This is a genomic window from Streptomyces sp. CC0208, assembly GCF_003443735.1.
Taxonomy (GTDB): Bacteria; Actinomycetota; Actinomycetes; order Streptomycetales; family Streptomycetaceae; genus Streptomyces; species Streptomyces sviceus.
Window position 1 is genome coordinate 740,249 of sequence record NZ_CP031969.1, and the last position, 57,671, is coordinate 797,919.

Sequence of the window (57,671 nt, forward strand, 5' to 3'; positions counted from 1 at the left end):
TGCCGATGGTGTACGTGGTGCCGCCGGCCTTGAAGGTCTCGCCCTCCTTACCGGTGATCTGACCGGAGACCAGCGCGACGGCGGTCTGGGCGGCCAGCGCGCCGAGCTTCGCCGGGTCCCACAGCTCGAAGCCCTCGACGGTGCCGTTCTTGACGTACTTGCGCATGTCGTTGGGGGTGCCGAGGCCGGTCAGCTTGACCTTGCCCTTGTACTTGGAGCCGGAGAGGTACTGGGCGGCGGCCTTGATGCCGACGGTGGTCGGGGAGATGATCCCCTTCAGGTTCGGGTACTGCTGGAGCAGGCCCTGGGTCTGCTGGAAGGACTGCTGGGCGTCGTCGTTGCCGTACGCGATCTTGACGAGCTTGATGTTCTTGTACTTGTCCTGCTTCAGCTCGTCCTTCATGAAGTCGATCCAGGTGTTCTGGTTCGTCGCCGTCTGGGCGGCGGACAGGATCGCGATCTCGCCCTTGTAGCCGATCTGCTCGGCGAGCAGCTGCACCTCGGTGCGGCCGAGGTCCTCGGCGGAGGCCTGCGAGACGAAGGCGTTGCGGCAGTCGGCCTTGGTGTCGGAGTCGTAGGTGACGACCTTGATGTCGTTCTTCATGGCCTGCTTCAGCGCGGTGCACAGGGCGCCCGGGTCCTGCGCGGACACGGCCATCGCGTTCACCTGCTGCTGGGTGAGCGTGTTGACGTAGGAGACCTGGCCCGCGGTGTCGGTGGCGCTGGAGGGACCGACCTCCTTGTACTTGCTGCCCAGTTCCGTCAGCGCCTTCTCGCCGCCCTTGTCGGCGGAGGTGAAGTACGGGTTGTTGACCTGCTTGGGCAGGAACCCGACGGTCAGGCCCTTCTTGGTGGCCGCGTTCGGGTCGGCCTTGGCCGTGGAGGCCGCCGAGGCGCCCTCGTCCTGCACGTCCTTCTTGGTGGTGCCGCCGCACGCGGTGAGGGCGAGGGCGAGCGAGGTGCCGGCGGCGAGGGCCGCGCAGGAACGGCGGAGGGATGACTTGCGCATGACGGATCTTCCTTACGAGGGTGAGCGGATACGAGGTTTCCTTGGACGCCCGGACCTATGCGGTCGGGGTGGGCGCCTTGGACGCCGGTGTCGAGGCGGCCCGGCGGCCGGCCCTCGCAACCGAGATCTGCCGTGCGACCCGGGGGCCGAGCACGGAGAGGACGAGCAGAACGCCGGTGACGACGATCTGGGACTGGGCGGAGACGTCCTGGAGGCTCATCACGTTCTGCAGCGCGCCGAGGAGGAAGACTCCCGCGATCGCGCCGCCGAGCGTGCCCTTGCCGCCGTCGAAGTCGATGCCGCCCAGCAACACGGCTGCCACGACGGAGAGTTCGAGCCCGGTGGCGTTGTCGTAGCGGGCGCTTGCGTAGTGCAGGGCCCAGAAGATCCCGGTGAGGGAGGCCATCAGGCCCGTCACCGTGAACAGGATCAGCTTCTGGCGCTTGACGCGGATCCCGGCGAACCGCGCGGCCTCCTCGCTCGCGCCGGTCGCGAACACCGACCGCCCGAACGGCGTGGCGTGCAGGACGACCACGGCGATCGCGAGCAGGACGAGGAAGGGCAGGAAGGCCTGCGGGATGAACGTGTCCCCGATCCGGCCCGCCGCGAAGTCCAGGTACTGCGTGGGGAAGTCGGTCACCGCGTCGGAGCCGAGCACGATCTGTGCGATGCCCCGGTAGGCGGCGAGGGTGCCGATGGTGACGGCGAGCGAGGGCAGACCGAGCCGGGTCACGAGCAGACCGTTGACGAGTCCGCACACCACGCCGAGCACCAGGCAGATCGGGATGATCACCTCGATCGTCAGGCCCTGGTTCCACAGGGCGCCCATCACCGCGCCGGACAGGCCGGCGGTGGAGGCGACCGAGAGGTCGATCTCGCCGGAGACCACGAGCAGGGTCATCGGCAGGGCGATCAGCGCGATCGGCAGGGTGTTGCCGATCAGGAACGACAGGTTCAGCGCGTTGCCGAAGCCGTCGACCGTACCGAAGGACAGCAGGAGCACGACGATGAGCAGCGCGCCGACGACCGTGTCCCAGCGGATCGCGCGGCTGAGGGACTCAGGCATGGCGGGCGTTCCTCTTCTTCAGGGCCAAGGCCACACGCAGCGCGACGATCCGGTCGACCGCGATGGCGAGGATGAGCAGGATGCCGTTGATGGCGAGCACCCAGACCGAGCTGACGCCCAGGGCGGGCAGCACACTGTTGATGGAGGTCAGCAGCAGGGCGCCGAGCGCCGCGCCGTAGACGCTGCCGGAGCCGCCGGTGAAGACGACACCGCCGACCACGACCGCGCTGACGACGGTCAGTTCGTAGCCGGTTCCGGTCCCGGAGTCGACGTTGCCGAACCGGGCCAGGTACATCGCGCCGGCGAGGCCTGCGAGGCCCCCGCAGAACGTGTACGCGGCCAGGATCCGCTTGCGCACCGGGATGCCGGCGAGCCGTGCGGCCTCGGGGTTGGAGCCGAGCGCGTACAGCTCGCGTCCGCTGCCGAAGTGCTTGAGGTAGTAGGCGGTGGCGATGAGCACCGCCAGCGCGATCAGGGCCAGCCACGGCACCGCGGAGATGCCGCCGGAGCCGAAGTTCACGAAGCTGTCCGGGAGGTCCGCCGCCGTGATCTGGCGGGAGCCGACCCAGATGGAGTCGATGCCCCGGATGATGTAGAGCGTGCCCAGGGTGACCACGAGCGCGGGCACCTGGCCGAGGCTGACGAGCAGGCCGTTGAGCAGGCCGAAGCCGATGCCGAGCAGGACCGCGAGCACGATCGCCACGACGGGGTTGCCGCCGCCGTGCAGATAGGTGCCTGCGGCGAAGGCGCTGATGCCGAGGATGGAGCCGACCGAGAGGTCGACGTTCCTCGTGATGACGACCAGCGACTGGCCGGTGGCGACCAGCACCAGGATCGTGGCGTTCAGCAGCAGGTCCTTGATGCCCTGCTCGGTGAGGAAGTCGCTGTTCCCGATCTGGGTGACGACGATCATCACCAGGAAGACGACCAGGATGGCGAGCTCGCGCATCTTGAAGACGCGGTCGACCAGGCGGGTTCCGCTGGACTTGGGTACGTCGGTCACGGGGGCCTCGTTGGGAGTCGTCACCGTCATGCGGCGGCCCTCCCGGTGGCTGCGGCCATCACGGTTTCCTCGGTGGCGTCGGAGCGCGGGATCTCGGCGGTGAGGCGGCCCTCGTGCATCACGAGCACGCGGTCGGCCATACCGAGGATCTCGGGCAGGTCGGAGGAGATCATCAGGATGGCCACCCCGTCGGCGGCCAGCTCGCTCAGCAGCCGGTGCACCTCGGCCTTGGTGCCGACGTCGATACCGCGGGTCGGCTCGTCGACGATGAGCACCTTGGGGCCGGTGGCCAGCCACTTGGCGAGGACGACCTTCTGCTGGTTGCCGCCCGACAGGGTGTTGACGGTGTCGGCGATCCGGGCGTACTTCACCTGGAGCTTGACGGCCCAGTCGAGGGAGCGGCTGCGTTCGGCACCGCGGTCCATCAGGCCCGCCTTGACGGTCGTACGGAGTCCGGTGAGGCCGATGTTGCGCTCGATGGACATGTCCATCACGAGGCCCTGGGCGCGCCGGTCCTCGGGGACGAGGGCGAGTCCGGCGGCCATCGCGGTGGACGGGGCGCCGTTGACCAGCGCCCTGCCGTCCACGGAGACCTCGCCGGCGTCCCAGCGGTCGATGCCGAACACGGCTCGGGCGACTTCGGTACGGCCCGCTCCGACGAGTCCCGCGAGACCGACGATCTCGCCTCGCCTGACCTCGAACGAGACGTCGGTGAAGACTCCCTCCCGGGTCAGCCGGCGCACCGTGAGCGCGACCTCGCCGGGGCGTACGTCCTGCTTGGGGTAGAGCTCGTCGAGGTCGCGGCCGACCATACGGCGGACCAGGTCGTCCTCGGTCATGCCCTCGATGGGCTCGCTGGCGATCAGGGCGCCGTCGCGCAGGGTGGTGACCGTCTGGCAGATCTGGAAGATCTCCTCCAGGCGGTGCGAGATGAACAGCACCGCGGCACCCTGCTCACGGAGCGCCTTGACGACGCCGAAGAGGCGGGCCACCTCGCTGCCGGTCAGGGCCGCGGTGGGCTCGTCCATGATCAGGACACGGGCCTCGAAGGACAGTGCCTTGGCGATCTCGACGATCTGCTGGTCGGCGATGGACAGACCGCGCGCCGGGCGGTCGGGGTCGAGCTCGACCCCGAGGCGCTGCATCAGGGCCAGGGTCGCGGCATGGGTGGCCTTGTGGTCGATCCGGCCGAGGGCGCGCCGGGGCTGGCGGCCCATGAAGATGTTCTCGGCGATCGACAGGTCGGGGAAGAGCGTGGGCTCCTGGTAGATCACGGCGATACCGGCGTCGCGGGCGTCGCCGGGGCCGTGGAAGACGACCGGCTCACCGTCGAGCAGTACCTGGCCGGTGTCCGGTCGGTGCACTCCGGCGAGGGTCTTGATGAGGGTCGACTTGCCCGCGCCGTTCTCGCCGGCGAGGGCATGTACCTCCCCGGGAAACAGCTCCAGGGAGACGTCCCGCAGGGCGCGAACCGCGCCGAAGGACTTCGAAATGTCCCTGAGCGCGAGAACCGGGGCCGGACCCGTGGTGGACGGGTGGGTCATTGGGGGCTCCTCGACGACGCCGGCGGGACGGCCCTCACGGCGTCGTGAAAGGTTTCAACTTGGTTGCCGGGACGTTAGGCATGGAGCGCATGTCACGTCAATGGGTTCGTGTCGAAAAACTTTCGATGAACTCAGTAACAGGGGGGTCACGAGCAACAGCCTTGGTCGCAGGGGTTGACACCCTCGCGAGGTCCCCATACTTTCCCGTCTTGAATCGTTTCATAGGGAAGCAGTTCGGAAGCCCTCAAGACCCGACGTCACAGGAGCCCTCAAGTGACCGAGCTCGCCGCGGTGAAGGCCGCTCTCAAGACCCAGGCCGTCGAGACGCCGTCGTGGGCGTACGGGAACTCGGGAACCCGCTTCAAGGTGTTCGCCCAGCAGGGTGTGCCGCGTACTCCGCAGGAGAAGCTGGAGGACGCGGCGCAGGTGCACGCGTTCACCGGGGTGGCCCCGACCGTCGCCCTGCACATCCCGTGGGACAAGGTCGAGGACTACGCCGCGCTGGCGAAGTTCGCCGAGGAGCGGGGCGTGAAGCTGGGCGCCATCAACTCCAACACCTTCCAGGACGACGACTACAAGCTGGGCAGCATCTGCCATCCGGACGCCTCGGTGCGCCGGAAGGCGCTGGATCACCTGCTGGAGTGCGTCGACATCATGGACGCCACGGGGTCCACTGACCTGAAGCTCTGGTTCGCCGACGGCACGAACTACCCGGGTCAGGACGACCTGCGGGCCCGGCAGGACCGGCTGGCCGAAGGTCTCTCCGAGGTGTACGACCGTCTGGGTGACGGACAGCGAATGCTCCTTGAGTACAAGTTCTTCGAGCCGGCGTTCTACTCGACGGACGTGCCGGACTGGGGGACGGCGTACGCCCACTGCCTGAAGCTCGGGGAGAAGGCGCAGGTCGTCGTCGACACCGGGCACCACGCTCCCGGGACCAACATCGAGTTCATCGTCACCACGCTGCTGCGGGAGGGGAAGCTCGGCGGGTTCGACTTCAACTCGCGGTTCTACGCCGACGACGACCTCATGGTGGGCGCGGCCGACCCGTTCCAGCTGTTCCGGATCATGTACGAGGTGGTGCGTGGGGGCGGGTTCTCGTCCGAGGTGGCGTTCATGCTCGACCAGTGCCACAACATCGAGGCGAAGATTCCGGCGATCATCCGGTCGGTGATGAACGTGCAGGAAGCGACGGCGAAGGCGCTGCTGGTCGACCGGGATGCCCTTGCGGTGGCTCAGCGCGAGGGGGATGTGCTGGAGGCGAATGCGGTGCTGATGGACGCGTACAACACGGATGTGCGGCCGTTGCTCGCGGAGGTCCGCGAGGAGATGGGGCTCGATGCGAACCCCATCGCTGCGTACAAGCGGTCCGGGTGGGCCGAGAAGATCGTGGCCTCGCGGGTTGGTGGGGAGCAGGCCGGTTGGGGGGCGTGAGCGTCTGCCGAGTTCCGTCGTATGCGGGGTGCGGGTCCGTTGTGGCTGGTCGCGCCCGCGCGGCGGTAGCCGCAAATTCAACACAGCCCCGCGCCCCTAAATAGGAAAACTTCCCCTCTCTCCATAAGGAACCGAAAGTCATGGCAACCCATCCCGAAGCCGCCGCCCTTCTCGCCCGTTCACGTCGGCTCGGCTCCGACCCCCGGAACACCAATTACGCCGGTGGCAACGCGTCCGCCAAGGGCACCGACACCGATCCCGTCACCGGGGGTGAGGTCGAGCTGATGTGGGTCAAGGGGTCCGGGGGTGACCTCGGGACACTGACCGAGGCCGGGCTCGCTGTACTGCGGCTGGACCGGATGCGGGCGCTTGTCGACGTGTATCCAGGCGTGGAGCGCGAGGACGAGATGGTCGCCGCGTTCGACTACTGCCTGCACGGCAAGGGGGGCGCCGCTCCCTCCATCGACACCGCGATGCACGGGCTCGTCGAGGCCGCGCACGTCGATCACCTGCACCCGGACTCCGGGATCGCGCTGGCCTGCGCCGCCGACGGGGAGAAGCTGACCGCCGAGTGCTTCGGCGACACCGTCGCGTGGGTGCCGTGGCGGCGGCCCGGGTTCCAGCTGGGGCTGGACATCGCCGCCATCAAGAACGCCAACCCGCAGGCGATCGGGGTCGTCCTCGGTGGGCACGGGATCACCGCCTGGGGTGACACGGCCGAGGAGTGCGAGAAGAACTCGCTGCACATCATCCGCACGGCGGAGGCGTTTCTCGCCGAGCGGGCCAAGCCGGAGCCGTTCGGTCCGGTGATCGACGGCTACACGGCCCTGGATCCCTCGGAGCGGCGCACACGGGCCGCCGCCCTCGCGCCGTACGTCCGCGCGATCGCCTCCCAGGACAAGCCGCAGGTCGGGCACTTCAACGACTCCGAGGCCGTCCTGGAGTTCCTGGCCCGCGCCGAGCACCCCCGGCTGGCCGCGCTCGGGACCTCCTGCCCCGACCACTTCCTGCGGACCAAGGTGCGGCCCCTCGTCCTGGACCTGCCGCCGACCGCTCCTCTGGAGGAGGCCGTCGCGCGGCTCGACGAACTGCACGCCGAGTACCGCGAGGAGTACGCCGCCTACTACCGGCGGCACGCCCTGCCCGACTCCCCCGCCATGCGCGGCGCCGACCCGGCGATCGTGCTGATCCCGGGTGTCGGCATGTTCTCGTTCGGCAAGGACAAGCAGACCGCCCGGGTCGCGGGCGAGTTCTACGTCAACGCGATCAACGTGATGCGGGGCGCCGAGGCGGTCTCGTCGTACGCGCCGATCGAGGAGTCCGAGAAGTTCCGCATCGAGTACTGGGCCCTTGAGGAGGCCAAGCTCCAGCGGATGCCGAAGCCCAAGCCGCTCGCGACGCGCGTGGCCCTGGTGACCGGCGCCGGCAGCGGGATCGGGAAGGCCATCGCACAGCGCCTGGTCGCCGAGGGTGCGTGTGTCGTCGTCGCCGACCTCAACGCCGAGAACGCCGCCGCGGTCGCCGAGGAGCTCGGCGGGCCCGACAAGGCCGTCGCCGTGACCGTCGACGTCACGTCCGAGGAGCAGATCGCCGAGTCGTTCCGCGCCGCGGTGCTGGCCTTCGGCGGGGTGGACCTCGTCGTCAACAACGCCGGCATCTCGATCTCCAAGCCGCTCCTGGAGACCTCCGCCAAGGACTGGGACCTCCAGCACGACATCATGGCGCGCGGTTCCTTCCTGGTGTCGCGGGAGGCGGCCCGGGTGATGATCGCGCAGAAGCTGGGTGGCGACGTCGTCTACATCGCCTCCAAGAACGCCGTCTTCGCCGGGCCCAACAACATCGCCTACTCCGCCACCAAGGCCGACCAGGCCCACCAGGTGCGGCTGCTGGCCGCCGAGCTGGGCGAGCACGGCATCCGCGTCAACGGCGTCAACCCGGACGGCGTGGTGCGCGGGTCCGGGATCTTCGCCGGGGGCTGGGGTGCCAAGCGCGCGGCCGTGTACGGCGTGGAGGAGGAGAAGCTGGGCGAGTTCTACGCGCAGCGGACCATCCTCAAGCGCGAGGTGCTCCCCGAGCACGTGGCCAACGCCGTGTTCGCGCTGACCGGCGGGGAGCTCACGCACACCACCGGGCTGCACGTCCCGGTCGACGCCGGCGTCGCGGCCGCCTTCCTGCGATGAGCGCGTCCGTGAAGTCGTACGCCGCGGTCGACCTCGGCGCGTCCAGCGGACGTGTCATGGTCGGCCGCGTCGGCCCGGACAGCCTGGAGCTGAGCGAGGCACACCGGTTCGTGAACCGTCCGGTCCGGGTCCCCGAGGGCCTGCGCTGGGACATCCTCTCGCTGTACGGCGGTGTCCTGGACGGGCTCCGGGCCGCCGGGCAGGTCGACTCCGTCGGCATCGACAGCTGGGCCGTGGACTACGGGCTGCTGGACGCCGACGGGGCGCTGCTCGGCAACCCGGTGCACTACCGGGACCCCCGTACCGAGGGGGTCGCGCAGAAGGTGTGGGCGACCGTGCCCGCCCCCGAGCTCTATGCGGCGACCGGACTCCAGTACGCGCCCTTTAACACGCTGTACCAGCTCGTCGCCGACCGACTCACCGGCGCGCAAAGGCTGTTGCTCATCCCGGACCTGCTCACCTACTGGCTGACCGGTGAGCAGGGTACCGAGCTGACCAACGCCTCGACCACCCAGCTGATCGATCCCCGGACGCGCGGATGGTCGTACGACATCGCCTCGCGCCTCGGCATCGACCTGGGCCTGTTCGCGCCGCTGCGGCAGCCCGGTGACCCGGCCGGTCTGCTGCGGCCCGAGGTGCTGGAGGAGACCGGTCTCACGGGGCCCGTGCCCGTGACGGCCGTCGGGTCCCACGACACGGCCTCCGCGGTGGCCGCCGTGCCCGCCTCCGGTGAGCGGTTCGCCTACATCTGCACCGGCACCTGGTCCCTGGCGGGGCTCGAACTGGACGCGCCGGTGCTGACGGAGGAGAGCCGGGCCGCCAACTTCACCAATGAGCTGGGGCTTGACGGCACGGTCCGGTATCTGCGGAACATCATGGGGCTGTGGCTGCTCCAGGAGTGCGTACGGGCCTGGGGCGACCCGGATCTGGGCGAGCTGCTGCCGGAGGCGGCCAAGGTGCCGGCGCTGCGGTCGGTGGTGGACGCCTCCGATCCGGTCTTTCTCCCGCCGGGCCGGATGCCGGAGCGGATCGCCGAGGCCTGCCGTGCCTCGGGGCAGCCGGTGCCGGTCTCCCCCGCCGAGGTCACGCGCTGCATCCTCGACTCGCTGGCCCTGGCCCACCGCAAGGCGGTGGAGGAGGCGCAGCGGCTGGCCGACCACCCCGTGGACGTGGTGCACGTCGTCGGGGGCGGGACGCGCAACGCCCTGCTGTGCCAACTGACCGCCGACGCCTGCGGGCTGCCCGTGGTGGCAGGGCCGACCGAGGCGGCCGCGCTCGGCAACGTCCTGGTCCAGGCGCGGGCCCACGGGCTCGTGGGCGACCTCCCGGGCGGCCGCGAGCTGCTCACCCGTACGCAGCCGCTCGCGCGGTACGAGCCGCAGGGCGACACCGCGCGCTGGCGCGAGGCACAGTCCCGGCTCGCTGGGGTCTGACACCAGGGGCTCCCCCGGGCCTCGCCGCCGGGCTACGCTTCACTCATCCGATGATCGACCACAAGGAGCCGCGATGCGTGTCGCCCTGTTCCTGACCTGTGTCAACGACACGCTTTATCCGGACACCGGGCGCGCTGTGGTGAAACTGCTGACCAGGCTGGGCGTAGACGTCGACTTCCCGATGTCGCAGACCTGCTGCGGGCAGGCGCACTACAACACCGGCTACCGGCATGAGGCGGAACCACTGGCCCGGCATTTCTCCGATGTCTTCCAAGACTACGAGGCGATCGTGACCCCGTCCGGATCGTGCGGGGCGATGGTGCGGGAGCTGTATCCGCGGATGGGTGAGCGAGCCCGGGCCGAGGGGCGCGGGGAAAGCCTCGCGACCGCGCTGGCGCCCGTGGTGCCCAAGACGTACGAGCTCACGGAGTTCCTGGTGGACGTACTGGGAGTGACGGACGTCGGGGCGTACTACCCGCACACGGTGACCTACCACCCGACCTGTCACGGACTGCGCGGCCTGGGGCTCGGTGACCGGCCCCGGCTGCTGCTCCAGGCGGTCAAGGGCCTTGAGCTGAAGGAGCTTCCGGGCGCCGACGAGTGCTGCGGCTTCGGTGGCACCTTCGCGCTGAAGAACGCCGATGTCTCGGCGGCGATGGGCGCGGACAAGGTGCGCAACGCCGAGTCGACGGGCGCGGAGGTGCTGTGCGCGGCCGACAACTCGTGCCTCATGCACATCGGCGGCACGATGGGCCGGCTGGAGTCGGACATGCGGCCGGTGCACATCGCGGAGATCCTGGCGAGCACGGAAGAGGAGCCGGTCGTATGAGCGGGACGTTCGTAGGGATGCCGGCCTTCCCCGAGGCCGCGCACGAGGCCGTGGGCAACAAGACGCTGCGCGGCAATCTGCGCCACGCCACGCACACCATCCGCGCCAAGCGGGCGAAGGCCGTCGCGGAGGTCTCCGACTGGGCGGAGCTGCGCGAGGCCGGCAAGCGGATCAAGGACCACACGCTGCGCCATCTCGACCGGTATCTCGTGCAGTTGGAGGAGTCGGTCGTCGCGTCGGGCGGTACCGTCCACTGGGCCGCCGACGCCGACGAGGCCAACGCGATCGTGACGCACCTCGTCAAGATGACCGGCGAGTCGGAGGTCGTCAAGGTCAAGTCGATGGCCACGCAGGAGATCGGGCTCAACGAGGCGCTGGAGGCCGAGGGCATCCGGGCCTACGAGACCGATCTCGCCGAGCTGATCGTGCAGTTGGGCAAGGACCGTCCCTCGCACATCCTCGTGCCGGCCATCCACCGCAACCGGGGCGAGATCCGGGACATCTTCGAGCGGGAGATGAGCGAGTGGGGCCGCCCGGCCCCCGAGGGCCTCACCGACACGCCCGCCGAACTGGCGGAGGCGGCACGGCTGCACCTGCGGGAGAAGTTCCTGCGCGCCAAGGTCGGCATCTCCGGCGCCAACTTCATGGTCGCCGACACCGGCACCCTGGTGGTCGTGGAGTCCGAGGGCAACGGACGGATGTGTCTGACCCTGCCCGAGACGCTGATCTCGGTCGTCGGCATCGAGAAGATCGTGCCGAGCTGGCAGGACCTGGAGGTCTTCCTCCAGACGCTGCCCCGCTCCTCGACCGCCGAGCGCATGAACCCGTACACGTCCACGTGGACCGGCACCACCGACGAGGACGGCCCCCAGAACTTCCATCTGGTGCTGCTCGACAACGGCCGCTCCGACACCCTCGCCGACGAGGTCGGCCGCCAGGCCCTGCGCTGCATCCGCTGCTCGGCCTGCCTGAACGTCTGCCCGGTGTACGAGCGGGCCGGCGGCCATGCCTACGGCTCGGTCTATCCGGGCCCGATCGGCGCCATCCTCAGCCCCCAACTGCGGGGCACGGCAAGCGAGATCGACGCCTCACTGCCGTACGCCTCCTCGCTGTGCGGAGCCTGCTACGAGGTCTGCCCGGTCGCCATCGACATCCCCGAGGTCCTGGTGCATCTGCGGGAGCGGATCGTGGAAGGCGGGCCGGTCGTCCGCGAGGGCAACAGGGTGGTCCTCAAGCCCGCCAAGGGGCACGCGGCCGAGCGGGCGGCGATGCGGGCGGCCCGCTGGGCGTTCACCCATCCCGGCGTCCTGCGCACCGGCCAGCGGGCGGCGTCGCGGACCCGCCGCATCCATCCGCGCGCCTTGCCGGGCCCCGGCAAGGCGTGGAGCGGCACCCGGGACCTGCCTGCCGTTCCCGCGGAACCGTTCCGCGACTGGTGGCAGCGCACAGGCGGCGGCAAGGAGGGCACCAAGTGAGCAGCAGGGAGCGGATCCTGGGCCGGGTGCGGCGCGCGCTGGCCGACACCCAGGGCGAGGACACCCCGATCGAGCGCACGTATCTGCGCGAGCACGGCGACCGGAGCGTCGAGGAGACGGTGGAACTGCTGGCCGAGAACCTCGCCGACTACCGGGCGATCGTGCACCGCTGCGCCTCGGCCGACCTGGCGGCGACACTCGCCGGAATGCTGGCGGCCCGGGGTGCGAAGACCGTCCTCGTGCCCCCGGGTCTTGAGCCGGCGTGGCTCGCGGACGCCGACACCGAACAGATCCCGGACCGGGCCGAGAGCACCCCGCACGAACTGGACCGGATCGACAGCGTGGTCACGGCGTGCGCCGTGGCCGTCGCCGAGACCGGCACCATCGTGCTGGACGGCGGCCCGGACCAGGGCCGCCGCCGCATCACCCTGGTCCCGGACCACCACATCTGTGTCGTACGCGTCCCGGACCAGGTCGTCTCCTCCGTGCCGCAGGCCCTCGAGCGCCTCGACCCGGTACGCCCGTTGACGTGGATTTCCGGCCCTTCGGCGACCAGTGACATCGAGCTGGACCGGGTCGAGGGGGTGCACGGACCGCGCACCCTGGAGGTGGTGCTGGTGGACTCTCAGGCGAGTGAGGACGTCAACTCGTAGCGACCGGAAGGCAGTTCGTAAGAGGCGACGCCGTCCTCGAAGCTCAGGTACGTCACCTGCGGCACGCGTGACAGGGGTGTGCCGCCCTCGCGCACGGAGTCGGGGTCGGCCGTGGGGATGCGCAGGGTCGCGGTGCTGTTGGCGGGCACAGCGACCCGCTGCGTGAACTCGCTCTCCCGCACCGTCCACGCGCTGACGATCTCGCCGTACGGCGACCGGTGCGAGCCGGTGACCCGGGTGATCCTGCCGGTCGGGTCGAGGTGGGGCCGCAGGAAGAAGTGCCGGAAGCCGGGGTGGGCCGGGTCCTTGGCGATGCCGGCCATGCTCTCGTACATCCACTCCATGATCGCGCCGTAGGCGTAGTGGTTGAAGGAGTTCATCTCGACCGGCCCGAAGCCGTCCTCCTTCGAGTACGAGTTCCAGCGCTCCCAGATCGTGGTCGCGCCGTTCCTCACCGAGTACAGCCAGGACGGCATCGCGTCCTGGTGCAGCACCTTGTAGGCCAGCTCCACCTGGCCTTCCTCGGTGAGGACGGGTGCCAGGACGTTCACTCCGAGGAAGCCGACGGAGAGGGTGTTCTCGGCGTAGCCGACACGGGTGCTGTCGGGGTGGGCGGCCTTGTACTCGGCGGAGTTGCCGATGTTCTGGACGAGGAGGTCGACGATCGCGCGCCGCTGGGCCTCGGTGTCGTACAGGCCGAGTTTGAGGACCCACAGCAGGGCGGTCTGGCTGTCGTCCTCGGTCCGGGTGGGACTGCCTCCCGGGGTCCAGGGCGGCGGGGAGCCGAGGCTGGAACGCACGGTGAGCCGGCCGTTCTCGGTGCTCAGGTACTTGGTGACGAACGCCCGCTTGATGTGGGCGAACAGCTCCTCGTAGGCGTGCGCCTCGGCGGTGCGGGCGGTGGCGCGGGCCATGTCCGCCATGAGCCGGGCGCTGTAGGCGTAGTAGGCGTCACTGACGAGCTGGGTGCTGGTGACCTGGAAGGCCAGCCAGTCGCCGAAGATCGCGCCCTGTCCGGCGTAGGTGTCGCCGGTGCGTGCGCGGATCCATTCCATGTAGGTGGTCATCGCGTCCCAGCTGCGGTCGACGACGGTGGTGTCCCCGCTCATCTGCCACACCGTCCACGGCACGACGACCCCGCAGTCCGCCCAACCGCTCGCCGGATCCGGCTCGTTGTAGCGGGCGCCGGGCGCGATCCAGGTGAACTGGGCGCCATCGGCGCCGTAGGTGCGCTGGGAGTCGATCAGGATGTCCTGGAAGTGGCTCAGGAAGGCGACCGCGTCGGTGTTGTAGAGGCCGGTCTGGGAGAAGAGCTGGGTGTCGCCGGTCCAGCCGCAGCGTTCGTCGCGTTGCGGGCAGTCGGTGGGCACCCAGAGGTAGTTGCCGCGCTGGCCCCAACGGACGTTGCTGATCAGCTGGTTGACGTCGGCGTCGTCCGTTTCGACGGTGCCGATGTCGTGGAGGGCGGAGGTGGCGACCCTGCCGGTCAGTTCGCTGAGGGTGACGGTGGCGGTCGTGGTGACGCGGACGTGGCGGAAGCCGTAGAAGGTCAGGGAGTCCTGGTGGGTCTCGCCCTTCGGATCGCCCTTGAGGATGTACGTGCTGGCCGCCCCGGCGGTGCGGAGGTTGGCGCGGTAGACGGAACCCTCCGGGCCGTCCGCGCCCGCGCTGGTGTCGTTGAGCATCTCCCCCGGCTGGAGGACGACTTCGGCTCCGGCGGGACCGCGGAGGGTGTAGCGGGGGACGCCGACGAGGTTCTGGCCGAGGTCGATCACGGCGGTGTCGCCGGGATGCAGGGTGAGGGGGGCGGTGGCGGCCTCGATGGGATCGGTGACCGTGCGGGCGGGGTCGGGAACGAAATCGCCGCCGCCGGTGTAGACGGTGATCGACCGCGGCCTGCGGTCCCAGGCAGGCATCAGCCGGGCCGACTCGCCCGGGTAGGCGACGAGTCGGGCGTCGGGGAACCGGGTGGTGAAGTCGTGTTCCTCCACCCCGGACCAGGCGGAGGCGTCGAAGCCGTTCGCGGTCCAGCCGGGCAGTTCCCGGCGGGCGTCGTAGGTCTGGCCGTCGTAGATGTCGTCGGCGCGGTAGGGGCCGGTGTCCGTGGCCCGCCAGTCGTCGCCGGGCGTGGTCACGACGGTCTGGGCCGAGCCGTCCTCGTAGCGGATCAGGAGCTTGGCCTTGAGGGCGAGGCGGTTGCCGGACTCCGCGTAGTAGACGCTGTTCTCGGAGACGCGGCCGTTGTACCAGCCGTTGCCCAGCACGGCTGCGAGGGTCACCTGTTGCTGGTCCGCCAGCAGGCCCGTCACGTCGTAGGTGAAATAGCTGACGGTGGTGTCGTAGTTGGTCCAGCCCGGGGTGAGCAGTTCGTACGTGGTGCCGCCGTCCTGGGGCACGCCGACCCGTTGGCCGTTGACGTAGGCGTCGTAAACGCCGAGCGCGGAGACGTAGAGCCGGGCGTCGCGCACGCGGCCGGTCTTCAGCGCCGTCTGCCTTCTCAGGAGCGGCGAGCCCGGGCTGTTCGGCCCTTTGCCCGCCATGCTGATCCACTGGGCGCCGTCCCAGCCGCGCACGCCGTCGGTGCTGAGCAGGCCCGTCTCGAAACGGGCCGCCGGGGCGTCGGGGAGCCTGCTGCCGTTCTCGTCCCAGACCTGGACCGTCCAGTGATAGCAGGTCGAGGGGTGCAGTTCGGGGCCCGCGTAGCGCACGGCCACCGAGTCCGCCGAGTCGGTCCGGCCGCTGTCCCAGACGTCCGCGCGGCCCTCTGCCAGACGGGCGGGGCTGGACGCGACCAGGATGCGGTACGCCGTCTGCCGCCTGCCGCGGACCCGGGACGCGGTGCGCCAGCCGAATCGAGGACGGGCGGCGTCCACGCCGAGCGGATCGCTGCGGTGCTCGACCGTGAGGCCCTCGACGGCGGTGCGGTGGACTCCATCGGGCATGCCGTGGTCCCTTCGGCTGTGCGGCTGTTCGGTGTTGTATCGATTCAGCTGGGTCGGCGCTTGAAGCTAGTGGCAGATGCGAGGGGTGTCCACCGTCCGCGCCGCGAGGTGAAACCGTTCAGGACCGGCGGTCCCACCTCACCGTCGCGTCAGCTGTAGACGATCGGGCAGCCGCGCCGCAGGGAGTGCTGGGCGGCACGCAGGTACAGCGCCACGTAGAACGCGGCGTCCAGGTCCTCGGCCCAGGGCCCGGGTCGTGCGGCGGCGACCCGCTGTGCCTCGCCGTCCAGGAACCACATGGTGAGGTCGAGGTTGTCGCAGGCCTCGGGTATCTCGTCCACCGGCAGGCCGAGGGCCCTCGCGAGCCGTTCCGCGAGGGCGAGCACCCGCGGGGCACCGGCGACCATCGTCGTGTCGTCGTAGGAGTTCTCGACCGGCAGCCAGATCTCGTCGTCGAGTGCGAACGGCACCAGCAAGGACCAGCCGCAGAGCACCGCGTACTCCTCCTGCGACAACTGCACCCGGCACAGCGCCTCGAACCCGTCCATGGGAGGCACAAGCTTCTCCTCGAACGCGAGCCCCGCCCCGCGCACCACACGCTCCGGTGCCTCCGGCACGGTGTCGTACGGCGGCAGCCCCCGCCTGCTCAGCTCATCGCCGAGCGCCGCGGCGAGGGCGCCCCTGCCGCCCTCGTCCTCATCCGTGTCGAACCACTCCTGGGCGCCCACGCTCACCAGATAGATCCCCATGCGCCGAAAAGTACAGCGCCCCACTGACAACAGCCCCGCGTCCCTTCAGCGGTCGCTGCTGTCAGGGGCCGGTCAGCAGGAGCGTGGGCAGGGTGTCCTCCAGGATCCGCTCGCGGGGCAGGGTGAGGCCGAAGTGCCGCTGGAGCACCTCCAGACAGGCCCGGTGCACGGCACGGTCGTCCAGGTCGTCGTCGGGCAGTCCGGCGGCCGTGAGCCGCTGCTGGACGGCGGCGACCACCTCGGGGTCGCCCTCGGGACTGCCGTACCCCCAGCTGCCGTCCAGGTGCAGGTTGAACGCGCACATCAGGTTCTCGTCGTGGCGGTAGGCGAAGTTCGGGGGGACCGGCTTGCCGTTCTCCTCCTCGTACTCCAGGTGGTAGACGTGCAGGCCGCCGTGGTCGACCGGCCGGGTGCCGGTGCCGAACTCGCCCTGCCAGCCGCCGTACTTGATGACGTAGGACCACTCGTCGAGCTCGCCGTGACGCAGCGCGATGCCGTCCAGGACCTCGCCGTACAGGCCTTGCAGCAGGTCCTGGACCTGGCGGCCGGTGAGTTCTCCGATGGCGCGGGGCCGGTTGGGCCGGTGAGCGGTCTCGGCGATCCGTCGCGCCAGGGATTCCGATTCGAGGTCGGGGGCGATCACCACGCTGTAGCCGCCCCAGGCGATGGACTGCGGTTCGGCGAGCCAGGCTATTCCGTCGGTCATGGCGGTCAACCCTGCCGTATTCGCCGGATGGTGTCACTGAGTACACCCCGCAAGACGGGTTCTACGCCCAATGTCCTTTGACCTGCGTCTCCGTAGCTTCTTGAGGGAGGCACACGGCGTGCAGGACGAAGGACGAAGGGGGACGACGATGTTTCGCACCGGTTCAGGACGTACGCACGACACGGGACCCGCCGCGGAGGCGCTGCGGCTGGTGAAGGTCAGCAGGACGTACGGCACGGACGACAGTGCGGTGACCGCTCTGGACGGGGTCACGCTGAGTCTGGCCCGGGGCACCTTCACCGCGGTGATGGGACCGTCGGGCTCGGGCAAGTCCACGCTGTTGCAGTGCGCCGCCGGTCTCGACCGGCCGGACAGCGGGATCGTGCGGGTCGACGGCACCGAGCTGACGGGCGGTGGCGAGGCGGAGCTGACGCGGTTCCGGCGCGGGCGGGTGGGGTTCGTGTTCCAGCAGTACAACCTGCTGGAGACGCTGACGGTCGCCCAGAACACCGTCCTGCCGCTGAAGCTCGCCGGCCGGAAGGTCGACCGGCGGCGGGTCAGGGAGGTCCTGACGGCTGTCGGTCTCGGTGACCGCCTCGGGCACCGGCCCGACCAGCTCTCCGGCGGCCAGCGGCAGCGGGTGGCGATCGCCCGCGCGCTCGTCGCGGACCCCCGGGTGATCTTCGCGGACGAGCCGACGGGCGCCCTGGACACCCGGAGCGCGCGGGACGTGCTGCGGCTGCTCCAGGAGGCGGTGCGGGTGCACGGCAGGACCGTGGTGATGGTGACCCACGACCCGGTCGCCGCCTCCTACGCCGACTCCGTGCTGTTCCTCGCGGACGGCCGGCTCGCGGGCCGGATGGACGCGCCGACGCCGGACGCGGTGGCCGAGCGCCTCGCGCACCTGGGCGACGACGTGACGGCGGGGGTGTGAGCGATGTTCATGCTGGCGATGCGGTCGATACGGCAACGGCCCGGACGGTTTCTCGCGACCCTGCTGGCCGCCTTCCTGGGCGCGGGGATCATCATGACGTTCAACTCGCTGTACGACACGGCGGGTCGGCCGGGTGTCGACCCGGTGAGCTCGGAGACCCTGACCACCTCCGCGAGTGTCGTCGGCGGCTACGGCACCCTCCTGGTGTTCTTCGCCGTGGCGTCGACCTTGACGGTCAACATCCGTCAGCGGGCGGGTGAGTTGGAGCTGCTGCGCTGTTCGGGGGCGACACCGGGGCAGATCAGGCGGATGGTCGTGGGCGAATCCGTGGCGGTCGCCCTGATCGGTGCCGTGCTGGCCATCGGTCCGGCGATGCTCGGTGGGAGGGCGCTTCTGGACGTCTTCCAGGACAGCGGGCAGGTCGCGGAGAGCGTCGAGCCCTCCTTCGGTCTCGTGGCGCTGATGTCCGGCGTCGACATCACGCTGGTCGCGGCGGCGGGCGCCGCCTTCCTCGCCGTACGACGGGCCACCCGCGCGCGTCCGCGACGGGGCCGGGCGCGCACGCTCCTCGCCTACGTGGCACTCGGCACCGGGGTCGTCGCGGTGACCTCCACCTTCGCCTTCTCGGCGACGGACGAGGCGCTCATGGCGACGCCGGCGTACGGGGCGATCCTGCTGTCCGTGGGGTGTGCGCTGCTCGCGCCGCGGCTGCTGAGGGGTGTCCTGGACCGGCTGCCGCTGACCCGGGCGAGCGGCTGGCTGGCCGTGCGCAACCTGCGCCGGCGGGCGGACCACCTCTCCGGGATCCTGATGTCGCTGATCCTGTTCACGGCGGTGTCCGTCGCCACGCTGTACATGCAGGGTGTGGAGAGCGACGCCATGAAGGCCTCGGGCGCGGTCAAGACGGTCGACGCGAAGAACCTTCAGACGCTGAACCTCACGGTCGTCGGCATCATCGTGGTCTTCGTGTGCGTGATGCTGGTCAACTCGCTTTATGCGGCGACGACTTACCGCAGCCGGGAGTTCGGCCGGCAGCGGCTGGCCGGGGCGAGCCCGGGGCAGGTGCTGGGCACGGTGGGCGTGGAGGGGCTGATCCTCACGGCGGTCGGGCTGTTCTTCGGCACGGTGGCGGCGCTGGCCGGGATCATCCCGTTCACGCTCGTCCGCACCGACTCGGTGCTGCCCCACCAGGGCCTCGGCATCTGGCTGGCGGTGGTGGCGATCGCGGCGGCCGCGACGATCGGGACGAGTCTGGCCACGGCCCACCGGGTGCTGCGTACTCCGGCGGTGGAGGCGGTGGGACTGGCGGCGTGAGGGGCCTCGGCGAGCGACGGGCGTCACTTCGGTGACGCCCGTCGCCGTGCCGTCCGCCACCACGTGCACCACGTGACAGAACCGGTGAACAAGCGCTTAGATAGTTGACGGAACGAGTTCGCGCCGCCCTGGAGGCCCCGTTGCTGTTCACATCCGTCGACGACGTCTCCGCACGCCTCGCCGAGACCGGCTATCTCGCCTCCCCCGCGGTCGCCACGACCGTCTTCCTCGCCGACCGGCTCGGCAAGCCGCTCCTGGTCGAGGGCCCCGCCGGGGTCGGCAAGACGGAGCTCGCCAAGGCGGTCGCCGAGGTCGCCGGGGCGCGGCTGGTCCGGCTCCAGTGCTACGAGGGCGTGGACGAGTCCCGGGCCCTGTACGAGTGGAACCACGCCAAGCAGCTGCTGCGGATCAGCGCAGGCCGGGACGAGACGTGGGACGAGGCACGCACCGACATCTTCAGCGAGGAGTTCCTGCTCTCCCGGCCCCTGCTGACGGCGATCCGCGGCGACGAGCCCAAGGTGCTCCTGATCGACGAGACCGACAAGGCGGACGTCGAGGTCGAGGGACTGCTGCTCGAGGTGCTCAGCGACTTCCAGGTCACGGTCCCCGAGCTGGGCACGATCACCGCGTCCCGCCGCCCCTTCGTCGTCCTCACCTCCAACGCCAGCCGCGAGCTGTCGGAGGCGCTGCGCCGTCGCTGCCTGTTCCTGCACATCGGGTTCCCCGAGGAGGAGCTGGAGCGGCGGATCGTACAGCTGAAGGTGCCGGGTCTCGACGAGACGCTGGCGAAGTCCGTGGTCCGGGTCGTCGGAGCGCTGCGGGCGATGGACCTGCGCAAGGTGCCCTCGGTCGCGGAGACCATCGACTGGGCGCGCACACTGCTCGCGCTCGGCGCGGACCACCTCGACGAGACGGTTGTACGGGACAGTCTGGGCGTGCTGCTCAAGCACCAGGACGACATCCTCAAGGCGGGGGCCAAGCTCGACCTGGACGCGGTGTGAGCACCGCGGAGCGGCTCACCTCCCTGGTCGGCGCCCTGCGCACGCACGGTGTGAGCATCGGGACCGGTGAGACGGTGGACGCGGCGCAGGCGGTCGAGGCGCTCGGGTTCGCCGACCGCGAGCGGCTGCGGGAGGGCCTGGCGGCGACCCTGTTGCACAGCCCGGCCCAACGGCCGGTTTTCGACCCGGTGTTCGACCTGTACTTCCCGCGGGGCGTCGGCGCGCCCGACACCGGCCCCGCGGACCGGGAGGAGCTGCGCGAGCGACTCGCCAGGGCTCTGGCCGCCAACGACGAGACCCTGATGGCCCGGCTCGCGGCGGAGGCCGTCGACGGGTTCGGCGGATACGGCAACTCCCCCTCCTCGGACGGCTGGTCGTCGTACCAGACGCTCGACCGGTTGCGCCCGCAGACCCTGCTCGCGCGCGTCCGGGACGACGTGCGGGGGCAGCAGGGCATGTCCGGGTTCACAGACCGGCTCCTTGAGGACGAGATCCGGCGGCGCATCGAGGCGTTCCGCGCGCTGGTGGCGGCGGAGGCCCGGCGACGGGTGGCCGAGCGGCGGGACCGGGACGAGATCGCGAGGCGGGCAGTGGCGCCGACGACCGACCGGGTCGACTTCCTGTTCGCGGGGAAGGACCGGCTGGCCGAACTGCGGCGGACGGTCCAGCCGTTGGCCCGCAAGCTCGCCACCCGGCTCGCGGCCCGCCGCCGGCGTGCCGCGCGGGGCAGTATCGATCTGCGGCGGACGCTGCGCGGTTCGCTGTCGACGGGTGGGGTGCCGATGAAGCCGGTGCTGCGCAGGCGTCGGCCGGCCCGGCCCGAACTGGTGCTGCTGTGCGATGTGTCGGGCTCGGTTTCGGGGTTCTCGGACTTCACGATGCTGCTGGTGCAGGCGCTGCACGACCAGTTCAGCAAGGTGCGGGTGTTCGCCTTCGTCAACCGTCTCGACGAGGTCACCCGGCTCCTCGAACACGGGGCGGCCGACGCGGAGGGGCTGGGTGCGCGTATCCGCGCCGAGGCCACGCTCACGGGGTGGCACGGCAGCAGCGACTACGGCGTGGCGCTGGGCGAGTTCGCGTCTCTGTACGGGGACGCGCTGAGCCCGCGCACGACGGTGTTCGTCCTCGGTGACGCCCGCACCAACATGAGCGACCCGAACCTGCCCGCCGTCCGGGAGATCGCCGAACGGGCCCGCCGCGTCTACTGGTTGAACCCGGAGGCGGGTGCGCAGTGGGGCACAGGCGACTCGGCGGCGTACGAGTACGCCGAGTTGGTGGAGATGCACGAGTGCCGCAATGTCCGCCAGCTCAGCGCCCTGGTGGGGCGGTTGCTGCCGATCTGACCGGGGCCACGGAAATCCCTTTGTCAGGCCGGGGGACGCGGTTCGACACTGAGGTCATGCTCGGATTCGTCAGGACCGACAACGAAGCCCTCGTCTCCTGCCTGGGCGACCCTCAGCGTGCCGTCGCCGCCTACCACGAACTGCTCCGGCGCGGCTCGGCCGCCCTGGACGCCGTCCGGGCAGGTCTGCGCGACGAGAATCCGGCCGTCCGCGAGGGCTGCTGCCGTCTGCTCGACCATCTGGTCGACACCGAGTCCATGGACGCGCTCACCGCCATGGCCGACGACCCCGACGCCCGGGTCAGGATCGCCGCGTTCCACGCGCTGGCCTGCGACCGGTGCAAGGACGACGCGTGTGCGCCGGGCGCCGAACAGGTCCTGGAACCCGCGCTGCGGCACCTGGCCGACGATCCCGACCCACAGGTGCGCATGCGGGCCGCCGAGCTCGTCGGCAAGTTCGCCCACACCGACGAGCGAGCCGTCATGGCCCTGGAGGCCAGCCGCGCCGGCGATCCGAGCCCGGCCGTCCGGAAGAAGGCGGCCTGGTACGCACCCGGCGGAACCATCCACCGGCGAACCGCTCCGCGCGCGTACCGCTGACTCAGGCCGCCAGCTGCGGATACAGGGCCGAGAGGTCCGCGGCGAGGCCGGCCTTCACCTGTCGGGTCAGGTCGTCGGCGAGTACCTCGAAGGCGCCGGACTCGATGCCGTCGAGGGCCTGCGCGGCCACGCTCTCGGGCGTGACCTTCGGGGCATCGATCTTCGCGGTCATGTCCGTGTCGACGTACCCGACATGCAGTCCGGTGACCTCGATGCCGCGCGGCCTCAGGTCCAGGCGCAGGGAGTTGGTCTGCGACCACAGCGCCGCCTTGGAAGCGCTGTAGGAACCGGCGACGCCGAGCCACGACAGCACCGAGTGGACGTTGAGGATATGGCCGCCGCCGTTGCGTTCGATGACCGGCACGAAGGCGCGGGTCACGAGGAGCGGGCCGTAGAAGTTGGTCTCGAACTCGCGGCGGACGTCGTCGACGGGTGCGTCCAGGAAGCTCGCGTTCACGGACGCGCCGGCGTTGTTGATCAAAAGGGTGACGTCCTGGGCCTGTTCGGCGGCGGCCGCGACGGAGGCGGGGTCGCTCACCTCCAGGGCGAGCGGTACCGCGTCGGGGTGGGTGACGGTCCGCGGGTCGCGTGCGGTGGCGTACACCTTCTTCGCCCCACGCTCGTACAGGGCGGTCACCAGCGCCCGGCCGATGCCGCGGCTGCCGCCGGTGACCAGGGCGACGGAACCTTCGATGGTGGTCATGAAAAATCTCCAGGAACGTCGAGAAACCGATTGGTTTACCTAGACCCACACAGTAAACCGATCGGTTTCCGATGGCAAGGCGGGACCTCTTCCCTACGCTCCGAAGCGACGAAGGGGGTCGCATGAAGGCAGTCGTCCAGGACCGGTACGGCTCGGCGGACACACTGGAGTTGAGGGAGGTCGAGCAGCCCGTACCGGCCGCCGACGAGGTGCTCGTGCGCGTGCACGCGGCCTCGGTCAACGCCTACGACTGGCACTACCTGCACGGCGACCCGAAGATCGCCCGGCTGTCGTTCGGGCTGCGCGCGCCGAAGGTGCGGATCCGGGGCCGGGACTTCGCGGGCCGCGTCGAGGCGGTCGGCGCCGAGGTCAAGGGGCTGCATCCGGGCGACGAGGTGTACGGCGAGGCGGCCGGGACCTTCGCAGAGTTCGTGTGCGCCAAGGACAGCGAGACGGACCTCAAGCCCGCCGGCCTCTCCTTCGAGCAGGCGGCCGCGATGCCGCTGGCCGCGAACACCGCACTCATCGGACTGCGGGACGTGGCCCGCGTCAGGGCCGGGCAGTCCGTCCTGGTGAACGGCGCGTCGGGCGGTGTGGGGACCTTCGCCGTACAGCTCGCGAAGGCGTACGGCGCCGAGGTGACCGGCGTGTGCGGCGCGCGCAACGTCGAGCTCGTCGGATCGCTCGGGGCGGACCAGATCGTCGACTACACCCGGGAGGACTTCACCCGCGCCGGACGCCGCTACGACGTCGTACTGGATCTGGTGGGCAATCGCTCACTGCGCGATCTGCGGCGCGCCACGGCCCCGGCCGGGACCGTCGTCCTGTCCGGCGGTGGCGTGTACGAGGGCGGCAGCGTGCTCGGTCCGGTGCGGCTCACGCTCCGGGGACTGCTCCTGTCCCCCTTCGCCCGGCAGCGGGTGCGCCAACTCCCGGCGAAGGCACGCAAGGACAACCTGGGCGTCCTGCGGGAATTGGCCGAGGCAGGAACGATCGCCCCGGCCGTCGAGCGGATGTATCCGCTGAGCGAGGCGGCCGAGGCCATCCGGCATCTGGAGGTGGAGCACGCGCGCGCGAAGATCGTCGTCACGGTGTGAACGGTGACGGCGCGGGACCGTCGTGAGCCTCACTTGCCCTTCGCGTAGTCCCTCGCCATGCCACCGGCGAAGTCGTAGACCACGCACTGCTCGTCGCCGACGACCCAGGCGTCGTGCCCGGGTGGCAGCACGAAGATGTCGCCGGGGCCCACTTCGCCCTCGCCGCCCTCGTCCATGACGAAGCGCATGCGGCCCGAGACCACATAGCCGTTGTGGTGGACCTCGCAGCTCTCGGTGCCCGCGATGGGTCCCACCGACTCGGACCAGCGCCAGCCCGGCTCGAAGGTGCCCACGGCGAAGTCCAGTCCGCTCATGTGGACCGCTTCGAGGTGGCCACGCGGGAAATCGCGGCGCTCGTCCGGCTTGTCGAGCGTCTTCACCTCAAACATGACGACTCTCCCTTCCGGCCGTGTTGCGGTACGGCCGGGGCAGGTCTCCGTCTCCCGCCCCTTCTGGGCAGCACCGGCGGGGGCCCAGCCCCATCACTCCATCCTCCGCCTGTCCAGGCGGGCCCGCCATCCGGGTGACGGCCGGTCGGGTCAGTCCCCGCCCGCGCAGAGCCGCGCGAAGCGGTCCGCGTCGACATTGCCCCCGGAGACGATCACCCCGATCCGGTCCGGCAGGCCGCTCATCCGGCCGCTGAGCAGGGCGGCCAGCGGGCTCGCGCCGCTCGGCTCCACGACGATCTTCAGCCGCTCGAAGGCGAACCGCATGGCCGCGCGGATCTCGTCGTCGGAGGCCAGTGCGATCTCGTCGACCAGGCGCCGGTTCACCGAGAAGGTCAGCTCGCCGGGCGTGTGCAGGGCCTGTCCGTCGGCGATGGTCTTCGGCACCGGGATGCTGATGCGCCGCCCCGCCGCCAGGGAGCGCTTGGTGTCGTCGCCGGCCTCCGGTTCCACGCCGATCATGCGGATGCCCGGGTGCAGGCCCTTGGCGGCGGTCGCGCTGCCCGCCATCAGCCCGCCCCCGCCGACGGGTGCGAGCAGGGCTCCCAACTCTCCTGTCTCCTCCAGAAGTTCGAGGGCCGCCGTGCCCTGTCCCGCCATCACGTGCGGATGCTCGTACGGCGGGATGAGCGCCAGGCCCCGCTCGGCGGCCAGGGCCTCGGCGATGGCCTCGCGGTCACCGGTGTAGCGGTCGTACGTGACGATCTCGGCGCCGTACCCCTCGGTGGCCGCGCGCTTGGAGCGCGGGGCGTCCTCGGGCATGACGATCACCGCGCTGGTACCGAGCTCGCGGGCGGCCAGGGCGACGGCCTGGGCGTGGTTCCCGGAGGAGTAGGCGGCGATGCCCCGGGCCAGTTGATCCGGGGTCAGCCGGGAGGCCGCGTTGTAGGCGCCGCGGAACTTGAAGGCGCCGACCCGCTGGAAGTTCTCGCACTTGAGGAAGACCTCGGCGCCGACCAGGGCGTCGAGGGTCCGCGAGCGCAGCACCGGTGTGCGGTGCGCGACGCCCTTGAGCCGGGCGGCGGCCTCCCGGACGTCGTCCAGGGTGACCGGCGGGGTGCTGGTCGTCACGAGGGCCCTCCAGTGTTCGCCTGTTTTCGGGACTGGGACAGATAGCTGTACGCGGAGGCACGGGAGATCCCGAGCCGTCCCGCCACCTGCTCGATCGCCCGCCGGACCGCGAACACGCCCCGTTCGTCCAGGCTGCGGAACAGGTCCAGGCGCCCGGCGCGGTCGAGCAGCGCCCACGACTGGTGCCGGTGCGCGTCGAGCATGACGTCGACGACGGAGTCGATGTCGTCGCCGAAGATGGTGACGGGTGGTTCCGCGGGGGCGGTGCCGATCCCGGCCAGGGCGCCCAGCAGGGCGTGGACCTCGCTCGCGGCGGTTGCGTCGACATTGACGCACAGTGCGCCGAACACCGCGCCGGAGGGGTCCCTCAGCAGCATGGTCGACGACTTCACGAGCTTGCCGGTGTCGGTCCGGGTCACGTAGTTCAGCTCGTCGGCCGCCTCGTCGCCCCGGGCCACCATCCGCATGCCGATCTGGCTCATCGCCCCGCCCACCGTGCGTCCGGTCACCGAGCCGGCGATGGCCACCACCGACCTCTCCGGTCTCCGGTAGTCGTGCAGCACCACCTCGCAGACCGGCCCGAAGGTCGCCGCGATCCCGTCGACGACCGATGTGAGCGCGGCGATGATCGCGTCCCGCTCGGCCTCCATCACGGCCTCCCCTCCACCAGTCGCTCTAGACTAGCAATCCAGCATCTAGACCACCAGTCCAATCCCTTTCCCTTTCCGGTCTTTGTCCGCGAATCTTGACGGCCCGAATGTTACCGGTAACATCACTCTCTATGTCCTCGACGCCGATACCCGCGCGCACTCCGGCCACTGGAGACCGTGCGATACGGCGCCAGGGTGGCCGCGACCGCATGACGGTCTGTCTCCTGCCGGCGTCCGTACGGGAGTTGGCGCCCTACGCGTACGCCGGTGTCGGTCTGTTCATCGCGCCGATCTTTCCGACCGGCCTGCCCTGGCCGCACCGGGACGCCCCCGGCGCCCGACGGGCCGGCGCCCTGGTCATCGCCGCCTCGATGATCGGCGGTGTGGCGGCCGGACCGACGCTGGGCAAGGCCATCGAGTGGTCCGGGATCCGGGCCGTGCCCCTCCTTCTGAGCTGCGTCCCGGCACTGTGCCTGGCCGCAACCCTCTGGCTCCTCCGCAGCACCCGAACTCCCCTGATCTCCCGCTGACTCGAAGGGATGCCCCGCATGCCCGCTCTGACGACGTCCTCCGACGGTTTCCTCCTGCACGGCGAGCCGTTCCGGATCATCTCCGGAGCCATGCACTACTTCCGTATCCACCCCGACCAGTGGACCGACCGGCTGCGCAAGGCCCGGCTGATGGGCCTCAACACCATCGAGACGTATCTGCCGTGGAACCTCCACGAGCCCGAGCCCGGCACCCTGGTCCTGGACGGCTTCCTCGATCTGCCCCGGTGGCTGCGCCTCGCCCAGGACGAGGGCCTGCACGTCCTGTTGCGCCCGGGGCCGTTCATCTGCGCCGAGTGGGACGACGGCGGTCTGCCCGCCTGGCTGCTCGCGGACCCCGACATCCGGCTGCGCAGCAGCGACCCCCGTTTCACCGGGGCGTTCGACGGCTATCTCGACCAACTCCTGCCCGCACTGCGGCCGTTCATGGCGGCACACGGCGGGCCGGTGATCGCCGTGCAGGTGGAGAACGAGTACGGGGCGTACGGCGACGACACCGCGTATCTCAAGCACGTCCACCAGGCGCTGCGCGACCGCGGTGTCGAGGAGCTGCTGTACACCTGCGACCAGGCGAGCGCCGAGCACCTGGCGGCCGGTACCCTCCCGGGCACGCTCGCCACGGCCACCTTCGGCAGCCGGGTCGAGGAGAACCTGGCCGCCCTGCGCACCCATCAGCCTGAAGGCCCGCTGATGTGCTCGGAGTTCTGGGTCGGCTGGTTCGACCACTGGGGCGGACCGCACCACGTACGGTCCGCCGCCGACGCCGCGGCCGACCTGGACCGCCTGCTGTCGGCCGGCGCCTCGGTCAACATCTACATGTTCCACGGCGGCACCAACTTCGGCTTCACCAACGGCGCCAACCACAAGCACGCCTACGAGCCCACCGTCACGTCCTACGACTACGACGCCCCGCTCACCGAGAGCGGCGATCCCGGCCCCAAGTACCACGCCTTCCGCGAGGTGATCGCCCACCACACGGCCACGCCCGACGAGCCGGCCCCGGCGCCCGCACTCAAACTCCCGGTCACCGACGTCGAGTTGGCCCACCGGGCGCCGCTGCTGCCGTACCTCCGCGGGCTGTCGTCGACGGACACCGAGACCCCGGTGACGATGAACGAGCTGGGCGTGCACACCGGTTACGTGCTCTACCGCACCACGCTGCCCGGCTCGGGCGACGGGCTGCTGCGCTTCCCGGACGGCGTCGGCGACCGCGCGCAGGTCTTCGTGGACGGCGCCTCCGTGGGCGTACTGGAGCGGGAGCGGCACGACGAGACGCTGTCCGTACGCGTCCCGCACGCCGGTGCCGTTCTCGAGGTCCTGGTGGAGAACATGGGCGGGGTCAACTACGGGCCGCGTATCGGGGCGCCCAAGGGGCTGCTCGGCCCGGTGTCCTTCCAGGGCACCGAACTGCGCGGCTGGGAGTGCCGGCCCGTGCCGCTGGACGACCTGGCCGCCGTGCCGTTCGGGCCGTCCACGGCGACCACGGACGCGGTACCCGCCTTCCACCGGGGCACCTTCGAGGTGGACAGCCCGGCGGACACCTTCCTCTCCCTGCCGGGCTGGACGAAGGGCCAGGCCTGGGTCAACGGCTTCCATCTCGGCCGCTACTGGAACCGCGGCCCCCAGCACACGCTGTACGTCCCCGCTCCCGTCCTGCGCCCCGGCGCCAACGAACTGGTCCTGCTGGAGCTGCACGCCACCACCGGCACGCGCGCCCAGTTCACCGACACGCCCGACCTCGGACCGGAGAGCGATTGATGTCCCACCCGCATCGCCTGCGCCTCCCCTCCCCCGCCGGGCCTCCGCTGACCGGGCACCTGCCCTTCGCGGACGCCCCCGGGGTGCCCGATCCGATCGAGGTCACCAGCCGCTGGCTCACCCGCGGCGGCCGCCCGTGGTTCCCGGTGTCCGGCGAGTTCCACTACTCCCGCTACCCCGCCGGGGAGTGGGAGGAGGAGCTGCTGAAGATGAAGGCGGGCGGTGTCACCGCTGTCGCCAGTTACCTCATCTGGATCCACCACGAGGAGATCGAGGGCCGCGTCCGCTTCGACGGCGACCGCGACCTGCGCCGCTTCGCCGAGCTGTGCGCCCGGCACGGCCTGGACTTCATCCCCCGCGTCGGCCCCTGGTCGCACGCGGAGGTCCGGGGCGGCGGACTGCCCGACTGGGTGCTGGCCCGCGACTGCGTGCCCCGCACCGACGACCCGGTGTACCTGGACGCCGTACGCACCTGGTTCGCGGCGATCGCCGAGCAGTTGGACGGCCTCGACCGGGCCCACGGCGGGCCGGTCGTGGCGATCCAGATCGAGAACGAGCTCTACGACCAGCCCGGCCACCTGCTGACGCTGAAGCGGATGGCCCAGGAGGCCGGACTGAGCGCGCCCCTGTGGACGTCGACCGCCTGGGGTGGTGTGCAACTCCCGCCGGACGAACTGCTTCCGCTGTACGGCGGTTACACGGAGGCCTTCTGGACCGAGGCCGACGGCGGCTGGCCCGACACCTGCCGCAAGCACTTCTTCTTCACCCACCAGCGCGACGACGAGGGCATCGGATCCGACCTGCGCCCGGTGCGCGTACGCGGCAGCGCGCCCGACGCGTTCGCGGACCGGTTCCCCTGGGCCACCTGCGAGTTGGGCGGAGGCATGGCGGTGTCGTACCACCGTCGGCCGTACGTCGACCCCGACGACATCGGCGCGCTCGGCCTCACCAAGATCGGCTGCGGCTCGGTCTGGCAGGGCTACTACATGTTCCACGGCGGCACCAACCCGGCGGGTGAGCTCAGCACCCTCCAGGAGTCGCACGCCACCGGCTATCCGAACGACCTGCCCGTGCTGATGTACGACTTCCAGGCCCCGCTCGGCGAGTACGGTCAGTACCGGCGGACCTACCACGAACTTCGGCTCCAGCACCTGCTGTTGGCGGACTTCGGGCACCTGATCGCCCCCATGGAGTCCGTACTGCCCGAGCGGCGGCCGGACGGGCAGTTCGACCGGGAGACCCTGCGCTGGGCGGTACGCGGGGACGGCACCGCGGGCTTCCTGTTCGTCAACAACCACCAGCCGCACGAGCAGCTGCCGGAGCGCCCCGAGACGTCCTTCACGGTCGACTTTCCTTCAGGCGGAGGTGAGTTGACCCTGCCCAGCGCTCCCGTCACGGTCCCGAGCGGCGCGTACTTCTGCTGGCCGCTGCGTCTGGACGTGGCCGGTCTGCGGCTGGAGTGGGCCACCGCCCAGCCGGTGTGCACGGTCGACGTCGACGGCTGTACGGTCCTGGTGCTGGCCGCGACGGACGGCATCGCGCCCGAACTCGCCCTCGACGCGGCCACGGTGTCGGCCGTGCGCACGCCCACCGGGGATGTCGTCCCGGCCGGCGACCGGCTGCTGGTGACCGGGCTGCGGCCCGGCACCGACGCCCTCGTGGAGGTGGACACCGCCGAGGGCGGGAGGGTCGGTCTGCTGGTGCTGGACGCGGCAAGGGCCCGTACCGTCTACCGGGGCGAGGCGTGGGGTGCCGCGCGGCTGGTGCTGAGCGGGGACGGCGTGGTCTTCGACCGGGACGCGGTACGGCTGCACGGTTCGGGGACGGCGACATCGTTCGCCGTGCTGCCCGCGCCCGAGCGGGCGCCCGTGGTGGACGGGGTGCGGGCGGAGGCGGTCACGGACGGGGTGTTCACCCGTTACGCGGTCCCGGCGGCGCCGGCCGTCGAGGGCTCCGCGCCCGAGGTGACCCTCGTGCGGGCCGCCGGGCGCGCCCCCGAGACCGTCACCGGTGTCCTGGGCCGGGCGAGCGCGCCGGCCGACAAGTGGTTCGACACCGTGGCCGCCGAGTACCACGTCGAGGTGCCGGACGGGCTGCCGCCCGGGACGCTGCTGCGGCTGCACTGGAGCGGGGACGTGGGGCGGGCGTACGTGGGGGACTCGCTGGTCGCCGACCAGTTCTGGTCCGGGCGGGTCTGGGACATCGGCCTGGACCGGATTCCCGCGGACGCGCTGCGCGCCGAGGGTCTGCGGCTGCGGGTGCTGCCGCTGCACGCGCAGGCGCCGGTCCATCTGCCCGAGCAGGCGCACGGTGCCCGGGAGACGGCCGCCGTCACGCACGCCGAGTGGATCACCCGGCACACCTGGTCGGTCCCGGCGGCCTGACCTGCCGTGAAGCCCCGTGCACCTGCCGGATCCCCGGTCCCGGTCCGCCTATGCTGTGCTCCCCGGGCGGGCCGGGACCGTTGTACCACCGCCGCCACCACGTCGAGGACACCACCACCATGACTCCAAGCCCCGCCGAGGGAGCCGCACCGAAGGGGCGCAGCCGACGCAACTTCGCCGGTTCGCGTCCGGTGATGGACGACGTGGCCCGGCTGGCCGGTGTCTCCAAGCAGACCGTCTCCCGGGTGCTCAACGAGCATCCGTCCGTCCGCCCGGAGACCCGCGAGGCGGTCCTGACGGCCATGCGGACCCTCGGCTACCGGCCCAGCCGCAGCGCCCGTTCGCTGGCCAGCGGACGAACCCGGATGCTCGGGGTGATCACCTTCGACGCCGCGCGCTACGGGCCCGCCGCGATCCTCACCGCCATCAACTCCGCGGCCCAGGAGGCCGGTTATCTGCTGAGCTCCATCTCCCTGGACTCGGCCGAGCGCGACACGGTCGTCGAGGCCGTCGACCGGCTCTCCGCCGAGGGCGCGGACGGCGTGATCGCCATCGCCCCGCAGCTGTGGGTGGGCCACGCTCTGGCGGACACCCGTCTGGACACCCCGCTGGTGGTGCTGGAGAACGGCTTCGACGCGGAGACCGAGCGGGTCACCGGTGACTCGCGGGAGGGTGCCCGCAAGGCCACCGAGCACCTGCTGGGGCTCGGCCACCCGACCGTCTGGCACATCGCGGGCCCGAGCGGCTGGACCTCCGCCGACCAGCGTCTGACGAGCTGGCGCTCCACGCTGGAGGCGGCCGGAGTACCGGTCCCCGAGCCGCTGTTCGGCGACTGGAGCGCCGACTCCGGCTACCACCTGGGCCGCCGGCTGTCCCGGCGCGCGGACGTCACCGCGGTGTTCGTGTCCAACGACCAGATGGCACTCGGGGCCCTGCACGCCTTCCACGAGGCGGGCCGCTCGGTGCCGGGCGAGATCAGCGTGGTGGGCTACGACGACATCCCCGAGGCCGCGCATCTGCTTCCGCCGCTGACGACCGTGCGCACCGACTTCGCGGAGATCGGCACCCGGTCCCTGCGGCTCCTGCTGAGCCGGATCGACGACTCGGCACCTCCGCCGCCCGACTCCCTCGTCCCGGTCGATCTCGTGATCCGCGCGAGCAGCGGGGCGGCGCCGGGGCGCTGAGGGCGGTGCCGTCCAGGTCCTGTCGCCTCACGAGTCCGTGGATGCCCGGACGATCATGTCGATGGCCAGGGTGCGGGCGGTGCCGCGCGGCGCCTCGCCGGCGAGTATCCCGCAGAGCAACCGGACGCATTCCGCGCCCATGTGACGGGGTCTCAGGTCGATCGCGGTGATCGGGGGTTCCGCGGTCCGCATCGCCGCGCTGTCCACGCAGGAGGCCAGCAGCAGGTCCTCGCCCACGACCCGGCCCGCCGACCGGATCTCGGGCAGGACGGCCGCCGCGGCCCCGTCGGCCGCGCACACGATCGCGTCGGTCTCCGGCGCCTCGGTGAGCAACTGCCCTACGACGCCGCGGAGCACGTCAGGTGGGGACCCGAACGGCGCTCTACGCAGGAGCTGTTGGATGCCGTGCTCGGCGCACCAGTGCGCGTAGGTGTGCTGGAGGGTGAGGGCCCAGTCGGCGGTGGAGTCGGAGGTGATGAGCGCGGGTCTGCGGGCGCCCCTCGCCCGCAGATGGTCGAGGAGTTCCGTCAGGGAGGTCTCGTGGTCGGACCAGATCACGCCGGTGGGCTGTGCGGCGCCGCCGTAGCGCTCGGCCGTGACGACCGGGAGCCCCGCGCTCATCAGCTGGTCCACGACCGGGTTGTCCGGCATCGGGTCGCACAGGATCAGCCCGTCCACCTGCGGGATGCGGCCGGAGGACACCAGGGTCACGTTCAGCCCGGCGCGCGCGGCCTGTTCGGCGGCGCCGAACACGAAGGACATGTAGTACTCGGCGCTGGTGAGGAACTCCGGGATGTGCAGCGCGATGGTGTCCGTCACCGAGGTCCGCAGGCTGCGGGCGCTGCGGTTGGGCGTGTATCCGAGGCGCCGGGCGGTGTCCAGGACGGCCCGGCGGGTCGCGTCGGACACCCGGCCGTGGCCGCGCAGCGCGTCCGACGCGGTGGTCTTGGAGACGCCCGCCCCACGGGCGACGTCGGCGAGGGTGGCGGACGCGCCGGGTCCGGTCGGCATGCGGGCGTTCCTGGCCGGCACCCGCCTCACCAGCCGTGGGTCAGCACGTCGTCCAGGGCGGCGGCGAACACGTCGGCGCTCCGCCGGGTCAGGCACAGGGGTGGCTTGATCTTCAGTACGCACTGTCTGTCCGAGGTCGGCTGGACGATCACGCCGAGCTCGCGCAACCGGTCGCAGATCGCGGCGGTCTCCTCGGTGGCGGGCTCCAGGGTCTCGCGATCCCTGACGAACTCGACGCCCAGATACAGCCCGGAGCCGTGCACCGCGCCGATCAGCGGGTGCCGGGCGGCGAGTTCCTCCAGCAGCCGCTTCAAGTACCCGCCCGTCTCCAGCGCGTTGTCCTGGAGCCGCTCGTCCCGCAGCACGTCCAGCACGGTCAGTCCGACCACGCTGCTGACCGGACTGCCACCGGCCGAGGAGAAGAAGTAGCCCTGGCTGCGGTAGGCGTCGGCGATCTCGCGCCGGGTGATCACCGCGCCCAGCGGGTGCCCGTTGCCCATCGCCTTGGCGACGGTGACGACGTCCGGTACCACGCCCTGCTGTTCGAACCCCCAGAAGTGGGTGCCGAGTCGGCCGTAGCCGACCTGCACCTCGTCCGCGATGCACAGACCGCCGGCGGCGCGGGTGGCCTCGTAGACCTCCTGGAGGTAACCGTCCGGGAGGGGAAGGCCGCCCGCGTTGCCGTAGAAGGGCTCACAGATGAAGGCGGCGAGCCGGTGGCCCTGTGCGGCGAGTTCGGTGATCCGCGCGGCGGCCTCGGGGCCGTACCGCCGTGCCTCGGCGCCGCGCCGTCGGCCCCGGTAGGAGTTGGGGGCGGCGACGGTGTGGATCCAACTCGGCCGTGAGGAAAGGGCGTTCGGATTGTCCGCGATCGAGGTGGAGACCGCGTCGCTCGCGTACGTCCATCCGTGGTACGCCTCCTCGACCGAGACGGTGTCCTGCCGTCCCGTCGCCGCCCAGGCCAGGCGCAGGGCGAGGTCCACGGCCTCGGAGCCGCTGTTGACGAGGAAGACGGTGTCCAGTTCCGCGGGCAGGAGCGCGGTGAGCCGCTCGGAGAGTTCCACCACCGAGCCGTAGTGGAAGCGGGAGTTGGTGTTGAGGCGCCGCCACTGCCGGTGCACGGCGTCGCTCAGCCCGGGGTGGCCGTGGCCGAGGATGGTCACGTTGTTGAGCATGTCGAGATAGCCGCGGCCCTGGGTGTCGACGAGGTGGTGGCGCCAGCCGCGTTCGATGCGGGGCGGCTCGTCGTAGTAGTGCTCCTGGACGGTGGCGAAGGCGCGGTCGCGGCGGTCGAGGAGATCCTTGTCGGCGGACGGCTCCTCCGGGTCCCGCCCGGTGATCAGTGCCGTCGGGTCCGGGCTCACCGCCAGCCAGCCCGCGGCCAGGTCCGGGGTGGCGAACCGAGGGGGGTGCCGGTCGGCCAGGGTCGACAGCTGGAGGCCGAGGGGGTGCCCGCCGTCCCGCTCGGCGACGGTGCCGAGGCGCCGGCCGGCGGCGATCGGCCCGGATGCGGCCGGGTCGGCGATGCCGTACAGCCACAGGACCGGTCCCTCGCCGCGCAGCTCGAGCGTGCCATCGGCGTGCCGGGTGAGCGTGCCCGCCCAGGGCGCGCGCACCTCCAGGGGGTGCGCGAGATGCAGGTCCACTCCGAGGGCGCAGGTCGCCGGGAGGTCCGTGGTGTCGAGCGTGGTGCGGGTGAGGCGGAACTCGCCGTGCCGGGTACGGGCCGCCGGCCGGCCGGAGGCCAGGGCGGCTTCGGCGTCCGCCTCCAGCCAGCGGCCCGTGTGCAGGTCGTCGCTCTGCGCCGAGAGGTCGAGCGCCGGAATGTCGTCGGGCAGGTCCGGCAGCATGCGGTGGGCGGGGACGACGGCGACCTGCGGCAGGGGGCGGCCGAGTGCCTCCCGCAGTTGGGCCGTCATCACCTGCGCCGGGACGGAGACGGCCGACTCGAACATGGCCCACTCCCGGTCCAGGGCGGCGGACGCGTAGCCGTTGTCCGGGTCCTGGAGGACGTCGTACTGCCCACTGACCACCATGACCGCGGCCCGCAGCACGACGAGCGGCCACAGCGCGGCCGTCTCGCTGTCGGAGAGGGGGCGTACGGCGTCGAAGGCGCGGACGGCGGGCAGGACGGAGGCGGGCCCGGCGCCGTGGTGATGCAGGACGGAGGTGCAGGTGACGGCGAGTTCCGCCACGGTCCAGCCGGTGCCGAGGTCCCCGAAGTCGATCACGCCGACGGGCATCCGCCGGCCGTCCTTCGACGTCTCGCAGACGACGTTGTTGTCGGTGATGTCGCCGTGGACGAACTGGACCGGCAGGTCCTTCGCATGCGGCTCCACGAGGGCGTACGCGGTGCGGGCGGCGCTCAGCACCCGGTCGGCGCGGGCCCGGTCGGGCCAGTGCGGGGCGAGGGCCTCGACCACGTCGAGGGCGTTGCGCAGGTCCCAGGGCCGGAAGCGGTCGCAGTCGGGGGCGGTGAAGTCGGCGAGGGCGGCGGCGATCTGCCCGGCGAGTGCACCGAGGCGGGCGACGACGGCGGGGGCGAGATAGCGGCTGTCCATGATCGGCTCACCCGGCACGAAGTGCAGCAGCCGACAGGAGAGTTCGGCTCCGTCCAGGGGGAAGGGCTGCACCACGTCGCCGTCGGCGCCGGGGATCGCCCGGGGCAACCGGAGGCCGGGGAGCGCAGCCGCCAGGTGCTCCACGGCGTCGCACTGGGCCCTCAACTCGGCCGTCCCGGTGGCGGGGTTGGCGACTTTGAGGACGTACTCCCCCGCCGCGCCGCGCACCCGGTAGTTGCGGTCCTGCTGGCTGCCCAGGTCCCGCACGGTGCCCCGCACCCCGAACCGGGCCGCCAGCACGGCGGACGCGGTGGCCTCGTCGATCGGTGCGACGGGTCGCACCAGCCAGTCCGTGGACGGCAGGCCCATGGGTCCGCTCCGCTCCGCTTCGGCGGCGAGACGCCGCCGCTCCCTTGCCGGAACGTTCCGGCACTTCTTGGGACGACGGTAGGGGGAACCGTGTTCCCTGGTCAACGCTCCCGGTCAACGTCAACGCTCCTGGTCACCGCGTCTGGTCGGGCGAGCGGGGCTCGTGACGGGGGCGGACCAGGCGGTCGGGCTTTCCTCGGTCTCACCCGTCACGGTTCACCGGGATTACCCCTGGGGATACGGGTTACCCGCACGATGGGTCCCTGGGGAGCCGCGGCGGCGGTTCACGGTGGCTTGTCCCGTGTGTGCCCGCGGTGTGGGGCTGCCGGCACACAGCGGCGTCGGCCCGCTCAGCAGATTCGAGCGGGCCGACGCGCGCCTTCGCTCATGCTCTCCCGCGTGCGACGCCGGACGCCGTCCTGGACGTTCCCGGCACCGATGTGCCCCGGAGGCGATGCGGACCCCGCATTGATGAGTTCCCCGGAACGGGCGTCGTCCCTGCCGGGCCGATCCGCCCGTCCCTCTCCTCTCCACGCGTCGGGCCGTCGCGGCCCCGGTGGCTAGGGCCAGTGGCGCAGGAGCAGTGCCGGTGCGCGACGCGCGAGCCAGGCGCCGGCCAGGCCGATGGCCGCACCGGCGGCGACATCGCTGGGATAGTGGGCGCCCGACTGCACCCGTTCGACGGCGACCATGGTGGCCGGCAGGGCGCACAACGCGCCCGCGGCCGGCCAGGTGGGGGCGACGGCGGCGGTGAAGGCGACCGCGGCCGCCGTGTGCCCGGAGGGGAACGAGGACGAGTCGGGGCGATCGGCGACCTCGTCGTGCGGGATCCACTCCGCGGGCGGCCTGGGACGGCCGGCCAGTTGCTTGCACACACCGTTCGACACCAGCTGGGCCACGGCCAGGGCCGCCAGTCCGGTGGCCGCCGCCCTGCGGCCCCGCCCCCCGCCCTTCCACGCCATCACGGCGGCGGCACCGCACCACAGCTTGGAGCTCTCAGCGGCCTCCTCCACCGCCGACAACACCTTGGCCACACCCGGCGGGATCCGGGAAGCCGCCCGCCGCGTCAGAGCCCCGTCGACCTCTTGCCCGTCCGTCAACCACCTCATGACCTGCGGTTGTCCCAAGCTCCCCGAGATAAGCAGTCCAAGCCCGGATCATTCCGTCACTCGTCGCGCGCCGGTCCTGATTCGTCGAGCCGGCGGAGGTCCTGCTCGTCCCACGTCCTGGTGTCGCGCGGCTCCGTGTAGGGCTCGTTGTCCGGCGGCATGCCTCCGGCGATCGCCCGCTGCCGGACGGTCTCGGCGTCGAACTCCAGGCCCAGGAGAATCGCCAGGTTGCTGATCCACAGCCAGACCAGGAAGACGATGACGCCGGCCATGGTGCCGTAGGTCTTGTTGTACGAGGCGAAGTTGGCGACGTAGAACGCGAATCCGGCGGACGCGATCAGCCAGATGAGCAGGGCGAGAACGCTTCCCGGTGTGATCCACCTGAACCCCTTCACCCGGGCGTTCGGGGTGGCCCAGTACAGGAGCGCGATCATGATCGTGACCAGGACCACCAGGACGGGCCACTTGGCGATCGCCCACACCGTCAGAGCAGTGTCGCCGATCCCGAGCGCTGTGCCCGCCTTGTGGGCGAGGGTGCCGGTGAAGACGACGATCAGGGCGCTGACGACGGCGAGCACCATCAGGACGACCGTCAGGCCGACCCGCACCGGAAGGATCTTCCATATCGGGCGGCCCTCCGGCATGTCATAGACCCGGTTGGCCGATCGCATGAACGCGGCCACGTACCCGGATGCCGACCACACGGCCAGGACGAGGCCGACGATCGCCATGACCGACCCGACCCCGGCGTTGCCCTGCAACTGCTCGACGGCCCCGGTGATGATGTCGCGGGCGGAGCCCGGAGTGAACTGCTTGAGATTCTTCAGCACCGTGTCCGTGGCGGACTTGCCGGTCAGGCCGAGCATCGACACCAGGACCAGGATGGCCGGGAAGAGCGACAGCAGACCGTAGTAGGTCAGCGCCGCGGCCCGGTCGGTCAGTTCGTCGTCCTTGAACTCCCGCAGGCTGCCCCGCAGCACAGCCCCCCACGCCGTCTTCGGCAGTTGCGACGGCGCGTCCGGGGCGCGCTCCTCCACGGCGGGCCCGGGGCCCACGTCCTCGGACGACGGGACCTCCCGCTGGGGAGCTTCGTCACCGCCGTGGTCGTCTTTCCGTCCAGGTAGATGCAGCTTCATGCGCGTCGAGTACCCCCGGACCCCCGCCCAATCAGGACAACGGTGGGAAGTGGCGCGAGCGTCCCGACCGCGATCCGAGACGATGCCGGGGAGTTCGACGGGCCCGGCTTCTGCATCCGAAGTCCGGGCGGGTGCCGCAGATCATGAACCGTCACGCGGCACTGTCACGCCGCGTCGAGACGTCGCTCGGGCCGTTCGGCAGCACCGCGCCGAGTGCGGGACCGGGCGCCGCCGCGGATCAGCCGCAGGTGACGTCCTCTGGCGTGACGCGGCGCCGACGACCTGGCCGACAATCGGTCCTCGATACGGTCCATGGCGTACAGCAGCGCCCCTAAGGCGGGCAGCAGCGACACAGCGACGGCGATCACAACGAGGGTTCCCTCCCGGCGACAACATGCAGCCGGGTGCCCGCCGGCGGCCGCTCAAGGCCCCCGAACCGGAAACTTCCCGCGCCCTCACCGCCCCCGATGGGCGGTGAGAGGGAGCGGCCCACGGGATCCCTCACGTTCAACCGCCTTCCCTCAAACCTTACTTCATCTCTTGACGTAAGTGGTCCATACCTTTAGGTTCCGGGTCAGCCAGACACCTCGCGACACCCCCACCCCCCATGAAGGGCTCTGCGCATGCACACCCTCGCGCGCCTCCGCAGATCCGGCGCCGCCACCCTCGCCACCGTGGCCGCCGCGTCCGCACTGACCACCCTGTCCACCCCGGCCGAGGCCGCCGCCACCGCGCTCCCCACCGGCTTTTCGACTGTCATGAACGCGGCAAGCGGTCGGTGTCTGGACGCCAGGTCGGCCGGCACCGCCAACGGCACCGTCGTCCAGCAGTACGCGTGCAACGGCAGCACGGCCCAGCAGTGGAGTTTCACCGCCACGAGCGACGGTTACGTCCGCATCGACAACCGCAACAACTCCAGCCAGGTCGTGGACGTGGCCGACGTCTCCACCGCCGACAACGCGCCCGTGCATTTGTGGGCCTACGGCGGCGGCGCCAACCAGCAGTGGCTGCCCGTCCACGACGGCGGCGGCGCCTACCACTTCGTCAACCGCAACAGCGGCAAGTGCCTGGACGACCCGGGCGCCTCGACCGCCGACAGCGTGCAGTTCGTGCAGTACACCTGCAACGGCAGCGCGGCCCAGCGCTTCCAGGTGGTCCCCGTGACCCAGTCCGCCACCAACCCCGACCTCGGCCCCAACGTCGTCGTCTTCGACCCGTCGATGTCGTCCTCGACGATCCAGTCGAGGCTGAACTCGATCTTCCAGCAGCAGGAGACCAACCAGTTCGGCGCCCAGCGCTACGCCGTCCTGTTCAAGCCCGGCTCCTACAACGCGGACGCCAACGTCGGCTTCTACACCCAGGTCTCGGGGCTGGGCCTGACTCCGGACGCGGTCACGATCAACGGTGCGGTGCACGCCGAGGCCGACTGGTTCCAGGGCAACGCGACCCAGAACTTCTGGCGCGGGGCCGAGAACCTGTCCGTCAACCCCACCGGCGGCGGCGACCGTTGGGCGGTCTCCCAGGCGGCGGCCTACCGCCGGATGCATCTGCGCGGCGACCTCGCCCTGGACGACAACGGCTGGTCCAGCGGCGGTCTGCTCGCCGACACGAAGATCGACGGGCAGGTCAACTCCGGCAGCCAGCAACAGTGGCTGACCCGCAACTCCCAGCTCGGCAGCTGGACCGGCTCGAACTGGAACATGGTCTTCGTCGGCAGTCAGGGCGTCCCCGGCACCACCTTCCCCAACCCGCCCCACACCACGGTCGCGCAGTCCCCGGTCAGCCGGGAGAAGCCCTTCCTGTACGTCGACGCCGACGGCGCCTACAAGGTGTTCGTGCCGTCGGTGCGGACCAACTCCACGGGCACCAGCTGGGCGAACGGCTCCCCGCCCGGCGGTTCCCTGGCGCTGGACACCTTCTACGTCGTCAAGCCGGGTGCGAGTGCCTCGGACATCAACGCGGCGCTGGCGGCGGGCAAGAACCTCCTGGTCACGCCGGGCGTGTACCACCTGAACCAGACGCTCCAGGTGACCCGCCCCGACACCGTCGTCCTCGGCCTGGGCCTCGCCACGTTCGTGCCGGACAACGGCGTCACCGCGATGAAGGTCGCCGACGTCGACGGCGTGAAGGTCGCGGGCGTTCTCTTCGACGCGGGCACCACCAACTCGCCCACGCTGATGGAGGTCGGGCCGGCCGGATCCTCCGCCTCCCACGCCGCGAACCCGACCTCCCTGCACGACGTGTACTTCCGCGTCGGCGGCGCGGGCGTCGGCAAGGCGACCACCAGCCTCGTGATCAACAGCGACAACGTCATCGGCGACCACATGTGGATCTGGCGCGCCGACCACGGCAGCGGCGTCGGCTGGACCACCAACACCGCGGACACGGGCCTGGTCGTCAACGGCGACAACGTCACGGCGTACGGGCTGTTCGTCGAGCACTACCAGAAGTACCAGACCGTCTGGAACGGCAACGGCGGCCGCACGTACTTCTACCAGAACGAGATGCCCTACGACCCGCCCAACCAGGCGGCCTGGACGAACGGTTCGACGCAGGGTTACGCGGCCTACAAGGTCGCCGACTCCGTGACCAGCCACCAGGCCTACGGCCTCGGCAGCTACTGCTACTTCAACGTGAACCCGGGAGTTGTCGCGGAACGAGCCATCGAGGCGCCGAACACGTCCGGTGTGCGCTTCCAGAGCATGGTGACCGTCTCCCTCGGCGGCACCGGCACCATCCGGCACGTCGTCAACGGCACCGGTGGCCCGTCCAACTCCTCGACCAACGTCGCGAACCTGACCAGCTACCCGTAGAGCTCCGCCCTTCGGCCGCCCCTCCTCCTCACCGGGGGGCGGCCTCCCATACCCCCCCTCAAGGAGCGCACTCTCCCATGTCCCTTTCCCTGCGCAGAGGCCGCCTCGCGGTCTTCGCCGTCCTTGCCGCCGTACTCACCGCCCTGCTCACGGTGACACCCGCGCACGCCGCCTCCGGCACGATCACCGGCCTCGCCGGAAAGTGCGTCGACGTGGCGGGAGCGAGCACCGCGAACGGCACGGCCGTTCAGCTCTACGACTGCAACGGCACCGGCGCCCAGATCTGGTCCAACCCCGGTGACGGGACCCTGCGCGCGCTCGGCAAGTGTCTGGACATCGCCGACCGCGGTACCGCCGACGGGGCGGCCGTACAACTGTGGGACTGCTCGGGCGGCGCCAACCAGCAGTGGGTGGTCTCCGGCGCCCGCGACATCGTCAACCCGGCCGCGAACAAGTGCCTGGACGTCCGGGACAACAACAGCGCCAACGGCACCCGACTCCAGATCTGGACCTGTTCCGGTACGGCCAACCAGAAGTGGAACGCGCCCGCGAGCGGCGGCGGGAGCACACCGTCCGGATTCGTCGTCACCGAGGCGCAGTTCAACCAGATGTTCCCGAACCGGAACTCCTTCTACACCTACAGCGGTCTGGTCGCGGCGCTGAGCGCCTACCCCGGCTTCGCCACCACCGGCAGCGACACGGTCAGGAAGCAGGAGGCCGCTGCCTTCCTTGCCAACGTGAACCATGAGACCGGGGGGTTGGTGTACGTCGTCGAGCAGAACACCGCCAACTACCCGACCTACTGCGACTGGAACCAGCCGTACGGCTGCCCGGCGGGGCAGGCGGCATACTACGGTCGCGGCCCGATCCAGCTGTCCTGGAACTTCAACTACAAGGCTGCGGGAGACGCGTTGGGGATCGACCTGCTCAACAACCCCTGGCTGGTGCAGAACGACTCCGCGGTCGCCTGGAAGACCGGCCTCTGGTACTGGAACACCCAGTCCGGGCCCGGCACCATGACACCGCACAACGCCATGGTCAACCAGGCCGGCTTCGGTCAGACGATCCGCAGCATCAACGGTTCCCTGGAGTGCGACGGGCGCAACCCGGCCCAGGTGCAGAGCCGCGTGGACGCCTACAACCGCTTCACGTCGATCCTCGGGGTCGCTCCCGGCGGCAACCTCTACTGCTGAACGGGGGTACGACATGCGCACGTTGAGATCCCTGACCACGGCTCTGGGCGCCGCCCTGGCACTCGTCGTGGCGATCCCCGCGACCGCCCACGCGAACGTCCTGACCTTGCTCCCCCAGAACGCCGACGGCCTGGAGCAGACCTTCTCCCCCGCCTACGACTACGACCGCGACGGCTGTTACGCCACCGCCGCGATCGGCGCCGACGGCACGCTCAACCCCGGGCTGAAGCTCGGCGGAGACGTCAACGGCAAGTGCCACGACTACGCCCAACTCGCCAACGCCAACACCTACTCGCGGGCGAAGTGCAACAACGGCTGGTGTGCCGTGATGTACGCCAGTTACTTCGAGAAGGACCAGGCGACTCTCGGTCCGGCGGCCATCGGGCACACCCACGACTGGGAGCACGTCGTGGTGTGGGTCTCCGGCGACCAGGTGCAGTACGTGTCGGTGTCCCAGCACTCCGGCTACCAGGTGGCAGCCCGCTCGGCGGTGCGGTTCGACGGCACCCACCCGAAGATCGTCTACCACAAGGACGGTGTCTCGACGCACTGCTTCCGGTTCGCGAGCGGCAACGACGAGCCGCCGGAGAACGCCACCGGCGGCTGGTTCTTCCCGCGGCTCGTCGGCTGGAACGGCTATCCCGCCGGGTACCGCGAGAGGCTCATGGGCGCCGATTTCGGCTCCGCCACCCTCAAGCTCGACGACGGCGACTTCCAGTACGCCCTCGACCGTGCCAAGCCGTCAGGGATCCCCTTCGACCCGAACGCCTGAGTCGAGCGGCGCCGGCATGCACCGTTACCAGGCCGCACTCCAACTCGCAGGCATCCTCATCTGGAGCCGACGCTGACCAATGAGGCGGGAGGAGTACGCGCGGTCGGCCTCCGGGCTGTCATGGCAGATGCAGCCGGACAGGACCCCGGCTCGGATCTGCACCCGGGCCGGATGAGAGCCGGGCTGCGCGTCTATCTGCGCGCGGCGGTATCGCTGGGGATGTCGGACAGGAGGATGCGGGCCGTGATGCGCTTGCCGACCGGCTCCTGCTCGATGAACAGGTCTTCGGTGACGGCCTTGACGATCTCCAGGCCGTGCTGGCCGATCCTGCCGGGATCAGCGGCCCGCGCCGCAGGCACGGCGGGATCGCTGTCCCACACGACGACGTCCACGGCATGGGCGTTGATGCGCAGTTCCATCAGGACGGGGCCGGGGGCGTGCTTGAGGGCGTTGGTGACGAGCTCACTGACCACCAGCTGAGTGAGCTCCCTGGCCCGTGCGGGCACGGGCAGATGATGATCGACTTGTGCCTGGTCCAGGAAGGCGACGGCGTGGTGGCGGGCGTCGGCGATGCAGCCGGCGTCTCCTTGCAGGGCGTAGCCGGCGCGCACGAAGTGCTCGTCCGACCCGGTACAGCCGTCACCGTCGGCATGGGATCCCACGTCTCGCCCTCACTCCCCCTTGACACGCGCCAGTACCCCCCACGCCATCATGCATGTCACAGCAGTGCCGATCAGCACGGCCATCTGGGTGCATCCCACCATGGCCGTGGGGCAGAATCGGCTGCGCACGGGGCAAACCTGAGCGCAGTCGAGGAGACAGTGACCGACAACCAGAAGGCCGACCGGCCGCGCCGGCTCTCCGTCGAGCGCGAAGTGATCGACGGAGTTCGCGTCGTGACCGTGCGGGGCGAGATCGACCACGACGTCAAGGGCGTCCTCACTGAGGCCCTGCTGAGCGAGGACGGCGCGGTGCCGCCGCCACGCATCGTGGCGGACCTCAGCGGTGTGACCTTCATGGACTCCAGCGGCATCAACGTCTTCGTCGCCGCCTACCAGCAGGTGAGCGGAGCGCAGGGCTGGCTTCGCATAGCCGGCGCCCAGGACTCCGTCCTGCGCGTCCTGCAGATGGTCGGCGTCGACACTCTCATCCCTTGCCACGCCACCATCGAGCAGGCCCTGCACACCTGACCGCTCCACTCGGGCTCCCGGGCTTCCCCTCGCTGCGAGCGCCGCTGCACCACAGCGCCCAGGCGATCAGAGCTTCCGTGACCGAATCCAGCTCGATGTTGGTGCGCCGGGAGACCTCGCGCAGCACCGCGAGCCCGGCAGCCGACGGTAGCCGGTGGGCCATGGGGTGTCGGGAGGGGCTCTTCGCCGACCATGGACGGCGAAGAGCCCGAGAGGCTGTCTCCCCAACCTCTCCCCTGTCGAGTCGCCCTTACCTCCCCACTCACACTCGGGAATGCGGACGTGGCTCGGGTGCGGGCTGGGGGCAAGGCCGCCGCCGGAGTCGGGATACACCCAGGTGGGACCACTCCACGTGCTATTTCCCGGAGTCGTATCCGTATGGCCCGTACCCTTCGTGGTGTCCACGGCGTCACATAGCGGGCGCAGAACCACTGGAGGCAATACCTCGTGCTGATCGCTCAGCGTCCGTCCCTGACCGAAGAGGTCGTCGACGAGTTCCGCTCCCGGTTCGTGATCGAGCCGCTGGAGCCGGGCTTCGGTTACACCCTCGGCAACTCCCTGCGCCGTACCCTCCTGTCGTCGATTCCCGGTGCCGCTGTCACCAGCATCCGCATCGACGGCGTCCTGCACGAGTTCACCACCGTGCCGGGCGTCAAGGAGGACGTCACCGACCTGATCCTCAACATCAAGCAGCTGGTCGTCTCCTCGGAGCACGACGAGCCGGTCGTGATGTACCTGCGCAAGCAGGGCCCGGGTCTGGTCACCGCCGCCGACATCGCGCCCCCGGCCGGTGTCGAGGTGCACAACCCCGACCTCGTCCTCGCCACGCTCAACGGCAAGGGCAAGCTGGAGATGGAGCTCACGGTCGAGCGTGGCCGCGGTTACGTCTCCGCCGTGCAGAACAAGCAGGTGGGCCAGGAGATCGGCCGTATCCCGGTCGACTCCATCTACAGCCCGGTGCTCAAGGTCACGTACAAGGTCGAGGCGACCCGTGTCGAGCAGCGCACCGACTTCGACAAGCTGATCGTCGACGTCGAGACCAAGCAGGCCATGCGACCCCGTGACGCCATGGCCTCCGCCGGCAAGACCCTGGTCGAGCTGTTCGGTCTCGCCCGCGAGCTGAACATCGACGCCGAGGGCATCGACATGGGCCCGTCCCCCACGGACGCCGCCCTTGCCGCCGACCTGGTCATGCCGATCGAGGACCTCGACCTCACCGTACGTTCGTACAACTGCCTCAAGCGCGAGGGCGTCCACTCCGTGGGGGAGCTCGTCGCCCGCTCCGAGGCCGACCTGCTCGACATCCGCAACTTCGGCGCGAAGTCCATCGACGAGGTCAAGGAAAAACTCGCCGGCCTGGGCCTGGGCCTCAAGGACAGCCCGCCCGGATTCGACCCGACCGCCGCCGCCGCACCCGAGGCGGACGCCGGTTTCGTGGAGACCGAGCAGTACTGAACGCCGCGCCGCGCCGGTCACTGAGACGCCTCGCGGACGGGGACAGGAGAACCTCCACGCTGCTTCCCGTCCGCGGGGCGACCTCGACGGCATCGCCGAAGAGCACCGCCCGAGCTCACCGCGGGCCTTAACACAGCCTGCCCCACCGTGCACGACATGCGCACTACACCATTCGGCTCCATCCTGAGAAGCGGCACCATCGGCTCCACAGGCCGACCACCCCTCGGGAGGTCCTGTGATTCTGCTCGCTCTGCTCGTGCCCGCCCTGATGATGGCCCTTCTCTTCGGCATGGACGCTCTCGAGAATCTCCTCTTCCCACGCTCCGCAGCGGCAGACGAGGTGCGGACCCCAGCCGGCGACGTACCAACGCGCCTGCCCTGACAGCGGCACGCGATGGGGCCGCGCGCGAACTGGTCGATCCTCGCGCCCCCACACGCAGCTGCTGAGACTTCGGTTGCCCACCCCGGCGAGGTCGGCGTTCCGGGGAGGCCGCATACTCGGTGATCGTCTGCCGGCGCCGAGTGCGGCGGCCGGAATCGATGTGCCGATCGCGGGAAGCAGAAGGACTCATGGGGGACATGCGGGAAACGAACGTGCCGGCCGTACCGGAAGAAGTGAGCAGCCCGGCGCTGCGCGCTCACCCGACCAGCGGCGTGGCGCAGTGGCTGCTGCGCCACCGGGTGCAGCCGGTGGGTCCGGCGGCAGGCAAGGACCACTCCGAGTCGCACGCCTGGTGGAAGGTGATGTGCCTGACGGGGGTGGACTACTTCTCCAGCCTGGCCTATGTTCCGGCGATCGCGGCTCTCGCGGCCGGGGCGGTGTCGCCCTTGGCGACGCTGCTGATCGTGGCGCTGACTCTGGTGGGGATGCTGCCGATGTATCGCCGTGTGGCTCGGGAGAGCCCGCACGGGGCCGGGTCGGTGGCCATGCTGGAGGATCTCCTGCCGTTTTGGTGGGGCAAGCTGTTCGTACTGGTTCTGCTCGGGTTCGTTGCCACTTCGTGGATCATCACGATCACCCTGTCGACGGCGGACGCCTCCGTGCACGTGGTGGAGAACCCGTTCTTCCCGCACGCCCTGCACGGTCACCAGGTCGCCCTCACGGTGACGCTGTTGCTCCTGCTGGGAGGGGTCTTCCTCCTCGGGTTCAGCGAAGCGGTCAAGGTGGCCATTCCGCTGGTGGGTGTCTTCCTGGCGCTCAACGCGGTCGTCATCGCCATCGGTGTGGTGGATGTCTTCAGTACACCCGGGGCGTTCTCGGCCTGGACGCACGCGTTGGGCGAGGGCGGTGGCGGCTTCGGCCATCTGGCGGAGCCCGCGCTGCTGGCATTCCCCCTGCTTGTGCTGGGCCTTTCGGGCTTCGAGACCGGGGTGAGCATGATGCCGCTCGTGGCCACCGACGACGGCGACGACGAGGAGCGGCTGCAGTCGCGTATCCGTCACACCCGCAAGCTGCTGACCACGGCCGCGCTCATCATGAGCGTCTACCTGATGTCCGCGAGCTTCGTGACCACCGTCCTCATTCCGCACAAGGAGTTCGAGCCGGGCGGCGCGGCCAGCGGCAGGGCCCTTGCCTGGCTGGCGCACGAGCACGTCGGCGAGGCATTCGGCACCGTCTACGACATCAGCACCATCCTGATCCTGTGGTTCGCGGGGGCGTCAGCGATGGCCGGACTGATCAACATCGTTCCCCGGTATCTGCCCGACTACGGCATGGCTCCGGAATGGGGGCGCGCGGTGCGCCCCGTCGTGATCGTCTACACGGCTCTGTGCGTCGTCATCACCATCGCGTTCGACGCCGACGTCGACGCGCAGGCCGGCGCCTACGCCACCGGCATCCTGGCCATGATGGTCTCCGGCGCCTTCGCCGTCACCGTCTCTGTCCTACGGAGCAGGCGGCGCGTGGCCGGTACGGGCTTCGCGCTGCTCACCGGGGTGTTGTTCTACGCGCTGGTGGCCAACATCGTCGACAAGCCCGACGGCATCGCCATCTCCGGCGCGTTCATCGCCGGCATCATCGCCGTGTCGCTGATCTCCCGGGTCTCTCGCACCACCGAACTGCGCGCCGACCGCATCGTCTTCGACGCGGACGCCCGCCGGTTCATCACCGACACCCTCGCCCACGACAATGCCATCAACATCATCGCCAACCGGCGCCAGGCCGGGGACGGCGCCGAGTACTCGGCGAAGGAACGAGAACAGCGCGGCACCAATCCGGTGCCCGGCCCGGCCGATGTGATGTTCCTGGAGATCGATGTGGTCGACCCGTCCGACTTCAGCGAAACCCTCACCGTCCGCGGCGTCGAGGTCGACGGCCACCGGATCCTGCGTGCCGAGGCCCCGGCCGCCCCGAATGCCATTGCCGCGATCCTGCTCGCCCTGCGTGACGCCACCGGTGTCCGCCCGCACTGCTACTTCGCCTGGTCCGAAGGAAGCCCTCTGCGGCACATGTTCCGCTACTTCCTCCTCGGCCGCGGCGACACCGCTCCGGTCACCCGCGAGATCATCCGGAGCAACGAGCCCGACCCGGACCGGCGCCCCGGCATCCACGTCGGCGGCTGACCACCGGGGCACGCTCCCACCGGAAAGGCCGTCCGCGTCGGCTTGCGGGCGGTACGGGCCCCGGTGGCGAGCTGCTCCCCGTGTGTGCGCGGGCGGAGGCGACGGCCGAGGCACCGACACGGGCCGCGACGCCGTCCGAGGAGAAGGCGAAACCGGCGGGGACGCCCACGACGGCCCGAACGCCGAGTCTGGCCACGCCTATCACGGATGGGGACGGTCCTGCCGGACGCGACGCAAGTCCGGCCCCCCTGCCCGGCGCCTCCCATGAGGCAGACGGCACGTTGATTTGATCTTCGTTTTGTCGCGTAACTCCATCAGCTCTTCGACACGAGCTCCTTGAGCGCGATGTTGAGTTCGAGGACGTTCACCCGGGGCTCACCGATGAAGCCCAGGGTGCGGCTCTCGGTGTGATCCTCGACCAGCTTCTCCACCCGGGACACGGAGAGGCCGTTCTTCTGGGCGATCCGGTGGACCTGGATGTCCGCGTACTGCGGGGAGATGTCCGGGTCCAGGCCGGAACCGGAGGAGGTCACCGCGTCGGCGGGTACGTCGGACGGCTTCACGGTGTAGCCGTTCACCGAGTTGTCCTTGACGACCGCGGCCTTGGCGGCCTTCACCCAGTCGATCAGGTCCTTGTTGTCGGCGGACCGGTTGGTCGCGCCGGACAGGAGCAGCTTGTACTGGGTGTTGACGCTGTTGGTGCCCAGGCCGTGCTGCGGGCGCCCCTGGAACCACTTGAGGTCGGGCGCCGGGGTCTCCTGACCCTTCTTCAGCGGCAGGTCGTACGACTGCCCGATCAGGGACGAGCCGACGACCTTGCCGTCCGCCTTGATCTCGCTGCCGTTGGCCTGGTCGCTGAACAGCCCCTGGGCGATACCGGTCACCACCAGCGGGTAGATGACACCGGTCACCAGGGTCAGCACAAGGAGGGCACGCAGCCCCGCCCAGAGCAACCGGACGGTGTTGGTTACGGAGTTGTTCATGGCCTTCAGCCGATCCCGGGGATGAGGGAGATGAGCAGGTCGATGATCTTGATACCGATGAAGGGCGCGACCAGTCCGCCCAGGCCGTAGATCCCGAGATTGCGACGGAGCATCCTGTCCGCGCTCACCGGGCGGTACTGCACGCCCCGCAGGGCGAGCGGGACCAGCGCGATGATGATCAGCGCGTTGAAGATGACCGCGGACAGGATCGCCGAGTCCGGTGAGGACAGACCCATGATGTTGAGCTTGTCCAGGCCCGGGTAGACCGCCGCGAACAGCGCCGGGATGATCGCGAAGTACTTCGCCACGTCGTTGGCGATGGAGAACGTGGTCAACGCGCCCCGAGTGATGAGGAGTTGCTTGCCGATCTCCACGATCTCGATCAGCTTGGTCGGGTCGGAGTCGAGGTCGACCATGTTGCCGGCCTCCTTGGCGGCCGACGTCCCCGTGTTCATCGCGACGCCGACGTCCGCCTGCGCCAGTGCCGGGGCGTCGTTGGTACCGTCACCGGTCATCGCTACGAGCTTGCCGCCGGCCTGTTCCCGCCTGATGAGGGCCATCTTGTCCTCGGGGGTGGCCTCCGCGAGGAAGTCGTCGACGCCGGCCTCCTCGGCGATCGCCTTGGCCGTCAGCGGGTTGTCACCCGTGATCATGACGGTCCTGATGCCCATGCGGCGCAGCTCGTCGAACCGCTCCCGCATGCCCTCCTTGACGACGTCCTTGAGGTGGATGACGCCCAACACGCGTGCGCCTTCGGTGTCTTCGACGGCCACGAGCAGCGGAGTGCCGCCCGCCTCGGAGATCCGGTCGGTGAGCGGGCCGGCGTCCTCGGACACCTCGCCGCCCTGCTCCCGGACCCAGGCGACGACCGAACCGGCCGCCCCCTTGCGGACCTTCCTGCCGTCGACGTCCACACCCGACATCCGGGTCTGCGCGGTGAACGCGATCCACTCCGCGCCGGTCAGCTCGCCCTGGTGGCGCTCGCGCAGTCCGTATCTCTCCTTCGCCAGGACGACCACGGAGCGGCCCTCGGGCGTCTCGTCGGCCAGTGACGACAGCTGGGCTGCGTCGGCGAGATCGGCCTCCGTCGTCCCGCTCACCGGCACGAACTCGGACGCCTGCCGGTTGCCCAGGGTGATGGTGCCGGTCTTGTCGAGCAGCAGCGTCGACACGTCACCGGCCGCCTCGACCGCCCGGCCGGACATGGCCAGCACATTGCGCTGTACCAGCCGGTCCATGCCCGCGATGCCGATCGCGGAGAGGAGAGCACCGATCGTGGTCGGGATGAGGCAGACCAGCAGCGCCACCAGCACGACCATCGTCAGGGGCGTACCCGCGTAGTCCGCGAACGGCGGCAGGGTCGCCACCGCCAGCAGGAACACGATCGTCAGCGAGGCCAGCAGGATGTTCAGGGCGATCTCGTTCGGCGTCTTCTGCCGGGCCGCACCCTCGACGAGATTGATCATCCGGTCGATGAAGGTCTCGCCCGGCTTCGTCGTGATCTTGATGACGACGCGGTCGGACAGCACCTTCGTACCGCCGGTGACGGCCGAGCGGTCGCCGCCGGACTCCCGGATGACCGGTGCCGACTCACCGGTGATGGCGGACTCGTCGACCGACGCGACGCCTTCGACGACGTCACCGTCGCCAGGGATGATGTCGCCGGCCTCGCAGACGACCAGGTCGCCGATCTTCAACTCGGTGCCCGAGACGCGCTCTTCGGAGTCCGCGACGAGACGTCGGGCCACCGTGCCGGTCTTGGCCTTGCGCAGGGTGTCCGCCTGCGCCTTGCCACGACCCTCGGCAACCGCCTCCGCCAGATTGGCGAAGACGACGGTCAGCCACAGCCAGGCGCTGATCGCCCAGCCGAACCAGTCGCCCGGGTCCTTGAACGAGAACACGGTGGTCAGCACCGAGCCGATCCACACCACGAACATCACGGGCGACTTGACCAGCACTCGCGGGTCGAGCTTGCGGAATGCGTCCGGCAGCGACCTGAGCAGCTGCTTGGCGTCGAAGAGGCCCGCTCCCACGCGGCCCTCGGCGGGCTTGTGCCCAGCGGGTACGTCACTGTGCGGCGCCCGGGTCGGAGTGGCTGTGGACATCTCTTCGCCTTCGGTACGAGGGATCTTTGTGCGCGTGGTCATGACGCCAGCCCCTCGGCCAGCGGGCCCAGCGCGAGCGCCGGGAAGTACGTCAGGCCGGTGATGATGAGGATTGCGCCCACCAACAACCCGGTGAACAGCGGCTTCTCGGTGCGCAGGGTGCCCGCGGTCGTCGGCACCGGCTTCTGTTCGGCGAGCGAGCCGGCGAGTGCCAGCACGAACACCATCGGCAGGAACCGGCCGAGGATCATGCACAGGGCCAGGGTGCTGTTGAACCACTGCGTGTCCGCGTTCAGACCGGCGAACGCCGAGCCGTTGTTGTTCGAGGCGGACGTATAGGCGTACAGGACCTCGGAGAATCCGTGCGCCCCGCTGTTGGTCATCGAGTGGCCCGGCGTGGGCAGGGCCATCGCCGCGGCGGTGAAGAGGAGCACCAGGGCCGGGGTGACGAGGATGTAGCAGGCGGCGAGCTTGATCTCGCGGGTGCCGATCTTCCTGCCCAGGTACTCGGGGGTACGGCCGACCATGAGACCGGCGATGAACACCGCGATGATCGCCATGATCAGCATGCCGTAGAGGCCGGAGCCGGTGCCGCCGGGCGCGATCTCGCCCAGCATCATGCCGATCATGGTGATCCCGCCGCCGAGACCGGTGAAGGAGGAGTGAAAGGAATCCACGGCACCGGTCGACGTCAGCGTGGTCGACACCGCGAAGATCGACGAGGAACCGACGCCGAACCGGACCTCCTTGCCCTCCATCGCCCCACCGGCCAGCTGCAACGCCGGTCCGTGGTGGGCGAATTCGGTCCACATCATCAGAGCGACGAACCCGACCCAGATGGTGGCCATGGTCGCGAGGATCGCGTAGCCCTGTTTGACCGAGCCGACCATCACCCCGAAGGTGCGGGTCAGCGCGAACGGGATCACCAGCAGCAGGAAGATCTCGAAGAGGTTGGTGAAAGGCGTCGGATTCTCAAAAGGGTGCGCGGAGTTGGCGTTGAAGTAACCGCCGCCGTTGGTGCCCAGTTCCTTGATGGCCTCCTGCGAGGCGACTGCGCCACCGTTCCACTGCTGCGCCCCGCCCAGGAACTGTCCGACCTCGTGGATCCCGGAGAAGTTCTGAAGGGCACCGCACGCCACCAGCACGATCGCCGCGACGAAGGCGCCCGGCAGCAGGATGCGGGTGACCCCGCGCACCATGTCGGACCAGAAATTGCCGAGTTCGCCGGTCCGGGACCGGGCGAAACCCCGCACCAGCGCCACGGCCACGGCGATACCGACGGCGGCCGAGACGAAGTTCTGCACGGCGAGACCGGCCGTCTGCACGACGTGGCCCATGGCCTGCTCGCCGTAGTACGACTGCCAGTTGGTGTTCGTGACGAAGGACGCGGCGGTGTTGAACGCCTGGTCCGGGTCGATCGCGGAGAAGCCGAGCGAGCCGGGCAGGTGGCCCTGGAGCCGCTGGAGCAGGTACAGGAGGAGGACGCTCACGGCCGAGAAGGCGAGCACACCGCGCAGGTACGCGGGCCAGCGCATCTCGGTGTCCGGGTTGGCGCCGATGGCCTTGTAGATCCACTTCTCGATCCGCCAGTGCCGCTCGGAGGAGTAGACCTTGGCCATGTAGTCACCAAGGGGGACGTAGGCGAGCGCCAGTGCCGCTATGAGCGCGAGCAGCTGGAGCACGCCGGCGAGTACGGGACCCATCGCTGTCTCAGAACCTCTCCGGGAAGATCAGGGCGAGGACGAGATAGCCCAGCAGGGCGACGGCCACGACCAGGCCGACGACGTTCTCGGCGGTCACAGCTTCGTCACCCCCTTGGCGACGAGAGCCACCAGCGCGAACACCGCGATCGTGGTGACGACGAAGGCCAGATCGGCCATCGCGAACTCCTTGGAGAGCTTCGGAAGAGGGGCGGACAGTTAGAGGAAACCCCGCACCTGGCCGGGATCGGCCGGCCGTTGACGACTTCCTTACGGCAGCTCCCACACCTTTGACGGGCCTCTTACGGCGGCCGCGTCCCGCTGGTCCTGCGGCAGCCGCTGCCACAGCCGCTCCGGGTCGGTCTCCGGGATCAGGACGGTGACTGGCCGACTCCCCCGCCGCGACCACACGCAGCTACCCGCCGGCGGCGAGGCGCTGGGGCCGGGCGCTTCCGACGGCTCCGGCCCCTTTGATTCGGGCGCCGCTGTTGCGGGGGTGATCTCAACCGTTGCCCGGGCACACCTCCCGATAGGAGGCGTCCGGAATGTATGTGTGCCACTCGGCCGCTGTCAGCGTCGTGTGGGTGTGGGCGCAGATCCAGGTGGCGGCGTAGGCAGGGGTCACCGGATACCGCTGGACGGGGGCGTGGAGGCTGGTGGCGTAGAGGGACGTGCCGTCGGTCGTGAAGGCGAGGGAGGTGATGGCCTCGCCGGGTGTGGTGAGGCCGCTGCCGAGGGGCTGCCGGTTCGCGGTGTCCCAGAGCTGGAGGGTTCCGGAGTCTCCGGCGACGGCGAGGGTGGCGCCGTCGGGGCTGAAGGTGAGCGCGGCTACGGCCTCCGGGGCGCCGCTGCCGACGGGGGCCGGGAAGGTGTTGGGCAGGACGCCGAGCCGGTGCCTGAGGTTGCCGTCCCACAGGGCGACCCGGCCGGACGCGTCACCGACCGCGACCCGGGAGCCGTCCGCGCTGAACGCCACCGCCTCCGTCTCCTGCCCGAGCCCGAGGGTCCGGGGCGTGCTGCGGCCGGAGGGCGGGGCCGCCACCCGGTCGCCGCCGACGAGCAGGCTGCCGTCGGGGCGCAGTGCGAGGGCCGTGGCGTCGAGGTTTCCGAGGTCGGCGGTCCTGCGGTGGCCCGCGGTGTCCCACACCTCGGCGTCCGTCGTGCCGGCGGAGTTGTCGCGGACGGCCACGAGGAGGCGTCCGCCGTGGCCCAGGGCGAGTTCCTCGACGGCGGCGGACATGGCGGAGGGGGCCGCCAGGTCCAGCGTGGTCCGAATGCGGGCGCGGCGGACGTCCCACACCGTGAGCGGCTGTGCCGAGGTGCCGCGGTCCGGAGCGGAGACGCCGTAGGCGAGGGTGGTGCCGTCCGTGCCGAACGCCATCAGCGGTTGGGCGTTGGTGGTCGTCACCGGCCCGGCGCTGTCGGCGGGCACGGGGAACGCGGCGGAGGGGAGGGTGCGGAGCGTACGGCCGGTGGCGGGGTCCAGGAGGCGGAAGACGTAGCCGCCGGGCCGCTCTTCTGCGGTGGCGAGCGTACGGCCGTCGGGGCTGAGGAGGACGTCGGCCAGTGCCGTGTCGCGCCAGGCGGCGGTGACGGCAGGACCCAGGTCCAGGGTGTGGACCGTGCCGCCTTCGAGGTAGCGCAGTGCGGATCCGTGCGGGTCCCAGGCGAGGTCGCCCCGTATACGGCGGCCGTCGAGGGAGTGGCGGAAGACGGGAGCTCCGGGTGCGGACAGGCGCCAGACGGTGAGCTGTGCCGGTCCCGCGGCGGCGAGGAAAGTGCCGTCCGCGCTGAACGCGACGGACTCGGAGTCCGGGGCGTCGAACGTGGCGGTCTCCCGGCCGGACGCGATGTCCCACACCCGTACGGCCGCGTCGGAGACCACCGCGAGCCGGTGCCCGCCGGAGTCGAACACGAGACGGGAGTTGTCGTCGCCGCAGCTGCCCGCCCCCGTCTCCTTCGTCCAACCGCCGGACAGCGTACGGCCGTTGGACGTGTCGTGGATCTGGATGGTGCCGCGAGTGGGGCAGACGGCGACCAGGCGGCCGTCCGCCGTGGTGGCCACGTTCGTCTCGGAGCCCGCCGCCGCCCGGAGCAGCAGGCGGCCGCCGGAGAGGGCGCGCAGTTCGACGCGCGGTTCGTTGACGGAGCTGAGCAGGTAGGCATCGGCGGCGGCGTCGAAGGTGGCGATCTCCGCATCAGAGGCGATCGCCGCACCAGGGTCGATCTCCGCACCCGCGTCGACCGCCGTGCTTCCGGTCCACCGGCCGGGGGCCAGGTTCCACAGCCGTACGCCCGCATCGCTGTCGAGGGCCAGGACCTTGCCGTCGCGGCTCGCCGCCTCGATACGCAGGCTGTCGACGGGCAGCCGACCGGAGGCGATCGCCCGGTGGGTGACGGTGTTCCAGGTGTGCCAGGTGCGGCCGCTGACGCTCAGCAGGACGCGTCCCGAGCGGACGAGGAACCGTTCGGTGCTGCCGCCGCCCGGCCCGGGATCGGTGAACGCGTCGCGCTCGGGCTGGGTCGGCGCGGCGAGCAGTGCGGCCCGGCTCTCGGGGAGCGCGGCGATCCGCCAGGCGGCCAGCCCCAGCAGCATGGCGGTGCGGGGATCGGTGGTGCGCATGCTGTCGGCGACCTCGGCGACCCGCTGGGCGGCCGCGGCCTGGGCGTCCCGCAGTTCGGTGTCGTGCTGCTGCCAGGCGACCAGCCCGATCACCAGCGCGAGTGCGAGCAGCGCGGCGGCGGCGGTGACCAGCCGCCGGGTTCTTCGCCGGGTACGGCTCACCGCGCGCCGCTCGTCGTCGCGGGCCCGCAGGGCGGCGGTCAGGAAGACGCGTTCGGGAGCGGTGAGGACGGGACGCCATCCGGTGTCCGGCGTCCCGAACAACTCCACCGCCCGCTCGAGCCGCACCCCTCGGTACAGCGCCCCGCCGTCACGTCCCAGGTCCAGCCACGTTCGTACGTCCTCGCCGAGGCGCCGATGGGCGATCAGCCGCCCCCGGTTCTCGTCGATCCACCGGCCGAGCCGCGGCCAGCTGGTGATGAGCGCCTCGTGGCCCAGTTCCACCGTGTCGCCGTCGAGGGCGATCAGCCGGGCGGCGGCCAGCCGTTCGACGACCGCGGGAAGTTCGGGGTCGCCCCAGTCGTCCAGTTCCGCGCGGGTGACCGAGCGCCTGGTGTCGGGTACGCCCTCGCCGGGCGTGATCAGCCGCAGCAGCAGCTTCTGCGCGGTGTCCGCCCGACCGGGCGACAGCGCTCCGTACGCGTGCTCCGCGGTCGCGGCGATCGCGCTCTGGACACCGCCGGCCGCCTCGTACGCGGCGAGGGTGAGGATACGGCCGCGCCGGCGCCGCCAGGTCTCCAGCAGGGCGTGCGAGAGCATGGGCAGCGCGCCGGGCCGGTCGACGACCTCCTCGACGATCCGGGCGGTCAGCTCGCGTTCGACGATGAGCCCGGCGACGGCCGCGGGCCCGGTGACCGCCTCCCGCAGTTCGGTGGCGGACATCGGCCCGATGAGCAGCCCGCAGTGGCGCAGCGCGTCGGCGAGCCCGGGGTGGTCGGCGCACTGCCCGTAGAAGTCGGCCCGCATGGCGATCACCACGTGCAGCCGGGAGTCCGGCTCCCTGGCCGCGAGCAGCAGGTCGATGAACCGGGTGCGCTCGGCGCGGTCCCGGCAGATCGTGAAGACCTCCTCGAACTGGTCGACGATCAGCCAGCTGTCGGGGTCGCCGTCCCCGGGCGCCAGCAGATGGCCGTAGGTGGCGGCGGGCCGCTCACCCGGTGTGAGGATCCGTACGACAGCGGGCCGCCCGCGCTCCCCTGCGGCCTCCTGGACGGCGGGGATCAGTCCCGCCCGCAGCAGCGACGACTTGCCGCTGCCGGACGCGCCGAACACGGCGGCGAACCGGCGCTCGCACACGAGGCCGAGCAGCTCGGTGACGAGCCGCTCACGCCCGAAGAAGAGGTCGCGGTCGCCGGGTTCGAAGCGGGCGAGTCCGCGGTACGGCGAGGTGGTGTCACCGTCGGCCCCGCCGGGAGACGCTTCCTGTGTCTGCGCGGCCTCCTCGGCGGCCGCGCTGCGGCGCGGTTCCCACACCTCCGGGTCCCCGTCGCACGCCTCCACATAGGCGCGGACCACCGCGGCCGAGGGCAGCCGCTCGCCCGCGGCGGCGCGCGAGAGCGCGGACACCGACAGGCCCGTACGGTGGGCCATCGCGCGGTACGAGGGGCTGCCCGCCTTCTGCCGCAGCAGGCGCAGTTCATGGGCGAACAGCTGCACCGGACCGGCGCTCGGATCGACCGGACGTTCTGGACGACCCAATGGAACTCCCAGGAAAACCCCTCAAAAGCAATCTTGGGCACGAACTATGGCCGACCGAGCGAGGAGACGACAATGCCCGGCCCGGTGACGTTGGTCACCGGGCCGGGAACGGTACCGCGGGGGTTTACGCGTGCTCGTACACCGAGATGTGGCTCTTCCAGTTGAAGACCGTGTCCGGGATGTAGGTGCCGCCGGGCGGAGTGATCAGGAACTGGTCGTCCTTGTTGTCCGGGGCCGCGTAGGTGAGTCCGTCGCAGGAGACCGCCCACCGCTGCTGGTGGGTGGCGTCCTCGGCCAGGCACTTGCCGTTCGAGGCCATGAGCTCGTCGCCGTCGG

General features: G+C 70.6%; 43 protein-coding genes and 1 pseudogene (2 of these 44 running past the window's edge). 22 read left to right on the plus strand and 22 right to left on the minus strand.

All coding sequences use genetic code 11. The features are described 5' to 3' along the window. The 4 genes in view from rhaS to D1369_RS03475 are tightly spaced (at most 55 nt apart) and all read right to left on the minus strand, a layout consistent with a single transcriptional unit that may run on beyond the window. Positions 1–1,009, minus strand: partial view of a rhamnose ABC transporter substrate-binding protein gene (rhaS, locus tag D1369_RS03460; protein WP_007386536.1) — the 5' portion only. Its footprint begins 71 nt before the window's first position; the window shows 1,009 of its 1,080 coding nt (coding positions 1–1,009); the start codon lies at positions 1,007–1,009; the stop codon falls past the left edge of the window. A gap of 55 nt (positions 1,010–1,064) precedes the next feature. Next, positions 1,065–2,075 carry an ABC transporter permease gene (locus D1369_RS03465; protein WP_007386535.1) on the minus strand — a complete coding sequence of 337 codons (1,011 nt, stop codon included), beginning with the start codon at positions 2,073–2,075 and terminating at the stop codon, positions 1,065–1,067. After that, a complete protein-coding gene (locus tag D1369_RS03470) occupies positions 2,068–3,108 on the minus strand; it encodes an ABC transporter permease (protein WP_007386534.1) in 1,041 nt (346 codons plus the stop codon). Before D1369_RS03470 ends, D1369_RS03465 begins: the two co-directional genes overlap by 8 nt. Next, complete coding sequence (locus D1369_RS03475; RefSeq protein ID WP_007386533.1) at positions 3,105–4,622, minus strand: sugar ABC transporter ATP-binding protein; 1,518 nt, start codon at positions 4,620–4,622, stop codon at positions 3,105–3,107. Before D1369_RS03475 ends, D1369_RS03470 begins: the two co-directional genes overlap by 4 nt. Positions 4,623–4,895: 273 nt before the next feature. Between D1369_RS03475 and rhaI the strand changes: the two genes are divergently transcribed. The 6 genes from rhaI to D1369_RS03505 all read left to right on the plus strand — a co-directional run bounded on the left by rhaI (position 4,896) and on the right by D1369_RS03505 (position 12,626). Next, positions 4,896–6,056, plus strand: coding sequence for an L-rhamnose isomerase (rhaI, locus tag D1369_RS03480; protein ID WP_007386532.1), 1,161 nt, complete (start codon positions 4,896–4,898; stop codon positions 6,054–6,056). A 140-nt stretch (positions 6,057–6,196) separates the two neighbouring features. Continuing rightward, positions 6,197–8,236, plus strand: coding sequence for a bifunctional rhamnulose-1-phosphate aldolase/short-chain dehydrogenase (locus tag D1369_RS03485; protein WP_007386531.1), 2,040 nt, complete (start codon positions 6,197–6,199; stop codon positions 8,234–8,236). Continuing rightward, positions 8,233–9,669 carry a rhamnulokinase family protein gene (locus tag D1369_RS03490; RefSeq protein WP_007386530.1) on the plus strand — a complete coding sequence of 479 codons (1,437 nt, stop codon included), beginning with the start codon at positions 8,233–8,235 and terminating at the stop codon, positions 9,667–9,669. Before D1369_RS03485 ends, D1369_RS03490 begins: the two co-directional genes overlap by 4 nt. A 73-nt stretch (positions 9,670–9,742) precedes the next feature. Then, positions 9,743–10,498 carry a (Fe-S)-binding protein gene (locus tag D1369_RS03495; RefSeq protein WP_007386529.1) on the plus strand — a complete coding sequence of 252 codons (756 nt, stop codon included), beginning with the start codon at positions 9,743–9,745 and terminating at the stop codon, positions 10,496–10,498. After that, complete coding sequence (locus D1369_RS03500; protein WP_007386528.1) at positions 10,495–11,973, plus strand: LutB/LldF family L-lactate oxidation iron-sulfur protein; 1,479 nt, start codon at positions 10,495–10,497, stop codon at positions 11,971–11,973. Before D1369_RS03495 ends, D1369_RS03500 begins: the two co-directional genes overlap by 4 nt. After that, complete coding sequence (locus D1369_RS03505) at positions 11,970–12,626, plus strand: LUD domain-containing protein (protein ID WP_007386527.1); 657 nt, start codon at positions 11,970–11,972, stop codon at positions 12,624–12,626. The genes D1369_RS03500 and D1369_RS03505 overlap by 4 nt, the downstream gene beginning before the upstream one ends. Here the strand turns inward: D1369_RS03505 and D1369_RS03510 are convergent. The 3 genes from D1369_RS03510 to D1369_RS03520 form a co-directional block, all read right to left on the minus strand. Continuing rightward, positions 12,599–15,568, minus strand: coding sequence for an alpha-L-rhamnosidase (locus D1369_RS03510; protein WP_007386526.1), 2,970 nt, complete (start codon positions 15,566–15,568; stop codon positions 12,599–12,601). The two genes, D1369_RS03505 and D1369_RS03510, sit on opposite strands and share 28 nt — an antisense overlap. A gap of 149 nt (positions 15,569–15,717) precedes the next feature. Further along, positions 15,718–16,317, minus strand: coding sequence for a hypothetical protein (locus D1369_RS03515; protein WP_037902292.1), 600 nt, complete (start codon positions 16,315–16,317; stop codon positions 15,718–15,720). Between the two features lie 61 nt (positions 16,318–16,378). After that, the gene (locus D1369_RS03520) at positions 16,379–17,023 is read right to left on the minus strand and encodes a hypothetical protein (protein WP_007386524.1); all 645 of its coding nucleotides are present in this window, start codon (positions 17,021–17,023) and stop codon (positions 16,379–16,381) included. A 148-nt stretch (positions 17,024–17,171) separates the two neighbouring features. On the opposite strand from D1369_RS03520, the gene D1369_RS03525 reads away from it, so the two are divergent. The 5 genes from D1369_RS03525 (at position 17,172) to D1369_RS03545 (ending at position 22,214) form a co-directional block, all read left to right on the plus strand. Further along, on the plus strand, positions 17,172–17,957 hold the full coding sequence (locus D1369_RS03525; protein WP_007386523.1) for an ABC transporter ATP-binding protein: 786 nt from the start codon (positions 17,172–17,174) through the stop codon (positions 17,955–17,957). Positions 17,958–17,960: 3 nt separating this feature from the next. Further along, positions 17,961–19,271: an FtsX-like permease family protein gene (locus D1369_RS03530; protein ID WP_007386522.1), complete on the plus strand. Its 1,311-nt coding sequence runs from the start codon at positions 17,961–17,963 to the stop codon at positions 19,269–19,271. Positions 19,272–19,414: 143 nt separating this feature from the next. Further along, on the plus strand, positions 19,415–20,272 hold the full coding sequence (locus D1369_RS03535) for a MoxR family ATPase (RefSeq protein WP_037903973.1): 858 nt from the start codon (positions 19,415–19,417) through the stop codon (positions 20,270–20,272). Continuing rightward, positions 20,269–21,615, plus strand: a complete 1,347-nt coding sequence (locus D1369_RS03540) for a VWA domain-containing protein (protein ID WP_007386520.1) — start codon at positions 20,269–20,271, stop codon at positions 21,613–21,615. Before D1369_RS03535 ends, D1369_RS03540 begins: the two co-directional genes overlap by 4 nt. A 56-nt stretch (positions 21,616–21,671) precedes the next feature. Further along, entirely contained in the window at positions 21,672–22,214 is a 543-nt protein-coding gene (locus tag D1369_RS03545; RefSeq protein ID WP_037902289.1) for a HEAT repeat domain-containing protein, read from the plus strand. A gap of 1 nt (position 22,215) precedes the next feature. Here the strand turns inward: D1369_RS03545 and D1369_RS03550 are convergent, their stop codons facing one another. Then, positions 22,216–22,917, minus strand: coding sequence for an SDR family oxidoreductase (locus D1369_RS03550; protein ID WP_007386518.1), 702 nt, complete (start codon positions 22,915–22,917; stop codon positions 22,216–22,218). A 122-nt stretch (positions 22,918–23,039) separates the two neighbouring features. On the opposite strand from D1369_RS03550, the gene D1369_RS03555 reads away from it, so the two are divergent. Next, on the plus strand, positions 23,040–24,014 hold the full coding sequence (locus tag D1369_RS03555; protein ID WP_007386517.1) for an NAD(P)-dependent alcohol dehydrogenase: 975 nt from the start codon (positions 23,040–23,042) through the stop codon (positions 24,012–24,014). Positions 24,015–24,043: 29 nt separating this feature from the next. On the opposite strand, the gene D1369_RS03560 is transcribed toward D1369_RS03555, so the two are convergent. From D1369_RS03560 to D1369_RS03570, 3 genes are all read right to left on the minus strand, one after another. After that, positions 24,044–24,403 carry a cupin domain-containing protein gene (locus D1369_RS03560; RefSeq protein ID WP_007386516.1) on the minus strand — a complete coding sequence of 120 codons (360 nt, stop codon included), beginning with the start codon at positions 24,401–24,403 and terminating at the stop codon, positions 24,044–24,046. A 150-nt stretch (positions 24,404–24,553) separates the two neighbouring features. Further along, the gene (locus tag D1369_RS03565) at positions 24,554–25,531 is read right to left on the minus strand and encodes a threo-3-hydroxy-L-aspartate ammonia-lyase (protein WP_007386515.1); all 978 of its coding nucleotides are present in this window, start codon (positions 25,529–25,531) and stop codon (positions 24,554–24,556) included. Next, positions 25,528–26,181, minus strand: coding sequence for a PAS domain-containing protein (locus D1369_RS03570; RefSeq protein ID WP_037902288.1), 654 nt, complete (start codon positions 26,179–26,181; stop codon positions 25,528–25,530). Before D1369_RS03570 ends, D1369_RS03565 begins: the two co-directional genes overlap by 4 nt. A gap of 209 nt (positions 26,182–26,390) precedes the next feature. On the opposite strand from D1369_RS03570, the pseudogene D1369_RS03575 reads away from it, so the two are divergent. From D1369_RS03575 to D1369_RS03590, 4 genes and pseudogenes are all read left to right on the plus strand, one after another. Further along, positions 26,391–26,711: pseudogene (locus tag D1369_RS03575) on the plus strand (MFS transporter); the annotation flags it as partial. An 18-nt stretch (positions 26,712–26,729) separates the two neighbouring features. After that, positions 26,730–28,487, plus strand: a complete 1,758-nt coding sequence (locus D1369_RS03580; protein ID WP_037902286.1) for a beta-galactosidase — start codon at positions 26,730–26,732, stop codon at positions 28,485–28,487. Continuing rightward, on the plus strand, positions 28,487–30,871 hold the full coding sequence (locus D1369_RS03585) for a beta-galactosidase (protein ID WP_118082250.1): 2,385 nt from the start codon (positions 28,487–28,489) through the stop codon (positions 30,869–30,871). The genes D1369_RS03580 and D1369_RS03585 overlap by 1 nt, the downstream gene beginning before the upstream one ends. A 119-nt stretch (positions 30,872–30,990) precedes the next feature. Continuing rightward, entirely contained in the window at positions 30,991–32,055 is a 1,065-nt protein-coding gene (locus D1369_RS03590; protein ID WP_118083113.1) for a LacI family DNA-binding transcriptional regulator, read from the plus strand. Between the two features lie 27 nt (positions 32,056–32,082). Here D1369_RS03590 and D1369_RS03595 read toward each other — a convergent pair whose 3' ends face one another. The 4 genes from D1369_RS03595 to D1369_RS03610 form a co-directional block, all read right to left on the minus strand. Then, on the minus strand, positions 32,083–33,066 hold the full coding sequence (locus D1369_RS03595; RefSeq protein ID WP_007386509.1) for a LacI family DNA-binding transcriptional regulator: 984 nt from the start codon (positions 33,064–33,066) through the stop codon (positions 32,083–32,085). Positions 33,067–33,092: 26 nt separating this feature from the next. After that, positions 33,093–35,996 carry an aminotransferase gene (locus D1369_RS03600; RefSeq protein ID WP_118082251.1) on the minus strand — a complete coding sequence of 968 codons (2,904 nt, stop codon included), beginning with the start codon at positions 35,994–35,996 and terminating at the stop codon, positions 33,093–33,095. A gap of 560 nt (positions 35,997–36,556) precedes the next feature. Then, positions 36,557–37,105: a phosphatase PAP2 family protein gene (locus D1369_RS03605; protein WP_037902285.1), complete on the minus strand. Its 549-nt coding sequence runs from the start codon at positions 37,103–37,105 to the stop codon at positions 36,557–36,559. Between the two features lie 56 nt (positions 37,106–37,161). Continuing rightward, positions 37,162–38,241 (minus strand): YihY/virulence factor BrkB family protein, encoded by a 1,080-nt coding sequence (locus tag D1369_RS03610; protein WP_007386505.1) that lies wholly within the window; start codon positions 38,239–38,241, stop codon positions 37,162–37,164. A 623-nt stretch (positions 38,242–38,864) separates the two neighbouring features. Here D1369_RS03610 and D1369_RS03620 point away from each other — a divergent pair. The 3 genes from D1369_RS03620 (at position 38,865) to D1369_RS03630 (ending at position 43,019) form a co-directional block, all read left to right on the plus strand. Then, complete coding sequence (locus D1369_RS03620; protein ID WP_118082252.1) at positions 38,865–41,054, plus strand: RICIN domain-containing protein; 2,190 nt, start codon at positions 38,865–38,867, stop codon at positions 41,052–41,054. 77 nt (positions 41,055–41,131) lie between these two features. Beyond that, the gene (locus tag D1369_RS03625; protein WP_007386503.1) at positions 41,132–42,247 is read left to right on the plus strand and encodes a chitinase; all 1,116 of its coding nucleotides are present in this window, start codon (positions 41,132–41,134) and stop codon (positions 42,245–42,247) included. A 13-nt stretch (positions 42,248–42,260) separates the two neighbouring features. Beyond that, positions 42,261–43,019 (plus strand): NPP1 family protein, encoded by a 759-nt coding sequence (locus D1369_RS03630; protein ID WP_007386502.1) that lies wholly within the window; start codon positions 42,261–42,263, stop codon positions 43,017–43,019. A 191-nt stretch (positions 43,020–43,210) separates the two neighbouring features. Here the strand turns inward: D1369_RS03630 and D1369_RS03635 are convergent, their stop codons facing one another. Continuing rightward, a complete protein-coding gene (locus tag D1369_RS03635) occupies positions 43,211–43,681 on the minus strand; it encodes an ATP-binding protein (RefSeq protein ID WP_007386501.1) in 471 nt (156 codons plus the stop codon). Positions 43,682–43,840: 159 nt separating this feature from the next. Here D1369_RS03635 and D1369_RS03640 point away from each other — a divergent pair, with 159 nt between their 5' ends. From D1369_RS03640 to D1369_RS03650, 3 genes are all read left to right on the plus strand, one after another. Next, positions 43,841–44,209 (plus strand): STAS domain-containing protein, encoded by a 369-nt coding sequence (locus D1369_RS03640; protein WP_037902281.1) that lies wholly within the window; start codon positions 43,841–43,843, stop codon positions 44,207–44,209. Positions 44,210–44,656: 447 nt separating this feature from the next. Then, positions 44,657–45,664, plus strand: coding sequence for a DNA-directed RNA polymerase subunit alpha (locus D1369_RS03645; RefSeq protein ID WP_007386499.1), 1,008 nt, complete (start codon positions 44,657–44,659; stop codon positions 45,662–45,664). Between the two features lie 579 nt (positions 45,665–46,243). After that, complete coding sequence (locus tag D1369_RS03650) at positions 46,244–48,226, plus strand: hypothetical protein (RefSeq protein WP_007386498.1); 1,983 nt, start codon at positions 46,244–46,246, stop codon at positions 48,224–48,226. Positions 48,227–48,540: 314 nt separating this feature from the next. Here D1369_RS03650 and D1369_RS03655 read toward each other — a convergent pair whose 3' ends face one another. From D1369_RS03655 to D1369_RS03685, 6 genes are all read right to left on the minus strand, one after another. Continuing rightward, positions 48,541–49,209, minus strand: coding sequence for a potassium-transporting ATPase subunit C (locus D1369_RS03655; RefSeq protein WP_007386497.1), 669 nt, complete (start codon positions 49,207–49,209; stop codon positions 48,541–48,543). 5 nt (positions 49,210–49,214) lie between these two features. Continuing rightward, positions 49,215–51,314 carry a potassium-transporting ATPase subunit KdpB gene (kdpB, locus tag D1369_RS03660; RefSeq protein ID WP_037902274.1) on the minus strand — a complete coding sequence of 700 codons (2,100 nt, stop codon included), beginning with the start codon at positions 51,312–51,314 and terminating at the stop codon, positions 49,215–49,217. Between the two features lie 38 nt (positions 51,315–51,352). Next, positions 51,353–53,017: a potassium-transporting ATPase subunit KdpA gene (kdpA, locus tag D1369_RS03665; protein WP_007386495.1), complete on the minus strand. Its 1,665-nt coding sequence runs from the start codon at positions 53,015–53,017 to the stop codon at positions 51,353–51,355. A 7-nt stretch (positions 53,018–53,024) separates the two neighbouring features. Next, positions 53,025–53,114, minus strand: a complete 90-nt coding sequence (gene kdpF / locus D1369_RS03670; protein ID WP_009326374.1) for a K(+)-transporting ATPase subunit F — start codon at positions 53,112–53,114, stop codon at positions 53,025–53,027. A gap of 402 nt (positions 53,115–53,516) precedes the next feature. Further along, entirely contained in the window at positions 53,517–57,335 is a 3,819-nt protein-coding gene (locus D1369_RS44490) for a hypothetical protein (RefSeq protein ID WP_118082253.1), read from the minus strand. A 124-nt stretch (positions 57,336–57,459) separates the two neighbouring features. Then, positions 57,460–57,671 carry the 3' portion of a hypothetical protein gene (locus tag D1369_RS03685; RefSeq protein ID WP_158680180.1) on the minus strand. It continues 1,072 nt past the right edge of the window, so the window shows 212 of its 1,284 coding nt (coding positions 1,073–1,284); the start codon falls outside the window, past its right edge; its stop codon occupies positions 57,460–57,462.

Excerpts from the sequence above, each read along its gene's own strand:
- D1369_RS03525 (WP_007386523.1), top strand. The coding sequence starts at position 17,172 with ATGTTTCGCACCGGTTCAGGACGTACGCACGACACGGGACCCGCCGCG.
- D1369_RS03625 (WP_007386503.1), top strand. The coding sequence starts at position 41,132 with ATGTCCCTTTCCCTGCGCAGAGGCCGCCTCGCGGTCTTCGCCGTCCTT.
- D1369_RS03605 (WP_037902285.1), bottom strand. The coding sequence starts at position 37,105 with ATGAGGTGGTTGACGGACGGGCAAGAGGTCGACGGGGCTCTGACGCGG.
- D1369_RS03500 (WP_007386528.1), top strand. The coding sequence starts at position 10,495 with ATGAGCGGGACGTTCGTAGGGATGCCGGCCTTCCCCGAGGCCGCGCAC.
- kdpA (WP_007386495.1), bottom strand. The coding sequence starts at position 53,017 with ATGGGTCCCGTACTCGCCGGCGTGCTCCAGCTGCTCGCGCTCATAGCG.
- D1369_RS03630 (WP_007386502.1), top strand. The coding sequence starts at position 42,261 with ATGCGCACGTTGAGATCCCTGACCACGGCTCTGGGCGCCGCCCTGGCA.
- D1369_RS03600 (WP_118082251.1), bottom strand. The coding sequence starts at position 35,996 with ATGGGCCTGCCGTCCACGGACTGGCTGGTGCGACCCGTCGCACCGATC.
- D1369_RS03590 (WP_118083113.1), top strand. The coding sequence starts at position 30,991 with ATGACTCCAAGCCCCGCCGAGGGAGCCGCACCGAAGGGGCGCAGCCGA.
- D1369_RS03580 (WP_037902286.1), top strand. The coding sequence starts at position 26,730 with ATGCCCGCTCTGACGACGTCCTCCGACGGTTTCCTCCTGCACGGCGAG.
- D1369_RS03610 (WP_007386505.1), bottom strand. The coding sequence starts at position 38,241 with ATGAAGCTGCATCTACCTGGACGGAAAGACGACCACGGCGGTGACGAA.
- D1369_RS03530 (WP_007386522.1), top strand. The coding sequence starts at position 17,961 with ATGTTCATGCTGGCGATGCGGTCGATACGGCAACGGCCCGGACGGTTT.
- D1369_RS03515 (WP_037902292.1), bottom strand. The coding sequence starts at position 16,317 with ATGGGGATCTATCTGGTGAGCGTGGGCGCCCAGGAGTGGTTCGACACG.
- D1369_RS03545 (WP_037902289.1), top strand. The coding sequence starts at position 21,672 with ATGCTCGGATTCGTCAGGACCGACAACGAAGCCCTCGTCTCCTGCCTG.
- D1369_RS03510 (WP_007386526.1), bottom strand. The coding sequence starts at position 15,568 with ATGCCCGATGGAGTCCACCGCACCGCCGTCGAGGGCCTCACGGTCGAG.
- D1369_RS03570 (WP_037902288.1), bottom strand. The coding sequence starts at position 26,181 with ATGGAGGCCGAGCGGGACGCGATCATCGCCGCGCTCACATCGGTCGTC.
- D1369_RS03490 (WP_007386530.1), top strand. The coding sequence starts at position 8,233 with ATGAGCGCGTCCGTGAAGTCGTACGCCGCGGTCGACCTCGGCGCGTCC.
- D1369_RS03550 (WP_007386518.1), bottom strand. The coding sequence starts at position 22,917 with ATGACCACCATCGAAGGTTCCGTCGCCCTGGTCACCGGCGGCAGCCGC.
- D1369_RS03520 (WP_007386524.1), bottom strand. The coding sequence starts at position 17,023 with ATGACCGACGGAATAGCCTGGCTCGCCGAACCGCAGTCCATCGCCTGG.
- D1369_RS03560 (WP_007386516.1), bottom strand. The coding sequence starts at position 24,403 with ATGTTTGAGGTGAAGACGCTCGACAAGCCGGACGAGCGCCGCGATTTC.
- D1369_RS03475 (WP_007386533.1), bottom strand. The coding sequence starts at position 4,622 with ATGACCCACCCGTCCACCACGGGTCCGGCCCCGGTTCTCGCGCTCAGG.
- D1369_RS03470 (WP_007386534.1), bottom strand. The coding sequence starts at position 3,108 with ATGACGGTGACGACTCCCAACGAGGCCCCCGTGACCGACGTACCCAAG.
- D1369_RS03465 (WP_007386535.1), bottom strand. The coding sequence starts at position 2,075 with ATGCCTGAGTCCCTCAGCCGCGCGATCCGCTGGGACACGGTCGTCGGC.
- D1369_RS03555 (WP_007386517.1), top strand. The coding sequence starts at position 23,040 with ATGAAGGCAGTCGTCCAGGACCGGTACGGCTCGGCGGACACACTGGAG.
- D1369_RS03495 (WP_007386529.1), top strand. The coding sequence starts at position 9,743 with ATGCGTGTCGCCCTGTTCCTGACCTGTGTCAACGACACGCTTTATCCG.
- D1369_RS03620 (WP_118082252.1), top strand. The coding sequence starts at position 38,865 with ATGCACACCCTCGCGCGCCTCCGCAGATCCGGCGCCGCCACCCTCGCC.
- D1369_RS03655 (WP_007386497.1), bottom strand. The coding sequence starts at position 49,209 with ATGAACAACTCCGTAACCAACACCGTCCGGTTGCTCTGGGCGGGGCTG.
- D1369_RS03650 (WP_007386498.1), top strand. The coding sequence starts at position 46,244 with ATGCGGGAAACGAACGTGCCGGCCGTACCGGAAGAAGTGAGCAGCCCG.
- D1369_RS03585 (WP_118082250.1), top strand. The coding sequence starts at position 28,487 with ATGTCCCACCCGCATCGCCTGCGCCTCCCCTCCCCCGCCGGGCCTCCG.
- kdpB (WP_037902274.1), bottom strand. The coding sequence starts at position 51,314 with ATGTCCACAGCCACTCCGACCCGGGCGCCGCACAGTGACGTACCCGCT.
- D1369_RS03485 (WP_007386531.1), top strand. The coding sequence starts at position 6,197 with ATGGCAACCCATCCCGAAGCCGCCGCCCTTCTCGCCCGTTCACGTCGG.
- D1369_RS03595 (WP_007386509.1), bottom strand. The coding sequence starts at position 33,066 with ATGCCGACCGGACCCGGCGCGTCCGCCACCCTCGCCGACGTCGCCCGT.